Annotated in this window: 49 protein-coding genes, 1 tRNA gene and 2 pseudogenes (2 of these 52 running past the window's edge); 30 read left to right on the plus strand and 22 right to left on the minus strand. The window is 72.0% G+C overall.

What is annotated here, in order from left to right:
* From ACN28C_RS11955 to ACN28C_RS11965, 3 genes are all read left to right on the plus strand, one after another.
* Positions 1-288: the 3' end of an asparaginase gene (locus ACN28C_RS11955; protein ID WP_422773557.1), read on the plus strand. It extends 708 nt beyond the left edge of the window; 288 of the gene's 996 nt are visible here — the last part of the coding sequence; the start codon falls outside the window, past its left edge; it ends in the stop codon at positions 286-288.
* A 196-nt stretch (positions 289-484) separates the two neighbouring features.
* Complete coding sequence (locus tag ACN28C_RS11960) at positions 485-1,525, plus strand: LacI family DNA-binding transcriptional regulator (protein WP_422773558.1); 1,041 nt, start codon at positions 485-487, stop codon at positions 1,523-1,525.
* Positions 1,526-1,701: 176 nt separating this feature from the next.
* Positions 1,702-3,057 (plus strand): PHB depolymerase family esterase, encoded by a 1,356-nt coding sequence (locus ACN28C_RS11965; protein ID WP_422773559.1) that lies wholly within the window; start codon positions 1,702-1,704, stop codon positions 3,055-3,057.
* Positions 3,058-3,166: 109 nt separating this feature from the next.
* On the opposite strand, the gene ACN28C_RS11970 is transcribed toward ACN28C_RS11965, so the two are convergent.
* Positions 3,167-4,159, minus strand: a complete 993-nt coding sequence (locus ACN28C_RS11970; protein WP_422773560.1) for a DNA polymerase domain-containing protein — start codon at positions 4,157-4,159, stop codon at positions 3,167-3,169.
* Positions 4,160-4,561: 402 nt separating this feature from the next.
* Here ACN28C_RS11970 and ACN28C_RS11975 point away from each other — a divergent pair.
* Positions 4,562-5,164, plus strand: a pseudogene (locus ACN28C_RS11975) (DUF4386 domain-containing protein); the annotation flags it as partial.
* Between the two features lie 13 nt (positions 5,165-5,177).
* On the opposite strand, the gene ACN28C_RS11980 reads toward ACN28C_RS11975, so the two are convergent.
* Both ACN28C_RS11980 and ACN28C_RS11985 read right to left on the minus strand, forming a co-directional pair.
* Positions 5,178-5,250: transfer RNA gene (locus ACN28C_RS11980), tRNA-Arg, on the minus strand.
* Between the two features lie 1,002 nt (positions 5,251-6,252).
* Positions 6,253-7,278: pseudogene (locus ACN28C_RS11985) on the minus strand (alpha/beta hydrolase); the annotation flags it as partial.
* Positions 7,279-7,449: 171 nt separating this feature from the next.
* On the opposite strand from ACN28C_RS11985, the gene ssb reads away from it, so the two are divergent.
* Entirely contained in the window at positions 7,450-8,148 is a 699-nt protein-coding gene (ssb, locus tag ACN28C_RS11990) for a single-stranded DNA-binding protein (protein WP_422773561.1), read from the plus strand.
* A gap of 261 nt (positions 8,149-8,409) precedes the next feature.
* Here ssb and ACN28C_RS11995 read toward each other — a convergent pair whose 3' ends face one another.
* Positions 8,410-9,789 (minus strand): acyltransferase family protein, encoded by a 1,380-nt coding sequence (locus tag ACN28C_RS11995; protein ID WP_422773562.1) that lies wholly within the window; start codon positions 9,787-9,789, stop codon positions 8,410-8,412.
* 467 nt (positions 9,790-10,256) lie between these two features.
* Here ACN28C_RS11995 and ACN28C_RS12000 point away from each other — a divergent pair, with 467 nt between their 5' ends.
* From ACN28C_RS12000 to ACN28C_RS12020, 5 genes are all read left to right on the plus strand, one after another.
* Positions 10,257-11,315 (plus strand): cobalamin biosynthesis protein, encoded by a 1,059-nt coding sequence (locus tag ACN28C_RS12000; RefSeq protein ID WP_422774631.1) that lies wholly within the window; start codon positions 10,257-10,259, stop codon positions 11,313-11,315.
* 110 nt (positions 11,316-11,425) lie between these two features.
* Positions 11,426-12,955, plus strand: coding sequence for a cobyric acid synthase (locus ACN28C_RS12005; RefSeq protein ID WP_422773563.1), 1,530 nt, complete (start codon positions 11,426-11,428; stop codon positions 12,953-12,955).
* Positions 12,956-13,298: 343 nt separating this feature from the next.
* Positions 13,299-14,000 (plus strand): uridine kinase family protein, encoded by a 702-nt coding sequence (locus ACN28C_RS12010; RefSeq protein ID WP_422773564.1) that lies wholly within the window; start codon positions 13,299-13,301, stop codon positions 13,998-14,000.
* Positions 14,001-14,091: 91 nt separating this feature from the next.
* Complete coding sequence (locus ACN28C_RS12015) at positions 14,092-15,264, plus strand: M48 family metallopeptidase (protein WP_422773565.1); 1,173 nt, start codon at positions 14,092-14,094, stop codon at positions 15,262-15,264.
* Between the two features lie 85 nt (positions 15,265-15,349).
* A complete protein-coding gene (locus ACN28C_RS12020; RefSeq protein WP_422773566.1) occupies positions 15,350-16,714 on the plus strand; it encodes a dipeptidase in 1,365 nt (454 codons plus the stop codon).
* A gap of 21 nt (positions 16,715-16,735) precedes the next feature.
* Here the strand turns inward: ACN28C_RS12020 and ACN28C_RS12025 are convergent, their stop codons facing one another.
* The gene (locus tag ACN28C_RS12025) at positions 16,736-18,574 is read right to left on the minus strand and encodes a hypothetical protein (RefSeq protein ID WP_422773567.1); all 1,839 of its coding nucleotides are present in this window, start codon (positions 18,572-18,574) and stop codon (positions 16,736-16,738) included.
* A gap of 203 nt (positions 18,575-18,777) precedes the next feature.
* Between ACN28C_RS12025 and ACN28C_RS12030 the strand changes: the two genes are divergently transcribed.
* The 3 genes from ACN28C_RS12030 to uppS all read left to right on the plus strand — a co-directional run bounded on the left by ACN28C_RS12030 (position 18,778) and on the right by uppS (position 21,703).
* Entirely contained in the window at positions 18,778-18,984 is a 207-nt protein-coding gene (locus ACN28C_RS12030; protein ID WP_101367685.1) for a hypothetical protein, read from the plus strand.
* A gap of 78 nt (positions 18,985-19,062) precedes the next feature.
* Complete coding sequence (locus ACN28C_RS12035; protein WP_422773568.1) at positions 19,063-20,874, plus strand: ATP-dependent DNA ligase; 1,812 nt, start codon at positions 19,063-19,065, stop codon at positions 20,872-20,874.
* Positions 20,875-20,926: 52 nt separating this feature from the next.
* Positions 20,927-21,703 carry a polyprenyl diphosphate synthase gene (gene uppS / locus ACN28C_RS12040; RefSeq protein ID WP_422773569.1) on the plus strand — a complete coding sequence of 259 codons (777 nt, stop codon included), beginning with the start codon at positions 20,927-20,929 and terminating at the stop codon, positions 21,701-21,703.
* A 30-nt stretch (positions 21,704-21,733) separates the two neighbouring features.
* Here the strand turns inward: uppS and ACN28C_RS12045 are convergent, their stop codons facing one another.
* Positions 21,734-22,609, minus strand: a complete 876-nt coding sequence (locus ACN28C_RS12045) for an SURF1 family protein (RefSeq protein WP_422773570.1) — start codon at positions 22,607-22,609, stop codon at positions 21,734-21,736.
* Between the two features lie 365 nt (positions 22,610-22,974).
* Between ACN28C_RS12045 and ACN28C_RS12050 the strand changes: the two genes are divergently transcribed.
* The gene (locus ACN28C_RS12050) at positions 22,975-25,065 is read left to right on the plus strand and encodes a cobyrinate a,c-diamide synthase (protein ID WP_422773571.1); all 2,091 of its coding nucleotides are present in this window, start codon (positions 22,975-22,977) and stop codon (positions 25,063-25,065) included.
* 62 nt (positions 25,066-25,127) lie between these two features.
* On the plus strand, positions 25,128-25,697 hold the full coding sequence (locus ACN28C_RS12055; protein WP_422773572.1) for a GNAT family N-acetyltransferase: 570 nt from the start codon (positions 25,128-25,130) through the stop codon (positions 25,695-25,697).
* 106 nt (positions 25,698-25,803) lie between these two features.
* On the opposite strand, the gene ACN28C_RS12060 is transcribed toward ACN28C_RS12055, so the two are convergent.
* A complete protein-coding gene (locus ACN28C_RS12060) occupies positions 25,804-27,966 on the minus strand; it encodes a transglycosylase domain-containing protein (RefSeq protein WP_422773573.1) in 2,163 nt (720 codons plus the stop codon).
* A 144-nt stretch (positions 27,967-28,110) separates the two neighbouring features.
* Here ACN28C_RS12060 and cobC point away from each other — a divergent pair, with 144 nt between their 5' ends.
* Genes cobC through cobA form a run of 3 tightly spaced genes read left to right on the plus strand, consistent with a single transcriptional unit; the run spans position 28,111 to position 31,864 of the window.
* Positions 28,111-29,355, plus strand: coding sequence for an Rv2231c family pyridoxal phosphate-dependent protein CobC (cobC, locus tag ACN28C_RS12065; RefSeq protein WP_422773574.1), 1,245 nt, complete (start codon positions 28,111-28,113; stop codon positions 29,353-29,355).
* Complete coding sequence (cobT, locus tag ACN28C_RS12070; RefSeq protein WP_422774632.1) at positions 29,355-30,455, plus strand: nicotinate-nucleotide--dimethylbenzimidazole phosphoribosyltransferase; 1,101 nt, start codon at positions 29,355-29,357, stop codon at positions 30,453-30,455. Before cobC ends, cobT begins: the two co-directional genes overlap by 1 nt.
* Complete coding sequence (cobA, locus tag ACN28C_RS12075) at positions 30,452-31,864, plus strand: uroporphyrinogen-III C-methyltransferase (protein WP_422773575.1); 1,413 nt, start codon at positions 30,452-30,454, stop codon at positions 31,862-31,864. Before cobT ends, cobA begins: the two co-directional genes overlap by 4 nt.
* 150 nt (positions 31,865-32,014) lie before the next feature.
* Here the strand turns inward: cobA and otsB are convergent, their stop codons facing one another.
* Positions 32,015-34,609: a trehalose-phosphatase gene (gene otsB / locus ACN28C_RS12080; protein ID WP_422774633.1), complete on the minus strand. Its 2,595-nt coding sequence runs from the start codon at positions 34,607-34,609 to the stop codon at positions 32,015-32,017.
* An 11-nt stretch (positions 34,610-34,620) separates the two neighbouring features.
* Positions 34,621-36,021 (minus strand): alpha,alpha-trehalose-phosphate synthase (UDP-forming), encoded by a 1,401-nt coding sequence (locus tag ACN28C_RS12085; protein ID WP_421494852.1) that lies wholly within the window; start codon positions 36,019-36,021, stop codon positions 34,621-34,623.
* Positions 36,022-36,340: 319 nt separating this feature from the next.
* On the opposite strand from ACN28C_RS12085, the gene ettA reads away from it, so the two are divergent.
* The 4 genes from ettA (at position 36,341) to ACN28C_RS12105 (ending at position 40,112) form a co-directional block, all read left to right on the plus strand.
* A complete protein-coding gene (gene ettA / locus ACN28C_RS12090) occupies positions 36,341-38,017 on the plus strand; it encodes an energy-dependent translational throttle protein EttA (RefSeq protein ID WP_422773576.1) in 1,677 nt (558 codons plus the stop codon).
* 4 nt (positions 38,018-38,021) lie between these two features.
* The gene (locus tag ACN28C_RS12095) at positions 38,022-38,522 is read left to right on the plus strand and encodes an acyl-CoA thioesterase (protein WP_422774634.1); all 501 of its coding nucleotides are present in this window, start codon (positions 38,022-38,024) and stop codon (positions 38,520-38,522) included.
* Between the two features lie 76 nt (positions 38,523-38,598).
* Entirely contained in the window at positions 38,599-39,378 is a 780-nt protein-coding gene (locus tag ACN28C_RS12100; RefSeq protein ID WP_422773577.1) for a hypothetical protein, read from the plus strand.
* Between the two features lie 131 nt (positions 39,379-39,509).
* Positions 39,510-40,112 carry a YbjN domain-containing protein gene (locus tag ACN28C_RS12105; RefSeq protein ID WP_421494850.1) on the plus strand — a complete coding sequence of 201 codons (603 nt, stop codon included), beginning with the start codon at positions 39,510-39,512 and terminating at the stop codon, positions 40,110-40,112.
* 25 nt (positions 40,113-40,137) lie between these two features.
* Here ACN28C_RS12105 and ACN28C_RS12110 read toward each other — a convergent pair whose 3' ends face one another.
* The 3 genes from ACN28C_RS12110 to ACN28C_RS12120 all read right to left on the minus strand — a co-directional run bounded on the left by ACN28C_RS12110 (position 40,138) and on the right by ACN28C_RS12120 (position 43,376).
* Positions 40,138-40,569 (minus strand): globin, encoded by a 432-nt coding sequence (locus tag ACN28C_RS12110; protein ID WP_422773578.1) that lies wholly within the window; start codon positions 40,567-40,569, stop codon positions 40,138-40,140.
* Positions 40,570-40,694: 125 nt separating this feature from the next.
* Entirely contained in the window at positions 40,695-42,023 is a 1,329-nt protein-coding gene (locus ACN28C_RS12115; protein ID WP_422773579.1) for an MFS transporter, read from the minus strand.
* A 276-nt stretch (positions 42,024-42,299) separates the two neighbouring features.
* The gene (locus ACN28C_RS12120; RefSeq protein WP_422773580.1) at positions 42,300-43,376 is read right to left on the minus strand and encodes a mechanosensitive ion channel family protein; all 1,077 of its coding nucleotides are present in this window, start codon (positions 43,374-43,376) and stop codon (positions 42,300-42,302) included.
* 362 nt (positions 43,377-43,738) lie between these two features.
* Between ACN28C_RS12120 and ACN28C_RS12125 the strand changes: the two genes are divergently transcribed.
* A complete protein-coding gene (locus tag ACN28C_RS12125; RefSeq protein ID WP_422773581.1) occupies positions 43,739-44,272 on the plus strand; it encodes an HNH endonuclease in 534 nt (177 codons plus the stop codon).
* A 96-nt stretch (positions 44,273-44,368) separates the two neighbouring features.
* On the opposite strand, the gene ACN28C_RS12130 is transcribed toward ACN28C_RS12125, so the two are convergent.
* The 3 genes from ACN28C_RS12130 to ACN28C_RS12140 form a co-directional block, all read right to left on the minus strand.
* Positions 44,369-45,193, minus strand: coding sequence for a class F sortase (locus tag ACN28C_RS12130; RefSeq protein WP_422773582.1), 825 nt, complete (start codon positions 45,191-45,193; stop codon positions 44,369-44,371).
* Positions 45,194-45,208: 15 nt separating this feature from the next.
* Positions 45,209-45,733, minus strand: a complete 525-nt coding sequence (locus ACN28C_RS12135) for a hypothetical protein (RefSeq protein WP_422773583.1) — start codon at positions 45,731-45,733, stop codon at positions 45,209-45,211.
* Between the two features lie 148 nt (positions 45,734-45,881).
* The gene (locus tag ACN28C_RS12140) at positions 45,882-46,334 is read right to left on the minus strand and encodes an Lrp/AsnC family transcriptional regulator (RefSeq protein ID WP_422773584.1); all 453 of its coding nucleotides are present in this window, start codon (positions 46,332-46,334) and stop codon (positions 45,882-45,884) included.
* A 148-nt stretch (positions 46,335-46,482) separates the two neighbouring features.
* Here ACN28C_RS12140 and ACN28C_RS12145 point away from each other — a divergent pair, with 148 nt between their 5' ends.
* From ACN28C_RS12145 to ACN28C_RS12165, 5 genes are all read left to right on the plus strand, one after another.
* Positions 46,483-47,418, plus strand: a complete 936-nt coding sequence (locus ACN28C_RS12145) for a tryptophan 2,3-dioxygenase (RefSeq protein WP_422773585.1) — start codon at positions 46,483-46,485, stop codon at positions 47,416-47,418.
* 27 nt (positions 47,419-47,445) lie between these two features.
* The gene (gene kynU, locus ACN28C_RS12150; protein ID WP_422773586.1) at positions 47,446-48,723 is read left to right on the plus strand and encodes a kynureninase; all 1,278 of its coding nucleotides are present in this window, start codon (positions 47,446-47,448) and stop codon (positions 48,721-48,723) included.
* Positions 48,724-48,903: 180 nt separating this feature from the next.
* Complete coding sequence (locus ACN28C_RS12155; protein WP_422774635.1) at positions 48,904-49,182, plus strand: hypothetical protein; 279 nt, start codon at positions 48,904-48,906, stop codon at positions 49,180-49,182.
* Between the two features lie 64 nt (positions 49,183-49,246).
* Entirely contained in the window at positions 49,247-49,612 is a 366-nt protein-coding gene (locus tag ACN28C_RS12160) for a DUF5130 family protein (protein ID WP_422774636.1), read from the plus strand.
* Between the two features lie 284 nt (positions 49,613-49,896).
* Positions 49,897-50,307 (plus strand): RidA family protein, encoded by a 411-nt coding sequence (locus ACN28C_RS12165; RefSeq protein WP_422773587.1) that lies wholly within the window; start codon positions 49,897-49,899, stop codon positions 50,305-50,307.
* Between the two features lie 50 nt (positions 50,308-50,357).
* On the opposite strand, the gene ACN28C_RS12170 is transcribed toward ACN28C_RS12165, so the two are convergent.
* The 6 genes from ACN28C_RS12170 to ACN28C_RS12195 form a co-directional block, all read right to left on the minus strand.
* Entirely contained in the window at positions 50,358-50,753 is a 396-nt protein-coding gene (locus tag ACN28C_RS12170; RefSeq protein ID WP_422774637.1) for a VOC family protein, read from the minus strand.
* Between the two features lie 117 nt (positions 50,754-50,870).
* The gene (locus tag ACN28C_RS12175) at positions 50,871-51,437 is read right to left on the minus strand and encodes a Uma2 family endonuclease (RefSeq protein ID WP_422773588.1); all 567 of its coding nucleotides are present in this window, start codon (positions 51,435-51,437) and stop codon (positions 50,871-50,873) included.
* A gap of 141 nt (positions 51,438-51,578) precedes the next feature.
* On the minus strand, positions 51,579-51,953 hold the full coding sequence (locus tag ACN28C_RS12180; protein ID WP_422773589.1) for a type II toxin-antitoxin system VapC family toxin: 375 nt from the start codon (positions 51,951-51,953) through the stop codon (positions 51,579-51,581).
* Entirely contained in the window at positions 51,950-52,204 is a 255-nt protein-coding gene (locus ACN28C_RS12185) for a type II toxin-antitoxin system Phd/YefM family antitoxin (RefSeq protein WP_422773590.1), read from the minus strand. The genes ACN28C_RS12180 and ACN28C_RS12185 overlap by 4 nt, the downstream gene beginning before the upstream one ends.
* 350 nt (positions 52,205-52,554) lie before the next feature.
* The gene (locus ACN28C_RS12190; RefSeq protein WP_421494832.1) at positions 52,555-52,746 is read right to left on the minus strand and encodes a flavin reductase; all 192 of its coding nucleotides are present in this window, start codon (positions 52,744-52,746) and stop codon (positions 52,555-52,557) included.
* A gap of 107 nt (positions 52,747-52,853) precedes the next feature.
* The gene (locus ACN28C_RS12195; RefSeq protein ID WP_422773591.1) at positions 52,854-53,150 is read right to left on the minus strand and encodes a hypothetical protein; all 297 of its coding nucleotides are present in this window, start codon (positions 53,148-53,150) and stop codon (positions 52,854-52,856) included.
* 350 nt (positions 53,151-53,500) lie between these two features.
* Between ACN28C_RS12195 and ACN28C_RS12200 the strand changes: the two genes are divergently transcribed.
* The gene (locus ACN28C_RS12200) at positions 53,501-54,286 is read left to right on the plus strand and encodes a helix-turn-helix domain-containing protein (protein ID WP_422773592.1); all 786 of its coding nucleotides are present in this window, start codon (positions 53,501-53,503) and stop codon (positions 54,284-54,286) included.
* Complete coding sequence (locus ACN28C_RS12205; protein WP_422773593.1) at positions 54,273-54,464, plus strand: DUF397 domain-containing protein; 192 nt, start codon at positions 54,273-54,275, stop codon at positions 54,462-54,464. Before ACN28C_RS12200 ends, ACN28C_RS12205 begins: the two co-directional genes overlap by 14 nt.
* 104 nt (positions 54,465-54,568) lie before the next feature.
* Here the strand turns inward: ACN28C_RS12205 and pepN are convergent, their stop codons facing one another.
* Positions 54,569-57,027, minus strand: the 3' portion of a protein-coding gene (pepN, locus tag ACN28C_RS12210; protein ID WP_422774638.1) for an aminopeptidase N. The gene runs 136 nt beyond the window's last position; the window shows 2,459 of its 2,595 coding nt (coding positions 137-2,595); the start codon falls outside the window, past its right edge — the gene reads right to left on this strand; the stop codon is at positions 54,569-54,571.

The raw sequence follows: 57,027 nt of genomic DNA on the forward strand, positions 1-57,027 counted from the left end.
GAGGGGACCGGGCCGGGGAACGTGCCGGCCGGCCTCTTCGCCGTGATCGCCGAGCTGACCGGCTGGGACATCCCGGTGGTGGTGGCGTCCCGGGCCCGTACCCGGACGGCCGCCCTGGCGGAGCTGCCACCGGGTGCCGGGCTCGCCGCCCGGATCGGTGCGATCGGGGCGCGGGGCCTGCCCGCCGCCAAGGCGCGGGTGGCGCTGATGGTGGCGCTCGGCGGTGGCGGCGGGGTGGCGGCGGCGCGCGACTGGTTCGACCGGCTGGCCCGCCCCACCGACCGCTGAGCCGGTCGCGGCGAGGTGCCGGCGCGAGGCCCGGGGCGGGTGCGGGACGGCGGAGGGCTGGACGGCGGAGGGCTGGACGCCGGAGGGCTGGACGGCGGAGGGCCGGACGCCGGAGGGCTGGACGGCGGAGGGCCGGACGCCGGAGGGCCGGACGGCGGGACGGTGCCGTCGGTCGATATTCGCGTAGGCTGCGGCGATGACCGGCACCAACCCGCAGGCGGCCCGGGGCGGGCGCGGCAGGGTGCTCACCGTCGCCAAGATCGCCCGGATGGCCGGGGTCTCCGCGCCGACGGTGTCCCGGGTCATCAACGGGCAGACCGGGGTCGCGCTGGAGACCCGGCAGCGGGTCGAGGCGATCCTGCGGGAGCACGGCTACCGGCGGCCGGTCGGCTCGACCTCGGTCGCCATCGTCGAGCTGGTCTTCCACGCCCTGGAGAGCCTCTGGGCCCTGGAGATCATCCGAGGCGTCGAGAAGGTGGCACGCGAGCACGACCTGGCCGTCGTGCTTACCGAGATGCAGGGGCGGCTGACCCCGGGCCGGGCCTGGACCGAGCAGGTCCTGACCCGGCGCCCGACCGGGGTGATCGCGGTCTTCTCCGAGCTGACCGTCGCGCAGCAGTCGCAGCTCGCCACCCGCTCCATCCCGCTCGTCGTGCTGGATCCGACGGGTGAGCCGCTGCACCAGACCCCGTCGGTCGGGGCGACGAACTGGAACGGCGGGCTCGCCGCCACGCGGCACCTGCTCGACCTCGGGCACCGGCGGATCGCGATGTTGAGCGGGCCGACGCAGTGGCCGTGCTGCCGGGCGCGGCTCGACGGCTACCGGGCGGCGATGGACGCGGCGGGCGTGGCGGTCGACCCCGACCTGGTCCGGATCAGCACCCTCTACGTCGAGGGCGGCCTGGCCGACGGCAGGGAACTGCTGGCGCTGCCCGACCCGCCCACCGCGATCTTCACGGCGAACGACCTCCAGGCGCTCGGCGTCTACGAGGCGGCCCGCCGGGCCGGCGTACGCATCCCGGACGAGTTGAGCGTGGTCGGCTTCGACGACCTCTCCTTCAGCCGCTGGTCGGGGCCGCCGATGACCACGGTGCGCCAGCCGCTGGAGCGGATGGGGGTGACCGCCGCGCGGATGATCATCGACCTTGCCGCAGGTCAGTCCCTGGATCAGCATCGGGTCGAGCTGGCGACCGAACTCATCGTCCGGGAGAGCACCGCCCCGCCCTCGCGCGACTGAATCGCAGGGGATCCGGCCGACCCACCCGACGGCACGTCGCCGCCTGAAACTCATGCACGTCTATATCTTGTGCAGTGAAACATTTACATCAATACTTTGGGATGTTTCAGTAGCCAGGACGGCGCCCCGGACCGCCCGACCGCGGTCACACCGGCCCGGTGGGAGAGAGGATCAGGATGGGACGACTCGTACGCGCACTCGCGATCGCGGGAAGCGCGGTGGTGCTGGCGGCGGGCCTGGTGAGCCTCTCCCTGGCCACGCCGGCCTCGGCGGCGTCGCTGACCGAGGTGACCAGCTTCGGCACCAACCCCAGCAACCTGCGGATGCACCTCTACGTGCCCGACCGGCTGGCGGCGCGTCCGGCGATCCTGGTCGCGGTGCACTACTGCACCGGCACCGGCCCCGCGTTCTATTCCGGCACCCAGTTCGCCTCGCTGGCGGACCGGTACGGCTACATCGTCATCTACCCCTCGGCGACCCGCAGCGGCCAGTGCTTCGACGTCTACTCGTCCCAGGCGCTGCGCCGCGACGGCGGCAGCGACCCGGTCTCGATCATGTCGATGGTCCGGTACGTGCAGCAGCGCTACAGCACCGGCCAGGTCTTCGTGACCGGTGTCTCGTCCGGCGCCATGATGACAAACGTCCTGCTCGGCAACTATCCGGACGTCTTCGCCGCCGGAGCCGCGTTCGCCGGTGTGCCGCACAGTTGCTTCGCCACCACCGGCGGCTCCACCTGGAACAGCGAGTGCGCCAACGGACAGATCATCCGGACCGCGCAGCAATGGGGTGACCTGGTCCGGAACGCGTACCCCGGCTACACCGGCCCGCGACCCCGGATGCAGCTCTGGCACGGCACGAACGACGAGACACTGCGCTATCCGAACTTCGGCGAAGAGATCAAGCAGTGGACCAACGTGCACGGGCTGAGCCAGACGCCGACCTACACCGACACACCGCAGTCCGGCTACACCCGTACCCGCTACGGCGGGAGTGGCCCGATGGCGCCGGTCGAGGCGATCAGCATGCAGGGCGTACCGCACAACCTTCCGGTCAACGCGGCCGAGGCGATCCGCTTCTTCGGGCTGGACGGGAGCGCCCCGCCCACCGGCACGCCGACCACCCCGCCGACCGCCGTGCCGACCACGACTCCGCCGCCGACCACGACTCCACCGCCGACCCCGCCCCCGACGCAGCCACCGACCCAGCCACCGGGCGGCGGCTGCGCGGTCACCTACTCGGTGAACGCCTGGAACAGCGGGCTCACCACCGCGATCACCATCACCAACCGGGGGAGCACCGCCATCAACGGCTGGAGCCTCTCCTTCACCCTGCCCGCCGGGCAGACCATCGTCTCGGGGTGGAACGCCTCCTACAGCCCGAGCAGCGGCGCGGTGACCGCCCGCAACGCCAGCTACAACGGCACGATCGGGCCGAACGCCTCGGTCGGGATCGGCTTCCAGGCCAGCCACACCGGCAACACCGGCAAGCCGGCCACGGTGAGCCTCAACGGCACGGAGTGCGCGCTCAGCTGAGCCCCTCCGTACCAAAGATGACCTCCTCGTGATCGCGACAGCGATGGGCCGCGCGAGGGAGGAGCGGGTTGTCGGCGGGGGAGACTCCGCCGGCAACCCGCCGGCCCCGTCAGTCGGTGGCGCCCTCGGAGGCACCGGTCGCCTGGGCGGCCCGGCGGGCACGTGCGCGGCGCTTGCCCTCGTGCATCGCCTGCACCCTGGCGATCGGGATGGTGTGCCCCTCCGCGACGAGATCGGCGGGGAGCCGCTGCGGCGTGGGCATCCGCTCGGTCCACGGATCCCCGCCGGCCAGCAGGGCGGGCACGGTGCGCAGGGTGAAATCCGCCGGGACGACCCCGTCCAGCTCCTCCCAGGCCACCGGAAACGACACCGGCACGCCCGGCCGGAGCCGTGGACTGTACGCCGAGACCACCGTCGCGCCGCCGGCCCGGGTCGAGTCGAGGAAGACCCGGCCGCCCCGGTCCTCCCGGATGAAGGCGGTGGTTGCCAGCGCGGAATCGAGCCGCTCGGCCCGCGCGGCAAGCGCCCGGGTCGCCGCGGCAACGTCCTCGACCGGTGTGCCCGGGTCGACGGGCACGAAGACGTGCACGCCCTTCGCCCCGCTGGTCTTCACCGCTCCGGTCAACCCCGCATCGGCGAGCGCCTGCCGGACGAGCTGGGCAGCGCTCACGACCAGTGGAAAGGTGTCCGGGGCCGGCGGATCGAGGTCGAGTATCAGATGCGTGGGGCGGTCGGAACGCAGCGCCGTGGCCAGCGTCGGATGGTATTCGACGGCCCGCTGGTTGCCGAACCAGAGCAGGGTGCGCCGGTCGTTGCAGAGTGCGTACGACACCTGGCGTCTCGACGCCTCCGCCCAGAGCGAGACGGTCGGCACCCACTCCGGGGTGTAGCGGGGGACGTTCTTCTGCATGAAGGGCGGCTGGCCCCGAAGCACCCGGATCACCGAGAGCGGCCGGTCCCGCACCTGGCGGATGAGCGGATCGCGCACCTCGTCGAGGTAGTCCACCAGGTCGCGCTTTGTCGCGTCCGCCCCGTCGAAGAGGGGCTGGTCGAGGTTGGTCAGCGAGACTCCGTCGCGCACCTCGTCGGCTCTGCCCGCCATCGGACCACTGTCCCGGGGCCCCGTCGCCCGGTCAACTCGCCCGGCCGGGTCAGAACTCGCGGTACATGACGTGCAGGCCGACCCGGCCTGCAGGGCGAGCGCGTGGCAGACCTCGGCCCACAGCATCAGGGTCGTTGACCAGAACTCGCCGCGAAGCACAGCACCACGGTGGCAGCCGGGAGGATTCTGCTGATCAACGCCGAGGTTGTGTTAAGGATTATTGACACGATGTCGAGACTGCTTTACCTTCGGCATGTCAAGTTTTCTATACATGGGAGCGGGTCCCGGCCTCGCCGACCGGTCCTGCGCACCCGAAGCCTGTGGAACACCCATGGAAATCCCGCAACGCTCTGCCCGGATCGAAGAGGAGCCACGATGCATGCGCTGACACGTACCGCCCGGATGACCGGCCTGTTCTACCTCGGCGTCGCCATCACCGGCGTACTCGGGTTCCTGATCGTCCGTCCGCAACTCTTCGTAGCCGACGACCCCGACGCCACGCTGGCCAACCTGGTCACGCACGAAGCGCTCGCCCGAGCCGGCGTCGCCCTGGAGTTGGGCATGGTCCTCACCCAGACCCTCGCCGCCGTCTGGTTCTATCGCCTGTTCCGCACCGTGGACTCCTTTGCCGCGAGCGGGATCGCCGCCTTCGGCCTGGTCAACGCGATCGCGGGCCTCGTGAGCTCGGCATTGCTGGCCACGGCGGTCGGGGTGTCGGCCGACCCGGTCGGCGACGCGGCGGCCAACGTCCAGATTCTGTACCTGGTGAGCGACAACCTGTGGGGCACGGGAGCACTGTTCTTCGGCCTCTGGCTCATCCCCATGGGTTGGTGCGTGCTGCGCTCGGGCTGGATGCCCCGCGTCCTGGGCTGGATCCTCGTCGGCGGCGGTGGCGGGTACGTACTCAGCGCGTTCATCAGATACCTCGTCCCCGACGCGCAGGTCGTGGCCGAGGCACTTGCGTATCCCGCGTCCGTCGGCGAGTTCTGGATGGTCGGCTACCTGCTCATCCGCGGTGTGCGCCCGGCAGGATTCGAACCTGCGACCAACTGCTTAGAAGGCAGCTGCTCTATCCGCTGAGCTACGGGCGCGAGCCTGGTCGGCGTGCCCCAGCAGGGTACCGCTGCCAGGACAACGGCCGGCCGAGGACGTGACGATCTGGCCTGCACATACTAGGTTTCGAAGCGTGCAGTTGACGAGCACAATGTTTTTGCCGCTCCTGGTGTCGGTCGACGACACCAGGTACGGCGAGGACCACCTGCTCGAAGAGTTCACCCAGGAACTCGACGTCGGCTACTCGTTCGGGCCGCCGTACGGTCAACGTCTCGTCACCTGGGACGACCTGGACGACCTGGAGATCAGCCAGGCGGAGCTGCGGCAGGTGGCCGTCGACAACCTCTACCGGCTCCTGCCCAGGTTGCGGATCGAGGGGCAGCCGCCCGCACCGATGCTCTCCTTCGGAGGACTCGAGTCCACGGTCCTGCTCGCCGCCGAGGTGTGGGAGGACCTGGAACGGTCCGTGCCGGGCGAGCTGGTCGTCGGCGTGCCGGCCCGGGACGTGGTGCTCGTCACGGGTACGGCGTCGCGGCCGGGCATGGAGAAGGTACGGCGAGCTGTGGACCGGATCTTCTTCGCCGGTGACCAGAATTTGCTCAGTCGGGAACTGTTGGTGTGGCGGCAGGGCGGTTGGTCCGCGTACGGGACGGCGCCGGATTCCGAACCGCAGCCGGATCGCTGGGTGGAGCCGGAGCCTTCCGAGCCGGAGCGCTGGGAAGATCCGCCGGCACGGGACCGCAGCCGTCGGCCGGACGTCGACCGGGTTCGGGAGAGCGGGCGGGAGGAGCCGGAGCGGTTCCGGGAGCCCCCGGGGCGGTGGCGGAGCGCGGCACCGGAGCCGGAGCCGGCACCTGAGCCGGATCGGCGGCGGGGTGCGGGACCTGAGCCCGAGCCGGGCCGGTGGCGAGGGGGTGCGCGTCGCGCGCAGCCGGCGCCGACGACGGCTCGGTGGCAGGGTGAGCTCCGCCCGGAGCCGGAGCCGGAGGAGGAGCCTGAGTCCGGGCCCGGCCGGTGGCGCACGGGAGCGGGACCGGAGCCGGGCCAGTACCGCGTGCCCCGGCAGCGGTCGGGTGACGGCGGGACGACGGACTGGCCGGAGCGGCCGCCGGCGCGCCGGTCGAAACGACGTAGGCCACGGCCCAACGGTCCAAATCGGTGAAGACCTGTTGCCGGACGGTCGGTCCGGAGAGCGTCACGTCGTGCAGGGCACCGTCGTACCGGATCAGCGTCACGTGTCGGCCCAGCTTCGGCGCCCACCGGGCGATGTGTTCGACGTCGAGTACGGCGTCCGACAGCGTCGCGGAGTCGTGCCAGGTACGTCCCTGGAAGGTGCGGTCCGAGATGCTCACCAGGATCGGGACCGGGATCTCCAGTCCAGTCCGGAGTTGCCGCTGTGCCCGCCGGATCGCCCCGAGCCAGCCGATCCGGATCGGAAAGCCGGCAAAGGGCTTCCAGGCGAGGTCGTAGCGCCACTCGCCCCGGTGCTCGGCGTGCAGGCTGTGGCCGTACACGGCGGAGAGCCGGCGGGGGACGGTGCGGTACGGCATCCGGTGGCCGACCCGGGCGAGCGTCGCCAGAACCGGCCGGCGGACCAGCCACGGCATGTTGAGGTCGAAGAACGGGCTGTTCAGGAAGAGCCCGTCGACGATGCCGGCGGAGCGGCGGGCGTGCGTCCAGAGCGCGGTGATCAGCCCGCCCGCCGAGTGCCCGTTGACCAGTAGTGTCCGGTTGCCGTCCACGTTCCGGATGATCTCGGCCGCCGCATCGAGCTCGGGGAAGTAGTCGGTCACGTCGGTGCAGAAGTTCGGCGTCTGGTGCGGCAGCAGGCTGCGCCCGTGCTTGCGCAGGTCGAGCGCATAGAAGTGCCAGCCGTGCGCGACGAAGAAGTCGGCCAGGTGGGTCTGGAAGAAGTAGTCGGCAAAGCCGTGCACGTAGAGCACGGCCCGATCGGTCGGCTGGTCGGCCCGGCGCCGGACGAGCGTGGCGACCACCGGTCCCTCGTCGTCGCGGCCGAGCTCGATCGTCTGCCGCTGGTACGCAGCTCCGAGCAGGTCCGGTTCCACCCTGCCGACGCTACCCCGCCATAGCAGATGACGCCTTGATCAGGGCTTTTTCCACAGGGCACCCGGTTGTCCACAGCCGGCCCGGCGGCGCCGGCGGCCGTCCGTCTCCCGGCGGGACGCTGTCGGACGAGTCGGCTTGGACGGGAACAACCGGATCCCTGTGGAGGGGCGATGTTCGACACCTACGTAACGATCATCGGTAATGTACTGACCGCGCCGGAGTGGCGGCGTACCACCCAGAGTGGCGCCCTCGTGGCCAACTTCAAGGTGGCCTCGACCGCCCGTCGCCTCGACCGGGAGAGCGGGCGGTGGGTCGACGGCAACAGCCTGCGCGTCAGGGTGAACTGCTGGCGGAAGCTGGCCGAGGGAGTGGCCTCGTCGGTGATGGTCGGCGATCCGGTCGTCCTGGTCGGTCGCCTCTACACCCGCGACTGGACCGACGACGCCGGTAACCACCGCACGATGTACGAGTTGGAGGCGGTGGCCGTCGGCCACGACCTGTCCCGGGGTCGGGGACGCTTCGCCCGCAACCGGCCGTCCACGGCGACATCCTCGATGGAGGAGGCCGAGGCAGAGGCCCGGGTGCACGGCGAGACCACCGAGTCGGTGTCGCGCGAGGAAGCGCCGGCACTGCCCGACGAGCGCCCGTTCGACGACGACGGCGAATACGGTGGCCTGCCCGTGCCGCCGGGCCAGGGCTTCGACGCGGCGGGTCTGCCGGCCGATCCCTTCGGCGACCGGATCGAACTCGACCGGCTGCCGGATGACGAGGAGGCCGCCCCGGGTGACGGATCGAGCGCCGGGCCGGGCGACGACCCGGAGGTCGGGCACGGCTCCCACCGGGCGGGGCGCTCGATCGACGTCGCCTGACGAGGCCGCTTGACGAGGCCGCTTGACGAGGCCGCTTGACGAGGCCGCCTGACGAGGCCGCTTGACGAGGCCGCCTGACGAGGTCGCCTGGCGAGACCGGTGGTCGCCTCCCCACCGCTGTCCGGGCCGACCGAGGGGTGGGGAGGTCGGTTATGGCACCGGCCGACCTCCCCACCCACACCGTCGAGCCGGCACCGTGCCGCCGTCTGTCCTGGCACGGGACAGGCGGCAGGCCGGCGGGGTGGGTGAGGCGGGCGGCGTTTACCTCACCCGTTCGGCCGTCGGGCGCCCCGGTTCGGATCCGTCGCCTCCTCGTGGTGTGGCCGGCGGAGGTGTGGCCGACGAGTCGGCAGCAGCGTCGGGAGTCGACGGCGCGCGGCGCGGCGCGGGCACCGATCGGGTCGCCCTCTCGGGCTGTCGTTGTCGTACCAGAGCAGGCGGCGGCGGTGCGCTTCGGCGGCGGCGCCGAGGACCGAGGAGACGCATCATCGGCGTCTCGACAAACCGGAAGAGCAGCCAGGCGGCGACGAGGCTGACCAGCAGGAGGGCGATAGCGACGGCCGGGCCCCACCAGCCGGAGAACCCACCGGTGTGCCCGCTGAACCGGAAGATGGCCTTGATCAGGAAGACATGGACCATATAGAACGCGAACGATACCTCACCGAGCCAGACCAGGGATCGCGAGCGCCACGGCGACCAGCGGCCGGTGACGTCGGCCCGGGCCGCGCTCGCGATCACGAGTACGTAGCCGACGGCCAGCACGGTGGTCCAGAGCTCGGCCCGGATCCACTCCATGCACGCCACCCAGAGCGCGACGAAGAGACCGGTGGAGAGCAGCAGACCGGGACCCCGCCACTTCCCGCGCAACATGAGCTCGGCGGCGGCGACGCCAATCCAGAACTCGAAGGAACGTACGACCGGAAAGATCTGCGTGAACCACCAGCGGACCGTCTCCGGAAGGAGTTGCTGGGCAGGCCACATCGCCAGGATCAGCAGCGGCATGGCGACGACGACGGCGTAGAGCTGCCACGCCCGCATCCGCCGGAGCAGGGGAAGCGCGAACGGAAGCGAGAGATAGAAGAACATCTCGCAGGCGAGCGACCAACTGACGTTGTTGATGCTGTAGAAGTAGCCGTCGACGGGGATCCAGGCCTGCACCAGGACGAGGTTGGCCAGCGCGGCCTTCAGGTTGACCGGATCGGCCCAGTAGAGCGCGAGCGCGATGACCACGGCCCAGGTGACCAGGTGGTTCGGATAGATCTTGGCGGCTCGCCGCCGCCAGAACGCCCGCTTGCTGTCGCCTGGTCGCGCGGACCAGACCAGCACGAACCCGCTGAGGATGAAGAAGAACTGCACCCCCGAAAGGCCCAACGTGAAGACCCAGTCGACCACCGCCCGGTATTCGGGCTCGGCGACGATCTGCATCGTCCCGACGTGAAAGCCGAAGACCAGCATCGCGGCTATCCACCGCAGTCCGGTCAGGGACGGCAGGCGGTTCAGCGCGGTGGCCCCGCCGCCCCGGCCGGCCCCGCCATCTCGGCCGGCCCCGCCGGACTCCGTGGTCCGGCCAGCCTCCGTGGTCCGATCGGTGTCCGGGAGCGGGTCGGGGAGTGCGTCGGCGGCGGGCGTCACACTGGTCATCGGACCTCCTCGATGGGCGCATCGATGACCAGCACTTACGCCTCCGTCGGTCACATTGTGCCGGAGTGTCCGCCTCGTGCGGTGCCGCCCCGGCTGCGTACGCCCGCTGTCGCGGGTCCGCCGCGACCCTATCCGGTGACCGGGCCCGATCGCCGTACGCGTCGGCACCGCTCGATCCGACACGGCGGTGCCGGGCTGGTCAGCGAGGTGCTGAGGGTGGCCGAGACGGGCGGGCTAGGCTCTCCGGGTCTGGGGAGGTGATCGCCGTGTGGCCAGTCGACAGCGCGTCCAGACCCGGCGTCGCGGCGGGAGACGGCAGCACGTCCGGCAGCGGCAGCACGTCCGGCAGCGGCAGCACGTCCGTGAGCGGCAGCGCCTCCACCAGTGGTGGTGCGCCGGGAGGCGGCTTGTTCCGCAGGGGCGGCTCCGCACGGGCGGCCGGCCGTCGGGCCGGGGTGACCGGGTGGCTGGACAGCGGCGCGGCGAACGCCGCAGGGTTGGCGGCCGGGTACGCCCTGGACGCCATTCTCGGTGACCCTCGGCGGTGGCATCCGGTCGCCGGGTTCGGCCAGGCGGCGGGCGCGCTGGAACGGCGGCTGTACCAGCCACGGCGTACGGCCGGTGCGGGGTTCGCGGCGCTGGCGGTCGGCGTTCCGGTGGCCCTCGGCGTGGTGGCCACGGTGGCGACCCGGCGTCGGCCGCTGGCCCGCGCGGCGCTGGTCGCGGCGGCGACCTGGACGGTGCTCGGCGGGCGGACGCTGCGCCGGGAGGCCACGACCATGAGCGCGGCTCTCCGCCGGGCGGACCTACCGGCGGCGCGGCACCGGCTCGGGCACCTCTGCGGGCGCGATCCGTCGGCGCTGGACGAGTCCGAGCTGGCCCGGGCCACCGTCGAGTCGGTCGCGGAGAACACCTCCGACGCAGTGGTCGCGCCGCTGATCTGGGGCGCGGTGGGCGGAGGGCTGCCCGGTCTCCTCGGCTACCGTGCGGCCAACACCCTGGATGCGATGGTCGGGCACCGGTCGGACCGGTACGTCCGGTTCGGTACCGCCGCCGCCCGCCTGGACGATCTGCTGAACCTGGTGCCCTCCCGGCTGACCGGACTGCTCACCATCGCCGCCGCGCCGCTGGTCCGGGGCGACCGGAGCCGGGCCTGGCGGATCTGGCGGCGGGACCGGGCGGACCATCCCAGCCCCAACGCGGGTCAGTGCGAGGCGGCGATGGCGGGAGCACTGGGCGTGCGACTCGGCGGACGGAACGTCTACTTCGGACGGGCGGAGGTCCGGCCGTTCCTCGGTGATGGCCCTCGCCCGGAAGCGCGGCACATCGACCGGGCGGCCCGGCTCTCCGGTGCGGTCGGGCTCGCCGCACTCGGCATCGCGGTGGCGTACGCGGCCACCGGCCGACCACGGCGGGCGGTGACCCGCCGACTCGCGGGTGAGCTGCCAGGGATCGGTACACCATCTCGGGGGCGGCGGTGTGTGATTTCCGAGACAGCCCGCGCGTCAGTTCGACGGCTTCGGTGAAGCCGGAGAACCGGATGGGCTCCCGTAACCCGGCGGGTGCGGCGGGGCCGACGGCCGCCGGGAGCGCGACGGGTTCGGCTCGCCCGCGCAGCGGAGCAGGTGGAGGGCTGTTGGTCGCCGGGACCACCTCGGATGCCGGGAAGAGCGTTCTCACCGCCGGCATCTGCCGGTGGCTGCGCAGGCAGGGCGTCCGGGTGGCACCGTTCAAGGCACAGAACATGTCCAACAATTCGGCGGTGGTGATCGGGCCGGACGGGCGGGGCGGCGAGATCGGGCGGGCCCAGGCCATGCAGGCGGCGGCCTGCGGCATCCCGCCGGACCTGCGTTTCAATCCTGTGCTCCTCAAGCCGGGAAGTGACCGGTCCAGCCAGGTGGTACTGCTCGGCCGGGCGGTCGACACCGTCACCGCCGGCAACTTCCGGTCGCTCCGCCCCCGGCTGGCCACGGCCGCATTCGAGGCGCTCGCCGAGCTTCGCGCCGAATACGACGTCGTGCTCTGCGAGGGGGCAGGCAGTCCGACCGAGATCAACCTCCGGGACACGGACTACGCCAACATGGGGCTGGCCCGACACGCCCGCCTGCCGGCGATCGTGGTCGGCGACATCGACCGGGGCGGTGTCTTCGCCGCGATGTTCGGCACCGTGGCCCTGTTGGAGGCCGCCGACCAGGAACTCGTGGCCGGCTTCGTCGTCAACAAGTTCCGGGGCGACCTCGACCTGCTCCAACCCGGCCTCGACATGCTGACCCGGCTCACCGGGCGGCCGACGTACGGGGTGCTGCCCTGGCACGTCGACCTCTGGCTGGACGCAGAGGACTCGCTCGCGTACGGACAGGTGCTCGGGCGCCCGGCGCCCCCCAGGGGCGGCGAATGGCTGGACGTGGCGGTGATCCGGCTACCCCGGATCTCCAACGCCACGGACGTGGAGGCGCTGGCGACCGAGCCGGGGGTACGGGTTCGGCTTACCGTCGAGCCGGCCGAGGTCGCCGCCGCCGACCTCGTCGTACTGCCCGGCACCAAGTCGACCGTGGCGGACCTGGAGTGGCTGCGCCGCACCGGGCTGGCCGACACGGTGCTCGCGCATGCGGCCGCCGGACGGCCGCTGCTCGGCATCTGCGGCGGCTTCCAGATGCTCGCCCGGAGCATCCACGACGAGGTGGAGAGCGGGCGTGGCCTCGTGCCCGGTCTCCACCTGCTGCCGATCGGGATCACCTTCGGCGTGGCCAAGACCGTCACCCGCTCGACGGGCACCGCATTCGGATCGATTCCGGTCCATGGATACGAGATCCATCACGGGTACGTCTCCGAGCGGGATCCCGCTCTCCACCCGCTGATCCGGCACTCCGGTGACGCGGCGGAGGGTGCGGCGCTCGGCCACGTCCTCGGCACGCACTGGCACGGCGCCTTCACCTCGGACGAGTTCCGCCGCAGGTTTCTCACCGAGGTCGCCCGGCTGGCCGGCCGGCACGGCTTCCAGGTCGCCCCGGACACCTCGTTCGCCGCGGCCCGGGAACGCACCCTGGACATCCTCGGCGACCTGGTGGAGGAGCACCTCGACACCACCGCCCTGTGGCGGCTCATCGAGCACGGCCCACCGCAGGCGCTGCCCTTCGTCCCGCCCGGGGCGCCCCGGCACGCATAGCCCGAGCCGGGTCGTTGCCGCGCTCCGGCAGCAGGTCGGCGGCGGGGACCCCGCCCGCCGCCCGCCGACGGCCGTGGCCGTGGCCGTAACCCTTTCACGTCGGCCGGATCATCCTCCTGCCTCGGCCGGATCATCCTCCTGCCTCGGCCGGATCATCCTCCTGCCTCGGCCGGATCGCCCACTACCCCGGCCGGGTCACCCCGGACGTCGGCCGGGTCTCCAGAGGTGTCAGGCGCCGTAGTCCGGCGCGGGCGCGTGCGAGCAGCGCCGCCGCGCCCTGATCGTGCTCTGGCATTGGATCGTTGTCGCCGTAGCAGGTCAGCGGAGGGGTAGGGTCTGCCGAATGCGGCCCGTCGTCGAGTCGTACGCCGAGTTGGCGGCAGAGGTCCTGCGCCGGCCGGCCCGGCTGGGCCGGACCCGTCTGGTCGCGGTCGACGGGCCGAGCGGGGCAGGCAAGACCCTCTTCGCCGGCCGGCTGGCGGCCGCACTGGAAGCCGCACTCGCCGCCCCGCCCGGGACCGCTCCGCCCGGGACCGCTCCGCCCGGCGCCGCCCCGCCCGGGACCGCTCCGCCCGGCGCCGCGCGGGGCGAGCCGGAGGCGCTGGTGGTGAACACCGACGACCTGCTCGACGGCTGGGCGGACCAGTTCGCCTTCTGGCACCGGCTCGACGAGTGGGTCCTCGCCCCGCTCCGCGCCGGGCTGCCCGGCCGCTACCGCCGGTACGACTGGAACCGCGGCCAATTCGGCGACGACTGGATCGTCGTACCACCCGCACCGGTGCTGGTCCTTGAGGGTGTCTCCAGCGCCCGCTCGGTCGTCGCCGCCGAACTGACCCTCGGTGTCTTCGTGAGCGCACCGGCGGAGCTGTGCCGGGCGCGTACCCTGGCCCGCGACGGGGCGGCGCTGCTGCCCCAGCTCGAGATCTGGCGGCGCGGCGAGCGGGCGCATTTCGCGGCCGACCGCACTGCCGAGCGGGCCGAACGTGTGGTGGACGGTGCCGCCGTCCCCGACCCGGACGGCACCGCCTTCGTCCGGATCCGGTGACCGACTGACCCTGGTCTGCTTATGGACGTATCCGAGCCACTGCGGCACGATCGGCAGGACAGGCCAACGCAGCGCGGGCGGAGGGCACACCATGACGACCGGCGGTACGAGTGGCACTCCGGCGCGACGGCGGGTGGTACTCACCGGAATCAGCTCACGTGCCTGGGAGCATCCCGCGGATCGCGGCGCGCTGACCGCCCTGCGTGAGTTGCGCGGTTTCGACGACGTGGTCAAGGCGTTCTTCGGGATGTGGAACGAGCGTGGCTTCCGCCTCTCCTACCTGGCCGCCGCCATCCGGGTCGACCACCGGCAGTACCCCAGGGTCTACCGGCTCTACGCCGAGGCGGGTGCGGCGTTGGACGTCGCCGAGCTGCCCGAACTCTTCGTGACCCAGTCACCCTGGCTGACGGGTGAGGCGATCGGCCTCGACCGGCCGTTCGTCGTGATCAGCTCGGCCTGCGTCAGCCAGCTCGACGACGACGAACTCCGCTTCCTGCTCGGGCACGAGCTGGGGCACGTGGGCAGCGGGCACGCCGTCTACAAGACCATCCTGAGCATCCTGACCCGGTGGGCGGCCAACCTGAGCTGGTTGCCGGTCGGCGCCCTCGCACTCCGGGCGATCATCGCCGCGATGCTCGAGTGGTGGCGCAAGGCGGAACTCTCCGGCGACCGGGCCGGATTGCTCGCCAGCCAGGATCCGGCGGCGGCGGTGCGGGTGCTGATGAAGCTGGCCGGCGGCGGTGACCTGAGCCAGATCGACACGGCCGCCTTCGTGGAGCAGGCCGCCGAGTACGACGGCGGCGGCGACCTGCGCGACAGCCTGCACAAGATCAGGATGACCGCCTGGAGTACCCATCCCGTGCCGGTGGCCCGCGCCGCCGACCTGCGCAGGTGGGTCGACTCCGGCGAGTACGCCCGCCTGGTCGGCGGCGACTATCCCCGTCGGGAGGACGACGGCCTCACCTCGGTCTCCGCCGAGATCAAGGCGGCGGCGGAGTCGTACCGGGAAGCCTTCGGACGCTCCCAGGACCCGCTGGTCGGTCTGCTGCGCCGGCTCGGTGACGGCGCCAGTGACGTCGGCGAGTGGGTGGGCGGCGGTGCCGGCCGGGCCCGCTCGTGGATGAACGCGGCGGGTGAGGCGGCTGCCCGGGCCGCCGGTCGTACCCGGCGGAACGGCCAACCGGGCGGCGCCAACGGTTCCGCCCGGCCGGGCACGGACGCCGAGGGCGACGTGCCGCCGGGGCCGGCGGACGATCCCTCCTGATCTCGGCGGCGGGTTCGTCCAGGTCCGGCGGGTGAGCGGTGGGACTGGGCGATCCGGTCGCCGGACCGGCGCTTACGATCTTTCTATGACCACGACTACCCGCACCGAGGCCGAACTGCGTGCCGCGATCGAACGCGAGATGCCCGGCGTCCGGGCGGACCTGGAGCGGCTGGTCCGGATCCCCGGCATCGCTTTCGACGGGTTCGACCACTCCCAGGTCGAGCGCTCCGCCGAGGCGGTTGCCGAACTGCTGCGCGGCTGCTCGCTCGACGTGCGGGTGGTCCGCTCCGGCGGCCAGCCGGCGGTGATCGGTAAGCGTCCGGCGCCGCCCGGCGCGCCGACCGTGATGCTGTACGCGCACCACGACGTGCAACCGGTCGGCGACCCGAGCCTCTGGCAGAGCGACCCGTTCGAGCCGGTCGAGCGCGACGGCCGGCTCTACGGGCGGGGCGCGGCCGACGACAAGGCCGGCATCCTGGCACACGTCGCCGCGTTGCGGGCCTTCGGCGATGCGCTGCCGGTCGGCGTGGTGCTCTTCATCGAGGGTGAGGAGGAGTACGGCTCCGACTCGCTGGAACGGCTCCTCGTCGAGTACCGGGACGAGATCGCGGCCGACGTGATCGTGATCGCCGACTCCGGCAACTGGGACATCGGCGTACCGGCGCTGACGACGTCGCTGCGCGGGATCGTCAACTGCTTCGTGGAGGTGCGTACGCTCGCCCAGGCGGTACACAGCGGCATGTTCGGCGGCGGCGTACCGGATGCCCTGACCACGCTCTGCCAACTCCTGGCCACCCTGCATGACCCGGCCGGCGACGTGGCGGTGGAAGGGCTGGTCAGCGGGGCGGGCGCGACCGTCGACTATCCGGAGGAGCGGTTGCGGGCCGAGGTCGGCATGCTCGACGGTGTGTCGTTCCTCGGCACGGGACGGCTGACCGACCGGTTCTGGAACAAGCCGGCGATCTCGGTGATCGGGCTGGACGCGCCGCCGACCGCCGAGGCGCCGAACGCGTTGGTGCCGTCGGCGAGGGCCAAGCTGAGTGTCCGGCTCGCCCCGGGCGACCAGGCCGCGTCGGCGTACGCCGCGCTGGTCGAGCACCTGCGCAAGCACGCCCCGTTCGGGGCGACCGTCACCGTGACCCGGGAGCACGACGGTGAACCCTGCGTGATCGACGCTTCGGGTCCGGTCTACGACGCGGCCAGGGCCGCCTTCCGGACCGCCTGGGACGGGGCCGAGCCGGTGGACATGGGGGTGGGCGGTTCGATTCCGTTCATCGAAACGTTCCGCCGGATGTTTCCCGAGGCCGCGATTCTGGTGACCGGGGTCGAGGACCCGCACGCACAGGCACACGGACCGAACGAGAGCCTGCACCTCGGGGAGTTCGCCCGGGTCTGCCTGGCGGAGGCGCTGCTGCTGGCCAAGGTCGCCGAGGCGAAGGCGGCCGGGTGAGCCGGCCGACCGATCGGAGGACTACGGCACCGGCCGGTGCCGGCGCCCGAAGAGCAGCAGCAGCACGCCGAGGAGCAGGGCACCTGCGCCGATCATCGCCGTCGGGCCGGTGCGGCTGCCGGTGATCGGCAGTCCGTCGTCGCCATTGCCGGCGCCGCCGCCTCCGCCCGGTTGGTTGATCAGAAGCTGGGCGCTGTTGCTCTTCGGACCGCTCTCCGACGACGGGCCGAGGCTGCGCACCGTGATCGTCCCGTCCGTGCCGGGCGCGGAGTTGATCTTCACTCGGACGGTGGACGACAGTACGCCCTCACCGGAAGCCGTTGCCGGCCAACGGGTCTCGGTCGCGCAGTCGACCTCGGTCAGCTCGGCGACCTCGTCGCCCTGCTCGTCCCGGAACGCGCACCACTGGCTGGGCAGCAGGACGGTGCCGCCGGGCGCGACGATCCGCCAGGAGGCGCCGCCGTCGGACGGGCCGTGGTTGGTGATCGTGTACGGCACCTCCACGGTGTCACCCACCGAGCCGGTGACCGGGCTGCTCCGTACCTCGAGATCATGGCTGTTCGCCTCGGTCCAGATGCTGAATTTGGCCACGTTGGCCGAGGCGGCGGCCTCGACCCGGGCCGGGCTCGCGGGCGTGCTCGGCTGCTGCGTGTCCGGGGACGGCGCTGCCTCGGACTGCGGGTCCACCTCGCCGCGCTCTGCCGTCTTGCTGCGCTCTGCCGTCTTGCTGCGCTCTGCCGTCTTGCTGCGCTCTGCCGTCTTGCTGCGCTCTGCCGTCTTGCCGCCGCGCTGCTCCAGCGCGGTACGTAGCTCGGCGACCCTGTCGGCCAGCGCGGGGCCGTCGGTCGAGCCGGCCCGGCGCAGGGCCTCGGACAGTGGCTGGTCGGCCAGTTCGCCGACCTCGACGCTACCGGCGTCCTCGGCCGGGCCCGGCAGGTTCTGGCCGAAGAGGACGTTGAATGCCGCGTCGCCGGACTCCGGCTCGGAGAAGGCGACACCGGCGCCCGGCTCGAGGATCAGGTTCATCTGGCAGGTCACCCGCTGCGGGCCGTAGACGTAGCCCGCTGGCGGCTCGCCGGGCGGGTCGTCGCCGTAGACACAGTCTCCGTACCGCTCGGCGAAGGTCGCGCCGAGCGGAAGAGTGATCGTCAGCGCGAAGCCGGGCAGCGCGGTGTCTCCGAAGTTGAAGACGGTGACGTGCAGTGGGCGCTTGTCGCCGCCGCCCACCCGCTGCTGCGCGGAGCCGATGTCGTCGACGCTGGCGACCAGGCCCGAGCCGGTTGCCCGGATGCTGACCGCAAGCTCGTAGGTCGCGGAGACCGCGCCTTCGGGGCCCTCGGCCGAGACGCTGACCCTGACGACGCCCGCCGGACCCGGCCGGGCGCCCGGGGCGCTGCTCAGCACGATCGGGTGCACCAGTCTCTCCTGCCCCGGGGCCAGGTCGCCGTGCCCGCACTGCACCGTCTTGTCGGACTGCTGACAGTCGGTGGCGCTGGAAGGGTCGGTGGTGCCGGGAGGGTCGGTGGCGCTGGAAGGGTCGGTGGCGCCGGGAGGGTCGGTGGCGCCGGGAGGGATGGAGAGAACGACGTCGCCGGTGGTGGGTCGGGCGTCGTAGAATGCCTCGACTCCGGTGGCCGCCGCGTCGCCCGCGTTGCGCAGGTGGAAGCCGATCGCGCTGCCGGCCGCGTCGATCCGCGCCTCGACGGTGCTGGAGACCTGTAGCTGCGGTGCGGCGGCCAGCTGCGGCTCGGCGGCTGCGGCGGGTGCCGGGGCCGGTGTGGCGGTGAGGGCGGATGCCACGAGCAGGGCGGCGACGGCTGCGGCGAGCCGCCCGCCTCGGCGGGGATCGGCGTTCGTCATGATGCTCCGGGGTCTGGCCGGCGAGCGGGCCCGGAGCGGACCGCGTCCGGCTGGAGGGGAGTGTGGCCGGCTGGCGGGTGAGTGTGGACAGAGGAACGGATGTGCGTAGTCGAAGATAACTTACGTCCACCGCGACCCGGGACCCCCCGGGAGAAACCGGCGAAAGCACCCGGCAGGATCACCGAGGCGGTAGGATTTCGAACATGAGTACGAACGAGGCCATTGCGCGGCTCGACGCCGCGGTCAGTGCGTTGCGGGACGTCGATGTCTCCGCGTGGTCCGAGGACGCGCTCCGGGACCAGCTCGGCGAGCTTTCCACCGTTCTCTGTGCGCTCGACGCCGCCCTCGCCCGGGTGGCCGACAGCGTGCGCGCCCGCGGTCTACGCATCGAGGAGCCGGCGCCGGTCTGACCGCTTCCGCCCCGGTCGGGCGGGGGACGCCGGGCAGACCGGACGAAAGTTGTCGGTGGTGGCTGCCAGGATGGAGCCGTGCGCTTCGTTGACCTGGCAGCCACCTCCGCCGCGGTCGCCGCCACCTCGGGGCGGCGGGCCAAGGTCGAGCTGCTCGCCGAGGCGCTGCGCACCCTCGCGCCCGACGAGCTCGCGGCCGGCTCGGCATACCTCGCCGGAGAGCTGCGCCAGCGGCAGACCGGGGTCGGTTATGCCAGCCTCCGCGAGCTGCCGCCGCCGGCCGACCAGCCGACCCTGACGGTTGCCGACGTCGACAATGCGATCGCCGCACTCGCCGAGGTGCGGGGCACGGGCTCGCAGAACCGCCGGCGCGAACTCCTGGCCACCCTCTTCGCCGCTGCCACCGTCGACGAGCGGCGGATGCTGCTCCACCTGTTCAGCGGGGAGCTGCGCCAGGGCGCCCAGGCCGGCCTGCTGACCGAGGCGATCGCCCGGGCGGCGGAGGTGCCGCTGCCCACGGTCCGCCGCGCCCTGCTGCTGGCCGGCGATCTGAAGACCGTCGCCGTCGCCGCACTGACCGGCGGCGCGAGCACGCTGGCCGAGTTCGCGTTGCAGGTCGGCCGCCCGCTCGCCCCGATGCTCGCGCAGAGCGCGGCCTCGGTCGAGGAGGCGCTGAGCGCGGTCGGCCTGCCGGCGGTGGTCGACGTGAAGCTCGACGGCATCCGCATCCAGGTGCACCGCTCCGGCGACGACATCGCGGTCTTCACCCGCAGCCTCGACGAGATCACACCCCGGGTTCCCGAGGTGGTGGCGGCCGTTCGCGCTCTGCCAGCCCGTGAATTGGTGCTGGACGGCGAGGCGATCGCGCTCGACGCGTCGGGCCGGCCGCGACCGTTCCAGGAGACGGCCAGCCGGGCAGCCACCAGAGGGGCCCGCCGAGCCGTCCGCGCCGAGACCGGCGGCGCGACCCGGCCGGCCCCCGGCGGCGCAGGTGTGGTCGGCGCGGCCGACGATGACGGCGGTGACGAGGCCGGCAGCCGGAGCTTCGGGGCGGCACCGGCCGGTGCGACGGCGGCCGGCTCGGCGCGGGGGGCGGTCGTGCCGGTGGACATCTCCGAGATGCCCCGCATCGGCACCTCCGGTGCGGCCCCCGCCGAGATACCTGCGCCCGACCATCCGACGGCCGCTGCCCCATCGGTGCTCTCGGCGGCGCGCACGAGCGGCGACGTCGTGCTGACGCCGTACTTCTTCGACATTCTGCACCTGGACGGCGTCGACCTGCTCGACGCGCCGGGGCACGAGCGCTGGACCGCGTTGGCCGGCATCGTCGCACCGGCGCAGCTCGTGGAGCGGATCACCGTCGACACCGTCGAGCAGGCCTCCGCGGCATTCACGGCCGCGGTCGACTCCGGGCACGAGGGGATCGTGGTCAAGGCGCCGGAAGCGCCGTACGATGCCGGGCGGCGGGGTGCCGCCTGGGTCAAGGTCAAGCCGCGGCACACCCTCGACCTCGTCGTACTCGCTGTCGAGTGGGGCAGTGGTCGGCGTAAGGGCTGGTTGTCGAACCTGCACCTCGGGGCCCGTGATCCCGAGACCGGCGGCTTCGTGATGCTCGGCAAGACGTTCAAGGGGCTGACCGACGAGTTGCTGCGCTGGCAGACCGAGCGCTTCCAGCAGTTGGCGGTGGAACGTGGCGACTGGGTGGTCCGGGTGCGTCCCGAGCAGGTCGTGGAGATCGCCTTCGACGGGGTGCAGAGCAGTCCGCGCTATCCGGGCGGGGTGGCCCTGCGCTTCGCCCGCGTGCTGCGCTACCGCGACGACAAGAGCGCGGCGGAGGCGGACACGATCGACACCGTACGGGCCATCCACGCAGGTCGGCGCGACGGCTGAGCCCGCCGTCGGAGGTCCGCCGGAAGTGGCCCAGGGTTGCTACGGTTCCTCCGTGATTTTCCGCCGCCCGCTCTACCGGCTGTACACCCGCCGCCTGCGGGCACAACTCGCCGGCAGGTCGCTGCCCCGGCATGTGGCCCTGGTGATGGATGGCAACCGGCGGTGGGCCCGGAAACAGGGCTTCGAGAATCCCAGCATCGGCCACCGTTACGGCGCGGAGCACGTCAACGAGGTGCTCGGCTGGTGCGCCGATCTCGGGATCGCCCATGTCACGATCTTCGTCGCCTCGACCGACAACCTGCACAAGCGGGCGTCCGGCGAGGTCCAGTACCTGATGAAGGTGATCGAGGAGATCGTGGTCGCCCGGCTGGCCGAAGCTCCCGGCCGGTGGCGGCTGCACCTCGCCGGTCGGCTCGACACGCTGCCCGACTCGACCCGGCACGCCCTGAAACTTGCCCGGGACGCGACCGCCGACCGTGGGGCCAGCCTCCATCTGACCATCGCGGTCGGCTACGACGGTCGGGTGGAGGTGGTGGACGCGATCCGCGCGCTGCTGGACCAGGCGGCGGAAGCGGCGGTCGCCCCCGCCGAGCTGGCCCGGCGGTTGACCGCCGAGGACATTGCGGCGCACCTCTACACCCAGGGCCAGCCCGACCCCGATTTGATCATCCGGACCAGCGGTGAGCAGCGGTTGTCCGGCTTCCTGCTCTGGCAGGCGGCCTACTCCGAGTTGTACTTCTGCGACGCCTACTGGCCAGGTTTCCGGTACGTCGACTTCCTGCGTGCCCTGCGGTCGTACGCCGCCCGCCAACGCCGGTACGGCGCCTGAACGTCACCGGACACGGCTTGTCCGCGCAGATCAGGGGCGAGGACCGGTCGTCGACCGGTCCAGTCCGTCCTGGCCCACCCGGTCGTGGCTTGTCGGGTTCTCGCCCAGCCGGTCCGGGCCGATCCGGTCCCGCCCGGCGTCGTTCCTCGTGTCGCCGCGCGCCTCCCGCCGGACCGCCCAGCCGAAGCCGACCAGGGCCAGTACCGCGAAGAGCCACCACTGGACGACGTATCCGCCGTTCAGCCAGTCGTTCTCATGCCGGATCGGTATCGGGGTGAAGGCCGGATCGGCGGCCGGAGTCTGCTCGTCCAGCAGCAGATATCCGTGGAAGACCGGATAGGGCAGCTCACGCGCGAGCGCCGGTACGGCGACCCGCCGGGTCTCGAGCCGGCCGTCCCGACGCACGACCGTGTCGGGTCTGCTCTCCGAGAGGTGCACCCGGCCGACCACCGTCACCTCGCCGGACGGCACGGCGGGAATCTCGGGCCGGGACAGCGCGCGCCCGTCGGCAGCCGGCGGGATCCAGCCCCGGTCCACCAGCACGGCACTGCCGTCGGCAAGCCGCAACGGGACGAGGACCTCGAAGCCGACCCTGCTCTCGACGGTGCGGCTACGGATCAGGATCACGTTCGTGTCGTCGTACCGCCCGGTCACGGTGACCCGGGTCCACGCCGCGTCGGCCGGCGGTGCCTGCCCGGTCGTGCCGGCCGCGCCACCCGGTCGGGGCAGCACCTGCTCGACCGGCACCGGCGGCAGCGTGGCGGTGCGGTCGATTCGCTCGTTGGTCGCCGCCCGCTCCTGGTAGCGACTCAACTGCCAGTTGCCGAGCAGCACCATCACCGTGGCCGCGGCCAGGGTCAGCGCGAGGATGCCCAGCCAGCGGGGCGTGAGCAGGAACCGGTACACAGCACGAGGCTACCGGGCAGGCCGGGGGGCATCCCAGGTGGCCGGCGCTGCCGGTTCCCGAATGATCGGCGCGCGGGGGTGCACGCGGAGCAGTGCGCTTCGGTGGCGCCGCTGTCCGGTCTACGGCTCGGCGGGGGCGGCGGGGCGGCCGGTGCCGGGTATCCTCACGCGCGTCGGTTCGATCGACGGGTCGGACCGGCCGGTCCAGCGGACCACCACCGCGAGGACCGCGCCCGCACGCCGGCCCAGAGCCGCCCCGCAGGCCACACCAGAACCGCCCCGCACGTCGTACCGCCCGCACGTCGTACCGCAAGCTCCGCGCCGGCCGCTCCTGGCCGGTGGCCGCGCCCCGAGGAGTATCAACCATGATCGCCGCGCCGCGCGTAGTGGTGAGTGCACCGTCGTCCGGACACGGGAAGACCGCGATCGCGGTCGGCCTGCTCGCCGCCCTCGCCGCCCGTGGACTGGGTGCCACCGGGTTCAAGGTCGGCCCCGACCACACCGACGCCGCCTATCTCGGCCTCGCCGCCGGGCGGCCCGGCCGCAATCTCGATCCCCGGCTGGTCGGTTCGCAGCGGATCGCCCCGCTCTTCGCGCACGCCTCCGCCGATGCCGAGATCGCGGTGGTCGAGGGCACCATGGGTCTCTTCGACAGCCTGGCCGGCCGGCCGGAGGTCGACTCGACCGCCGCGATCGCCACCGCGCTGCGCGCGCCGGTGGTGCTGGTCATCGATGTCGGCTCGATGGGCCAGTCGGTTGCCGCGCTGGCGCACGGCTTCCGGGCGTACGACGAGATGCTCTGGCTCGGTGGTGTGATCCTGAACCGGGTCGCCTCGGACCGGCACGAGCAACTGCTCCGGGACGCGCTGGACGACATCGGCGTACCGGTCTTCGGGGCGCTGCGGCGGCGGGATCTGCCCGCCGTCCTGCCGTCCCGGCAGCACGGCGTGGTGCCGGTGATGCAGGGGGCCGTGGAGGCGCACCGGGGGGTGCGCCGGCTCGGCGAGGCGATGGCCGGAGCCGTCGACCTCGACCGGCTGCTGGCGTTGGCCCGCTCGGCGCCCCGGGTGCCGGTGACCGTCTGGTCGCCGGCGGAGGCGCTCGCCGAACTGGGGCCGGTGCCGCCGGCCGACGCCGCGTCGGCCCGGCGCCCGGTGGTGGCGCTGGCCGGCGGACCCGCCCTCTCCTACTCGTACGCGGAGACGGCGGAGCTGCTGGCGGCGGCCGGTGCCGAGGTGGCGACGTTCGACCCGCTCCGCGACGAAGCGCTGCCGGAGGGCACCGGCGCCCTGGTGATCGGCGGCGCGTTGCCCGAGGCGTACGCCGAGGAGATGTCCGCCAACCGCCGGCTCTGCATCGCCGTCGCGGAGCTGGCTCGGACGGGCCGACCGGTGATCGCCGAAGGAGCCGGGCTGCTCTGGCTGGCCCGGGAGTTCGACGGGCGCCCGATGTGCGGAGTGCTGGACGCCGCCGGGGTGAGCATGGAACGGACCGTGGTCGGCTACCGCGAGGCGACGGCGCAGGCCGACACCCCCGTGGCCCGGCTCGGCGCCCGGGTGGTCGGCTACAAGCAGCACCGCGGCGTGCTGACCCCCCGGTCCGGGCAGACCCCGGCATGGAGCTGGGGTGGTGGCCCGCCGGAGGGGTTCGTGTGGCGCCGGGTGCACGCCTCCCAGTTGACCCTGCACTGGGCGAGCAGCCCGGTGATCGCCAGCCGCCTGGTCGCGGCCGTGGCGGCGGCCGTTGCGCCCGCGTCGGCCGGGCAGCCCGGTGCGCCCGCGTCGGCCGATTCGTCGTCCACGTCCGTGCCGGCCGGGCCGCCGTCCGCGCGGTCCGCCGCCCCGGGCGCGCCCGGGGCGGCGGCGCCGGCACCTGATCGGGTCACCCCGGCCGCGCTGGTGTCGCCGTCCGGCCCGTCCAGCCCGTCCGATCCGGCCGGGCCGGCGGCTCCGGTGTCGCCCCCGCCACAGTTCGGGCCCTCCGCGCCGGCTGGGCCGATGTCGTCGGTCGCGCCGGTTTCTCCGCCCGCGCCGATGTCGTCGGCCGCGTCGGTCTCGTCGGTCGCGCCGGTTCCGCCCCCGGCTGCGGGCCGGCCAGCCGTTTCCGCCGGGCCAGCCGTTTCCGCCGGGGCCGCCGTTTCCGCCGGGGCCGCCGTTTCCGCCGGGGCCGCCGTTTCCGCCGGGCCAGCCGTTCCCGCTGGGCCAGCCGTTTCCGCCGGGGCGGCCGGTACCGCCGGGGCCGCCGGTACCGGCGGGCCAGCCGTTCCCGCGTCCGGCCACCCGGCCCCGACTCCCGCTCATCGGTCGGCCGGACCGGCGGGCGCGGGCGTCGGTGACCGGCCGGCACCCGTCCGGGGCGGTGACGACTCGAAGACGCCGCCAGGGTCGGGCCGGACGGAGGGCGAGCCGGCCGCGGATGGCACCGGTCCGGGTCGGCCGGCGCGGTCGGACCGGTAGGCGGTGGGCCGGCAGAGCTGGGTCGGGAGGCGGACCGGAGGAGAGCGGGGTGATTCGGCGGAATGAGCGGAGAGGTAGCGGTACGCCGCTTTCCGACCCTGACCGTGTCGACGCCCCGGATGCACGTACGACCGCTGAGGGCCTCCGACGCGACCGCGGTCTCCGTCATCTTCGCCGACAAGCAGACCCAACGGTGGCTGCCGTTCCAGCGTGAACTGGGGCAGATCGACGGCGCGGCCTGGTGCACGGAGATGGCCCAGGAGCGGCGGGACAGCGGCAACGGCGACCACTACGGCGTCGTCCGGCGCGAGGACGAGCGCCTGGTGGGCTGCCTCTGGACGAAGCGCACCGACTGGGGCGGCCGGGTCACCGAGGTGTCGTACGCTATCGCGCCGGAGGCACGCGGATTCGGCATGGCGGCGGAGGCGGTCGACGCGCTCGCCGTGGCGTTGATCCTGGAACACGGCTTCCAGCGCCTCGAACTCCGGGTGGCGCCCGGCAACACCGCGTCGCGGCGGGTCGCGGAGAAGGCCGGGTTCACCTACGAGGGGCTGCTGCGCAACGCCGGGTACGTGCACAGCGGCCGGGTCGACCTGGAGGTGTGGTCACTCGTCGCCGCCGACCTGCAATGAGCACCACTCCACCACTCCACCACTCCACCACTCCACCACTCCACGGCTCCACTGCCCCGGCGGCCGGAGCCGGGCTGGCCCCGGAACCTCTTCAGCGACGCCCCGGCTAACCGACCATCTCGTCGGAGGGTGGGGTGAACTGGCGTACCGGTTGGTCCTTCAACGCGTCCTTCAGGAATCCGGCGACCGCGTCGATCGGCTTGTTCGCCGGGCCCGAACCGACCGGGTTCATCGGGCTGTCCGGGTCGGAGAGGAAGCTCGCCGCCGCCAGGTTGGGGGTGTAGCCCACGAACCAGGCGGCCCGGTCGCTGTCGGTGGTACCCGTCTTGCCGGCCACCGGCCGGCCGACGACGCCCCGGACCCGGTCGGCGGTGGACCAGCCGCCGCAGGAGCCCCGGGCGGGCGTGTCACCGGTGGGGCACCGGGCGGCGTCGGTGGCGGCCCGCGCCGCGTCGGCGCTGACCTCCTGGCTGCACCGGGGCAGGGCGATCTCCAGATCCATCCCGGAACCGGTCCGGTACGTCGCCGGCAGCCCGTCCGCCCCGACGATCGAGGTGACCGGCAGCGCCTCGCAGAACCGCCCCTCGGCGGCGACCGTGGCGTACGCGTTCGCCATCTCCAGCGGGGTGACGTCGGAGACCCCCAGGGTGAACGAGCCCCACTTGTGCGCCTGGTCCGGCGACGCCTGCCGCTTGTCGATGTCGGTACGCCACTGCAGGCCCAGCCGCTCGGCGAGCCGGACCACGTTCTCGGCGCCGACCTGCTGCTCCAGCCAGACGAAGTAGGTGTTCACCGACTTGCCGAAGCCGGACCACATGGTCTGGTGCCCGCTCATCGCGCCGCTGGCGTTGGACGGGCACCAGTAGCCGCCGCAGTCGGTGGGTCCGCCGCTGCCGTCCGGATAGATCGAGACGATCCGGTGCGGCGAGTTGAACGCGGTGCTCAGCGGTAGGCCGGCGTCGAGCGCGGCGAGCATGGTGAACATCTTGAAGGTGGATCCGGCCTGGTAGCCGGGGAGGTCGCCGCCGCCGAGCAGCGGGACGACGGTGTTCGGATAGTTGCCCTTCATCCGGCCGCGCTTGCTGGGGTCGGAGTGCGGGCCGTTCTCGCTCTGGTCGAGCGAATAGGTCCGGTTGACCGCCATCGACCTGACGTAGCCGGTGCCGGGCTCGACGGCGACCAGGCCGTGCGCGTACGGGCTGCCGGCGGACTCGTCGGCCAGCACCTGCCGCTCGGCGATCTCCTGGGTCTCCGGGTCGAGGCTGGTGATGATGGTGTAGCCGCCGCGACGCAGCTTGTCCAGGCGTTCCAGCGAGTTCCTGCCGAACGCGGGCTGCGCGGCCCACCAGGTCTTCAGGTAGTCGCAGAAGAAGCCCCAGTCGTTGTGCTCCTCCGGCACCGACATGCAGTCGTTCGGCGGGCTGCTCAGCCGCAGTTGGATCGGTTCGGCCTGTGCCGCCGCCGTGTCCTGCGGGGAGAGGTACCCCATCGCCTGCATCCGGTCGAGGACGTAGTTGCGCCGGTCGGTCGCGGCCTTCCGGTCCGAACTGGCCGGGTCGTACGCCGTCGGCGCCTTCACCAGCCCGGCGAGGGTGGCCGCCTCCACCGGGGTGAGGTCCTTCGGCAGCTTGGAGAAGAAGATTTCCGACGCGGAGAAGATGCCGTACGCCCGGTGCCCGAAGTAGGCCGAGTTGAGGTAGCGCTCCAGGATCTGCGACTTCGTCGTCTCCTTCTCCAGGTCGAGGGCGAGCCGCATCTCGCGGAGCTTGCGCAGTGGCGTCTGTTCGGTGGCCTCCTGGACCTCGATCGGGCTCTTGGCGCTGTCCCGAAGCGCCATCCGGACGTACTGCATGGTGAGCGTGGAGGCGCCCTGGGAGACCCCGCCGGCCTGCTGGTTGGCGACGAAGGCCCGGACCACGCCCTTGGGGTCGACCCCGTTGTGTTCGTAGAACCGTGAGTCCTCCGACGCGACGATCGCCTGCTGGATGTACGGGGACATCTGGGAAAGCGGCACGTACCGCCGGTGCTCCTCGTAGAAGGTGGTGATCAGGGTCGTGCCGTCGGCGGCGTAGACGTAGCTGGTCTGGGCGGGTGCGGAGGCGAGCAGGTCGGCGGGCGTCTTTTTCACCAGGTCGGCACCGGCCTTGGCAGCCAGACCGCCGGCGGCGACGAACGGAAAGAGCGCCGCCGCGACGACCACACCGGCGATGAGTCCGGCGCGGAGCAGGGGCACGAGTCGACCAGGGGTGGAGTGGGTGGGGTTGGTCACGGCTTCAAGTTATGACGAATCCCGGTAAAACATGATAAAGATTCGCGGATATGCCGGTCTCCGGGACGATCAACTCGACGGCTGCGGCCCGGCGCCGTGGCGTCCGCTGGCAGCCACAGCCGGCGACCCGGCAGGATCGTGGCCATGCACCGGCCGCCTCGTGGTGCCGTACCCGGTGGCTCCGGCCAGGATGATCGCGCTGGCGCGCCCGCGGCACCCGTCCCCGCACGCCCACCCTTGATCGAGGAACCCGATCTCGGCCATCACGGCGATGTCGAACTCGCTCCGGGCCTGGTGGACCTCGCGGTCAACGTGCAGCGGCGGCCGATGCCTGCCTGGTTGCGGGAGCCGATCCTCGCGTCGCTGGAGACGCTGGCCGCCTATCCCGACCCCGGACCGGCCAGGGCCGCCGTCGCCGGCCGGCACCGCCGGCCGGTCGACGAGGTGCTGCTGACCGCCGGGGCGGCGGAGGGATTCGTGCTGCTCGCCCGGGCGCTGCGGGGAGCGCGCCGGCCGGTGGTGGTACATCCCCAGTTCACCGAGCCGGAGGCGGCGCTGCGGGCGGCGGGGCATCGCGTCGAGCGGGTGTTGCTGTCACCGGAGCACGGCTTCCGGCTGGACCCGGAGCTGGTGCCGACCGACGCCGACCTGGTCTTCGTGGGTAACCCGACGAACCCGACATCGGTGCTCCATCCGGCCGACATCCTCGCCGGGCTGGCTCGCCCCGGCCGGGTCCTGGTCGTCGACGAGGCCTTCGCCGACTCCACCACCAGCCACGAGGCCGTAACCGCCGGTCGCTCGGACGAGGACGCTGCCGGTCGCTCGGACAGGGACGCTGCCGGTCGCTCGGACGAGGACGCTGCCGGTCGCGCGAATTCAGCGGACGCCGAGCCCGAGTCCCTGGCCGCGCGGCGGGACCTTCCGGGGGTGGTCGTGGTGCGGAGCCTCACCAAGACCTGGGGGCTGGCGGGGCTCCGGATCGGCTACCTGCTCGGGCCGGCCGAGCTTGTCGGGCGGCTGGCGGCCGTACAGCCGCTCTGGGCGGTCTCGACCCCCGCGCTCGCCGCCGCGGCGGCCTGCGCCACGCCGGACGCGGTCGCGGCCGAGCGCCGGATCGCCGCGCGGCTCGCCGCCGAGCGGTCGTACCTGGTCCGCCGGCTCGGCGAGCTTCCCCGGGTACGCGTCGCAGGCGCCCCGGCCAGCGCGTTCGTCCTGATCCACCTGCCTGGGGCGGCGCAGGTGCGGCTGGCGCTGCGCGAGCGGGGTTTCGCGGTGCGGCGCGGTGACACCTTCCCGGGTCTGGGTCCCGACTGGCTGCGCCTGGCGGTACGGGACACTGCCACCACCGACATGTTCGTGGCCGCGCTGGCCGGAATCCTGGAGGAATGATGCTGGACGCCACTCTCGCCGAGATCGGTCCGCTCGACGAGGCGGCCATGGCCGCGGCCCACGACCTGCACGCCAGGTTGACCAAGCCCGCCGGTTCGCTGGGCGCGTTGGAGGAACTCTCGATCCGGCTGGCCGGACTGGCCGGGGTCTGCCCGCCGCCGCTGCCCGAGCCCGCCGCCGTGGCGGTCTTCGCCGCCGACCACGGTGTGCACGCCCAGAAGGTGACGCCGTGGCCGCAGGAGGTCACCGCCCAGATGGTGACGAACTTCCTGACCGGTGGGGCGGTGGTGAACGCGTTCGCCCGGCAGACCGGCGCGACGGTGACCGTGGTCGACGTCGGGGTGGCCACCCCGCTGGCCCCGGCGCCCGTGCCCGCGCAGCGGCGGGACCCGTCGCACCGGTCGGACCCCTCCGCGCCCCGGCTGGTCAGCGCGAAGATCCGGTCCGGCACCCGGGACATGACGGCGCGCCCGGCCCTCACCCGGGAAGAGGCGCGCGCCGCGGTCGAGGCCGGCATCACGGTGGCGCACGACCTGCTCGACTCCGGTGCCCGGATCCTGCTCACCGGTGACATGGGGATCGGCAACACCACGGCGGCAGCGGCGCTGATCACCGCCTTCACCGGCATCGACCCGGCCGAGGCCACCGGGCGGGGCACCGGGATCGACGATGCCACGTACGCCCGGAAGGTGGCGGTGGTCCGGAGCGCGCTGGCCCGGCACGTGCCGGACCCGGCCGATCCGCTCGGCGTGCTGGCGGCGGTCGGCGGGTTGGAGCACGCGGCGCTGGCCGGCTTCGTCCTGGCCGGCGCCGCACGGCGTGTTCCCGTGTTGCTGGACGGGGTCAGTGCCGTCGCCGCCGGGCTGGCCGCCGCCGCGTTCGCGCCGGAGGCGGTCGGCGCGATGGTCGCCGGGCACCGGTCGGCGGAGCCCGGTGCGACGGCCGGGTTGGACCGGCTGGGCCTGCTGCCGATAATCGATCTGGGCCTACGGCTCGGCGAGGGCACCGGCGCCCTGCTTGCCTATCCGGTGGTCGCCGGTGCGGTGCGCGTACTGCACGAGGTGGCCACGTTCGACGCGGCGGGAGTGTCGGAGAAATGATCATGTATCCGCTCGCGCTGCGGCTTGCCGGCAAGCGTGTGCTGGTGGTCGGTGGCGGAGCGGTGGCGACCCGGCGGGTGCCGGCGCTGCTGGACGCGGAGGCCCGGGTGGTGGTGGTCGCCCCGGTGCTGACCCCGGCGCTGCGCGCCCACGTCGACGCGGGCCGGGTCGAGTGGGTCGCCCGGGAGTTCACCCCGGCCGACCTCGACGGGGCCTGGCTGGTGCAGGTGGCGGTCGACGATCCGGCGGCCGCGGACGCGGTCAGCTCCGCCGCGCTGGAGCGGCAGACCTTCTGCGTACGCGCCGACGACCGTGCCGCCGCCACCGCCTGGACCCCGGCGGTGACCCGGTACGGCCCGCTCACCGTCGCCGTGCTCGGCGGCGGTGACCCGCGTCGCGCGGTGGCGGTCCGGGATGCGATCCAGGAGCAGCTGATCGCCGGAACGCTCTCCGGTGTGGCCGCTGGCGGGGGCGGCCCGGCGGTGCCGGTCGGCGCCACCGGAGCGGCACGGGAGAGTGTGGCACCGGACGGAACTGCGCCGGACGACGTGGCGCCGGACGACGTGGCACCGGACGGAACTGCGCCGGACGACGTGGCACCGGACGGAACTGCGCCGGACGGGCGGCCGGTGCGCCGGGTCGGCTGGGTCGCGCTGATCGGCGCGGGTCCGGGTGACCCGGAACTCATCACGGTCCGCGGCCGGCGGCTCCTCGCCGAGGCCGACGTGGTGGTCGCCGACCGGCTGGTGCCCGGGTTGCTCCTGGACGAGCTGCGCCCCGAGGTCGAGCTGGTGGACGCGACGAAAATCCCGCACGGACCGGCCGCCATGCAGGAGGAGATCAACCGGGTCCTGGTGGACCGTGCCCTGGCCGGCGCCCGGGTGGTACGCCTGAAGGGCGGCGACCCGTACGTCTTCGGCCGGGGCGGCGAGGAGGCACTCGCCTGCGCGGCGGCCGGGATACCGGTGACCGTGGTCCCCGGGGTGACCAGCTCGGTCGCCGCGCCGGCGGCGGCCGGCATCCCGGTGACCCACCGGGGCGTGGCGCACGAGTTCACGGTCGTCTCCGGCCACCTTCCGCCGGACCACCCGGACTCGCTGGTCGACTGGTCGGCGCTGGCCCGGCTGCGTGGCACCCTGGTCGTCCTGATGGGACTCAACAACCTGGCGGCCATCGCCACCGCACTTCAGGCGCACGGGCGACCGCCGGAGGCACCGGCGGCGGTGGTGCAGGAGGGTACGACCGACGGGCAGCGGGTGCTCCGCTCGACCCTGGACGCGGTCGCGGCGGAGGCACGAGCGGCCGGTTTCCGCCCCCCGGCGGTGGTGGTCTTCGGCGACGTGGTGACCACGCTGGCCGACCTGCCGGCCGGCACCGGGACGCCGGCGGCAGAAGCCGGCTCCGCCTGAGCGGAGTGGTGGCCCTCCACACGATCCGACCGGAGGGTGGCCGCACGGGATCCGCGAGGCCACCACGTCACCGGGTCGCGCTCTCCTGCCGGTCGGGCACACCTCCCGTCGGCCAGTGGCGAAGTGATCCCGCCGGCCAGTGGCGGGGTGTCAGACCTTGACCAGGTTGTCCAGACGCAGGGCACACTGGATCAGGCCCAGGTGGCTGTAGGCCTGCGGGTGGTTGCCCAGCCCGCGCTCGGAGATCGGGTCGTACTGCTCGGGCAGCAGGCCGGTCGGGCCGGCCGTGTCCACCATCTGCACGAACAGCTCCTCCGCGTCGGCCCGCCGGCCGGTGCGCAGGTACGCCTCGATCAGCCACGCCGTGCAGATGTGGAAGCCGCCCTCCCGCCCGGGCAGGCCGTCGTCCCAGCGGTAGCGGTAGACCACCGGCCCGCTGCGCAGATCGGCCTCGACCTTCAGCACGGTGGCCAGGAACCGGGGGTCGTCGTCGGGCAGCAGACCCGACAGGCCGATCCAGAGCGAGGAGGCGTCCATCTCCTCGTCCCCGTACGCCACGGTGTAGGCGCCGGCTCCGGCGTGCCAGCCGAACTCCAGCACGTTGTGGCCGATCCGGTCGCGCAGCTCGACCCACTCGGGCCGTTCGCCGCTGCCGTGCCGCCGGACCACGTGCAGCGCCCGGTCGACCGTCATCCAGCACATCACCTTGGAGTAGACGTGGTGCCGGGGCGGCAGGCGGGCCTCCCAGAGCCCGTGGTCGGGCTCGTGCCAGCGCCGGGCGACCGCCTCGACCATGTTCTCCAGCACCCGCCACTCGGTCTCGTACACCTCGCCGCGCAGGTCGGCGACGGCCGCCAGCAGGTCGGCGATCGGCCCGAAGACGTCGAGCTGGAGCTGGTGGTTGGCGAGGTTGCCGACCCGGACCGGCCGGGAGCCGGCGTACCCGGGCAGGGTGTCGATGACCGCCTCGGCGCCGAGCTCGAAACCGTCGACGGTGTAGAGCGGGTGCAGCCGTTCCGGGTGCCCGCCGGTGCGCTCGACACAGCCGTCGACCCAGCGCAGGAAGCCCTCGGCCTCGCTCAGCGAGCCGAGGTCGACGAGCGCCCGCGCGGTCAGCGCCGCGTCGCGCAGCCAGCAGTAGCGGTAGTCCCAGTTGCGGACCCCGCCCAGCTCCTCCGGCAGCGAGGTGGTGGCGGCGGCCAGGATCGAGCCGCTGGCCTCGTGGACCAGGCCGCGCAGGGTGAGCGCGCTGCGCGCCACCAGCTCGCGGGCGGTGCCGGGGAGTTTCAGCCCGCCGAGCCAGTCCCGCCACGGCTGTTCGGCCATTGCCTGCCGCTCGTGCACCGGCACCCGGTGGTGGTCCAGGCTGTGTGAGCCGAACCGCAGCTCGCAGGTGAGCGAACCGCCGGCCGCGGCGAGGTCGACGACGGCGCGGGCGCTCTCGTATCCCCCGTCATTGACGATCTCCCATTCCACGCCGGGGGCGTAGAGCGCGATCGGCTCGTTGGAGCCGAGCACCAGCAGCCCGTCGCCGAGCGGCTGGAGCTGCACGGCGACCTGGCCGAACTCGGGGCGGGGGGCGAAGTCGAGGCGTACCCGGCCGGCGCCGGTGAGCACCCGGATCAGGGTCGAGTCGCCGCTGATCACGGCCGGGCCGGTCGGCACCCCGTCGGTGGAGGGGCGGTCGAGCCAGTCGGTGACGGTCAGACCGGACCAGCGGGTCTCCACCGTCATCGTGCCGGGACGGTAGCGCTGGCCGAGCGGCAGGCCGCCGCGTTCGGGCGCGATGCTGAAGTAGCCGGCCGGGTTGCCGCCGACCAGGTCGGCGAAGATCGCCGGCGAGTCGGGCTTGGGGTGGCAGAGCCAGCTCAGGCTCGCCTCCGGGGTGACCAGGGCGACGGTACGCCCGTTGGCCAGCATCGAGTGCCGCTCGATCGGCACGGCGCGCTCGCCGAAGAGCCAGTTGCGGCGTACCTCCAGGAGCAGGGCGAGCACCCGGGCGGCGTCGACGGGCTGGTCGATGCGGAAGGCGGCGGCGGTCTCGCCGGGGCCGATCTTGATGCCGACGTCCGGGCCGTGCAGCTTGGCGAAGGCGTTCTCGTCGGTGACGTCGTCGCCGAGAAAGAGGGCGGCGCTGGCCGAGAGCTGGGTGCGGAGCTGTTCGAGCGCGGTGCCCTTGTTGGTGGGGATCACCGACAGCTCGATGACCTCCTTGCCCCGGGTGACGGTGACGTCCGGCCAGGTGGCCGGGCCACTGTTGACCGCCGCGACGACCTCGGCGGCCACCTCGGGATCGGCACCCCGGGTGTGTACGGCGATGCTGGCCGGCTTGGTCTCCAGGCGTACCCGGGCCCGGCCGGCGACGACCTGCCGCAGCTCGTTGCGGAGCCGGGTGCGCACCTCGATCAGCTCGGGGGAGAGCCGCTCGACGAAACCGACGTCGAACTCGGAGCCGTGGCTGCCGACCAGGTGCACCTCGCTGGGGAGCCGGGAGAGGGTGGCCAGGTCGCGCAGGGCCCGCCCGGAGACCACGGCGACGGTGGTCTGCGGGAGGGCGGCCAGCGCGCGTACGGCGGCGACCGACTCGGGCAGCGGCACGGCCTTGGTCGGGTCCTCCACGATCGGCGCGAGGGTGCCGTCGTAGTCGCAGGCGACCAGGAGTTGTGGCACCCGGGCGATCCGGCCGATCGCGGCCCGCAGCGCGGGGTCGATCCCGTCGAGGGTGCGCGGACCCCCGTCGAGCAGGGAGCCGGACTTCACTCGTCCTCCGTCTCTGGGACGCCCAACTCGTTGAGGAAGGACCGGGCCCAGTGCCCGACGTCGTGGGTGCGCAGGTGGCGCTGCATGATGCGCATGCGGCGCCGGGCTTCCACCCGGTCGACGTGGACCGCGCGCAGCAGCGCGTCCTTGACACCGTCCGGGTCGTGCGGGTTACAGAGGAATGCCTGGCGCAGCTCGGTGGCGGCGCCGGCAAACTCACTGAGCACGAGGGCGCCGCCGTTGTCGGCGCGGGTCGCGACGTACTCCTTGGCCACCAGATTCATTCCGTCTCGCAGCGGGGTCACCATCATCACGTCGGCCGCGCTGTAGAGCGCGGCCAGTTCACTGCGACTGTACGACTGATGGAGGTAATGGACTGCCGGCACACCGACCCGGCCGAATTCACCATTAATCCGACCAACTTCGCGTTCCACCTTGACCCGGAGTGCCTGGTAGTGCTCCACGCGTTCCCGGCTCGGCGTGGCGACCTGCACCATAACCGCGTCGGGAACTGTCAACTTTCCGTCAGTCAGCAACTCACGGAAGGCCTTGAGTCGAAGCTCGATGCCCTTGGTGTAGTCGAGCCGGTCCACCCCGAGGATCACCGTCTTCGGGTCGCCCAGCTCGGTGCGGATCTGCTTGGCCCGGGCCTGTACCCCCGGGTCGATGGCCATCCGCTCCATCTCGGCGACGTCGATCGAGATGGGGAAGGCGCCCGCCTTCACCCGCCGGCCGTCGACCTGGATCATCTGGCCCTCGTAGCGGAGCCCGAGCAGGTGCCGGGCCAGCCGGACGAAGTTCTGCGCCGCCAGCCGCTGCTGGAAGCCGACCAGGTCGGCGCCGAGCAGCCCGCGCAGCACCTCGGCGCGCAGCGGCATCTGCATGAAGAGTTCGATTGGCGGAAACGGGATGTGCAGGAAGAAGCCGATCCGCAGGTCGGGGCGGAGTTCCCGGAGCATCGCCGGCACGAGCTGGAGCTGGTAGTCCTGCACCCAGACCGTCGCGCCCTCGGCCGCCACGTCGGCGGCGGCCTCCGCGAACCGGGCGTTGACCAGCCGGTACGCCTCACGCCAGCGCCGCTTGTAGGCCGGCGTCTCGACGGCGTCGTGATAGAGCGGCCAGATCGTGGCGTTGGACTGGCCCTCGTAGTAGCGTTCGAGTTCCTCGGCGCTCAACGGCACCGGGTGCAGCCGGATACCCTCCAGGTCGAACGGTTCCGGTGCGGCACCCACCCCGCCGGCCCAGCCGACCCAGGTGCCCTGGTGCTGGGCGAGCACCGGGTGCAGGGCGGTGACCAGGCCACCGGGGCTGCGGCGCCACTGGCGTCCCTCGGGGGTGGTCACCTCGTCCACCGGCAGGCGGTTCGCCACGACCACGAACGAGCTACGAACGGTCACAATCAGTGCACCTCCGGTGATGACGGGCGTCCACCGCCGAGCGTACTGAGCGTATCTGCGGTGCCTCGCCCCCAGTGCCACTCTTCCTGCCCTGCGAACGGCGGTGGCGAAACGCAACGGTGATCATGGCCACCCGACGGGCCGCCGGAGGGTGATGTGGGCGCCCTCCGCCGGACCTGTCAGGATTGACGGTGGCGGGTAACCGCAGTACGCGGGAGCCGGCGCGAGGCCGGCACCGCATTCGACAGTAAGCCTGACGTCGCGGTCGGTCGTGAACCGGACGTAGGGAACATCACATCCGTGGGAGGTAGGCCGCACCGTGGCCCAGTACATCTACGTCCTGGAGAAGGCGCGCAAGGCGCACGGCGACAAGGTCGTGCTGGACAACGTGACGCTGAGCTTCCTGCCGGGGGCCAAGATCGGTGTGGTCGGCCCGAACGGCGCCGGTAAGTCCAGCCTGCTCAAGATCATGGCTGGGCTGGACCGGCCGAGCAACGGCGAGGCCCGGCTGATGCCCGGCTACACCGTCGGGCTGCTCGCCCAGGAGCCGCCGCTCAACGACGCCAAGACCGTCCTCGGCAACATCGAGGAGGCGGTGGCGGAGACCAAGGCCAAGCTGGAGCGGTTCAACAAGATCGCCGAGCAGATGGCGACCGACTACTCCGACGAGTTGATGACCGAGATGGGGCAGCTCCAGGAGGAGCTGGACCACGCCGACGCCTGGGACATCGACTCCAAGCTCGAGTTGGCGATGGACGCGCTGCGCTGTCCGCCGCCGGACGCCGAGGTCACCCAGCTCTCCGGCGGCGAGCGGCGCCGGGTGGCGCTCTGCAAGCTGCTGCTGGAGGCGCCCGACCTGCTGCTGCTGGACGAGCCGACCAACCACCTGGACGCGGAGAGCGTGCAGTGGCTGGAGCAGCACCTCGCCAAGTACGCCGGCACGGTCATGGCGATCACCCACGACCGCTACTTCCTCGACAACGTCGCCGGCTGGATCCTGGAACTCGACCGGGGCCGGGCCGTCGGCTACGAGGGCAACTACTCCACCTACCTGGAGAAGAAGGCCGCCCGGCTGGCCGTCGAGGGTCGCCGGGACGCCAAGATGAAGAAGCGGCTCAGCGAGGAACTGGAGTGGGTCCGCTCCAACGCCAAGGCCCGGCAGACCAAGTCCAAGGCCCGGCTGGACCGCTACGAGGAGATGGCGAACGAGGCCGAGAAGACCCGGAAGCTGGACTTCGAGGAGATCCAGATCCCGCCGGGCCCCCGGCTGGGCAACACGGTCATCGAGGCACACGGGCTGCGCAAGGCGTTCGGCGACCGGGTGCTCATCGACGACCTCAGCTTCTCGCTGCCCCGCAACGGCATCGTCGGCATCATCGGCCCGAACGGCGTCGGCAAGACCACCCTCTTCAAGACCATCGTCGGGCTGGAGCAGCCGACCGCCGGCGCGATCAAGGTCGGCGACACCGTCTCGCTCTCCTACGTCGACCAGAACCGGTCCGGGCTGGCCGGCGACAAGACCGTCTGGGAGGTCGTCTCGGACGGGCTGGACCACCTGATGGTGGGGAAGGTCGAGATGCCGTCCCGGGCGTACGTGGCGGCCTTCGGGTTCAAGGGTCCCGACCAGCAGAAGCCGACCAGGGTGCTTTCCGGCGGCGAGCGCAACCGGCTCAACCTGGCGCTGACGCTCAAGATCGGCGGCAACGTGATCCTGCTCGACGAGCCCACCAACGACCTGGACGTGGAGACCCTCTCCTCGCTGGAGAACGCGCTGCTGGAGTTCCCCGGCTGCGCCGTGGTCATCTCGCACGACCGGATGTTCCTGGACCGGGTGGCGACGCACATCCTGGCCTGGGAGGGCACCGACGAGGATCCGTCCAGGTGGTTCTGGTTCGAGGGCAACTTCGAAGCGTACGAGAAGAACAAGATCGACCGGCTCGGCGCGGAGGCGGCCCGGCCGCACCGGGTCACCTACCGGAAGCTCACCCGTGACTAGTCCGGTGCGGTCCCGGCCGGCGGTCCCGGCCCCGGGCGGGCGGCCCGACAGTCGCCGGTACGTCTACGACTGCACCCTGCGCTGGTCCGACCTGGACGCGTACGGGCACGTCAACAACGCCCGCTTCCTCACCCTCTACGAGGAGGCCCGGGTGGCGCTGATGTTCGCCGGTGCCCGGGACCGGGGCGTCGACTCCTTCGCCGAGGGCGTGGTGATCTACCGCCACGAGATCGACTACCTGCGCCCGGTCGAGTACGCGCTCGGCCGGGCGACCGCCGAACGCGCCCCGTCGGTGCGCATCGAGATGTGGGTGGAGGATCTGCGGCAGTCCCGGTTCACCATCGGCTACGAGCTCTTCGACGGCGAGGTGCTGGCCAGCCGGGCCCGCTCGGTGCTCGTACCCTTCGATCTGAAGAAGCAACGGGCCCGCCGGCTGACCGATCAGGAGCAGGACTTCCTGCGGCCGTACCTGCTCGAGCCGTCCGTCGCGACCGGGCCGGCGTAGCAAGCGGGGGACCGGGCCCGGGACCGGGGTCGGCGAAGGGTCGGCCGGCACGAGCCAGCGTAGGGGGAGCGATTCGGTGGCCGGTGTGGAAGAGCCTTCGGGTGGTGCGTCAGCGGCGGCCGGTGCGGAGCACGGCCTGACCGGGCTGCCGGACGCCGGTGCCTTCCTGGCCCGGTTGACCCGGCTCGATCCGGGCGCGGTGGTTCGGCTCCGGCCCGGCGGGGCTGCGGACCGGACAGTGCTCTGGGCGCGGCTGCCCTGGGGCGTGCTGGTGGCCCGGGTGGTGGCCGGGGCCGGTCCCGGCGATGCCACGGTCTCCGCCGCCGAACTGCTCACCGAACTCGGCCGGGGCGGCGCGGCGCTGCCCCGGCGGCGCGACGCCGACTGGCGGTGGCCGGTGCCGGGGTCGTCCGGGACGGTGGTGGAGACGATCGACGGCGCGGAGCTGCGCCGGATCGCGGTAGCGGCGGCGGAGACCCTGCGCGGAGCGGCCAGCGAGGGCGTGGCCGGCCGGGCGGTGGGTCAGCGCGCGCTCCGGGACGCCCTGCTCGACCACGTGGCGGTGGTGGTGACCGGAGCGGAGCCGGCCGGTGCCGGCGGACCGGCCACGGGCCGGGAGGGCACTGCCGGGATCGGGTCGTCCGGCGAGGACAGCCGGATCGAGGTCTCTCAACGACTGGTCCAGGCCATCGTCCGGATGGGCTTTCTCAGCTCCCCCGGCCCGGCCGGGCAGGACGCCGTACAGGTGCGGATCGCCGGTCGTTGGGTCGGTTTGGCGGCACCATTCGGAGTGGCGTGGTCACAGAAGGTCAGTCAGCTTGCGATAAAACCAGCAGGTGATCAACCGAACGGCTGATGTGACATGGTCCATCTGTCCCGGGGCTGCAGTTGGGGGGGTGCTTCGAGCCGGCTGTACGGGTACCGTCGGGCCTCGGATCCAACGCAACGTAGGCATGTGGATCCGCTGGGGAGTGAGGTGCGCAAGCTATGCCGTGGTGGTCATGGCGCCCCGGCCCCGCCGGTGGCGGCGAGCCGGAAACTCGAAGCAGGATCGCGTCGGAAGGTGCTGTCCGGGTCGGACCGCCGGCACCCCGGGAGCCGGAACACGACGCCCGACCGGAGCCCGAGTCCCGGCTCGGCGACCGGACCGGGATCAGGGACATACCTCCGGTGATCGCGCCGGTGACCCTGCGCCGGGTGGGTGACGCGCTGGATCTGCTCGACGTGCGCTACCTCGCCGACGGCGACGGCAGCCTGCTGGCCATGTGGGAGCGGCACGCCGTGCTCTTCACCCTGGAGGGGCCGGACGACGAGATCCTCGTCATGCGGGCCCGTCCACACTCCACCGTCCCGCCGGACTGGGCCGACCGGGCCTACCGGGTCGTCAACGAGTGGAACCACACCCGGCGGTTCTGCAAGGCGTACGTCGGTGACCCCACCGAGCGCGGGCAGTTGCCGATCTACGCCGAGTTGCAGGTGCCGTTGAGTGCCGGGGCGCACGACGCCCTGCTCGTCGAGATGCTGGACTGCGGGGCCGCCGTGGCCACCACCTTCGTCGACTGGCTGCACGACGAGGGCGCCCTCCTGTAGGGAGCGACGCTCCTGCCCGCCGGGCTCACCGCGCCGGGCCCGGTGTCTCGTCCATAGTGTTGACCATGAAGTAAGCCGCCCGCTCGAGGTACTGCCACAGCGTCTCGTCCTGCGCCGGGGAGAGTTCCAGCCGGTCCACGGCCCGACGCATGTGCCGCAGCCAGGCATCCCGCTCGGCCGGCCCGACCCGGAACGGCGCGTGCCGCATCCGGAGCCGGGGGTGCCCGCGCTGCGCGGAGTAGGTGGTGGGGCCGCCCCAGTACTGGATCAGGAAAAGCCTCAGCCGTTCCGCCGCCGGCCCCAGATCGGCCTCCGGATACATCGGCCGGAGCACCGGGTCGTCGGCGACACCCGCGTAGAACTCGTCGACCAGCCTCCGGAAGGCCGGTTCGCCGCCGATCTCCTCGAAGAAGGTCTGCGACGGGCGGGTCTGCTCTCGCTCACCTGCGGGGTTCACCGCTCCATCCTGCCACCTGTATCCGACGGTCGACCGTCGTCCGAGCCCTCTGCCGGGTGCGGGCTGGCTCACACCACCGCTCTGCGGCGTGCCGGGGCACCACCTGCCGGCGGGCGGGACGGAGATCAGACGGCGCCGATGCCGGCCTCGGAGGAGGGCGGACGGGGGTTGGGCGGGGGCGTACGCTGATCCGCCGGGCGGCCCGGGGTGGCCGGGACGGGCGGGCCCGCCTGCTCCGAGCGGCGCCGGGCCTCCGCGATCGCCGCGTCGAAGCGCTGCGCGGTGGGCCAGCGCAGTGCCAGCAGCAGCATCAGCAGCACCCCGGCGAGGCTCCACAGCCCCACCACGCGGGGGATGGTGAACCGGTCGGCCAGCACGCCGGTGACCAGCACGGCCGCCCCCTGCATCACCTGCACGCCGGTGTTCATCACGCCGTTCGCCCGGGCGCGGTAGCCCTGCGGCAGGGCCAGCACGAAGAGGCCGTTCGTCACCGGCAGCAGGCCGGCGACCGCCACGCCCGCGACCGCGGCCAGCAGCGCCACCACCACCGGCGGCGGGTTGAACACGGCGGGCACCAGGGCCAGCGGGGCGAGGACCGCGAACGGGCGGATCAGGGTCCGGCGCAGTTCCGGCCGGAGACCCCGCCCCACCAGGAGCCCGCCGAGGATGAAGCCGGCCGGCGCGGCGATCATGATCAGCGCCTGGGTGGCGCTCCGGTCGGCGCCGGTGCCGGCGAGCTCGGTGGCCCAGGCCGCGGCCAGCCCCTCCGGCACGATCGCGAAGAGCATCGCGCAGAAGACCAGGATCGCGATGGCCCGCAACACCGGGGTCCCGAAGACCATGGCGAAACCGGCGGCCGTCTCGCGCAGGAGGTGCCGGCGCCCGTCCTCCGGCGGCACGGCGGGCCGGTGCCGGACGCCGAACCAGATGATCAACGCGGAGAGGCCGAAGGTGGCGGCGTTGATCAGCAGGGCCAGGGCCGGGCTGTACAGTGCGATGCCGGCCCCGACGACGTAGCCGGCGATCTGCGCCGCCTGCCCCGCGCTGGCGTGCAGGGAGAGCGCGACGATCAGCCGGTCCCCGGTGAGCAGCAGTGGCAGCATCGCCGACCGGGCCGCCTGGCTCGGCGGGTTCGCCAGCGTCGCGGCGAAGAGCAGCGCCAGGATCACCGGAGTGTCCAGGCCGCCGATCGCGATCGTCGCGTACAGCGGGAGCCGGACGAGGTCGCACATTACCATGACCGTCCGGTACGGATACCGGTCGGCCAGCGTGGTGAGCAGCGGCCCACCGAGCAGCCAGGGCAGGTAGCTGGTGGCGAACGCGGCGGCGGAGAGCGCCACGGACTGACTCTGCTGGTAGACCAGCAGCGTGACGGCGGCCTTGGCGAGGTAGTCGCCGGTCCAGGTCAGTACGGTGGCCGCGAAGACCGCCCGGTATTCACGCTGGGCAAACACTTCCCGAAAGGTTGCCGGCCGTTCGGGAACGTGTGTCTCGTCGGACACCGGTGGGCCTCCATCGTTCTCGACCGCTGACCAAAGGTGATGGGGCTGCCGGGAACGTTAGACGTTCGGATCAGCGAGGTCTTCGTGACGCTCCGGGAGGGAGCTTGTTCTGGATTCTGCCCGATCGTATGACTGGTGGCTAGGGCGAACGGATAGATCGTCACATCCCCGACTGGTCGAACGGACGATACCCGACCGCCCACACGGTACGCGACCCGTGCCGGTCGGTCAGGTCGCTCCACCCTGGCCGGTCTCTCCCTCGGCCCGCGGCGGCTCCCCGTTGCCCGGCGGCGTCGACGGCCGGGGATACAACCGGGCCGCCACGATGTCGGCGGTGATACCCGAGTTCTCCAGCGCCTCGGCGAGCCGGCGGCGCAGCTCCCGGGCCACCGCGAACTGCCCCTCGGCGGTGGTCTTGGCAATGGTCCTGATCACCGAGCCGTCCACGGTGACCTGCTCGACGCCGAGCACCTCGGGTGGATCGACCAGTTCCGGCGCCAGCTCCGGATCGACCGCGACCGAGGCGGCGGCGGTCCGCAGCACCGCGGTGGCCTCGTCGGTGCGGGCGAAGCCGATCGGCATGTCCACCACCACCATCGCCCAGCCCTGGCTCTTGTTGCCGACCCGGATGATCTCGCCGTTGCGGATGTACCAGAGCACCCCCCTGGCGTCCCGGACGGTGGTGATCCGCAGCCCGACCGCCTCGACCACTCCGGTCGCCTCACCGAGGTCCACCAGATCGCCGACCCCGTACTGGTCCTCCAGCAGCATGAAGAGCCCGGCGAGCAGGTCCTTGACCAGGGTCTGGGCGCCGAACCCGAGAGCCAGGCCGGCGATGCCGGCACTGGCCAGCAGCGGGGCGAGGTTGAAGCCCAACTCGCTCAGGATCTGCAACACGGCGATCGCGAAGACCACCAGCGTGGTCATGCTGCGCAGCACCGAGCCGATCGCCTCGGCCCGCTGCCGCCGCCGCTCCGGCACGACGGCCTGCGTGTCCGGGCCGGCGCTCGGGATCCGCTCCCGCAGCGGGCGGAGCACGGTGGGGATCCGGCTCTCCGACGTACTCCGCACCAGCCGGTTGATCGTCCGGTGCAGCAGGTAACGGAGCAGGACGGCCAGCAGCAGGATCAGCAGGATGGTGGCCGGCTTGATCAGGAAGTAGGTGCTCCCCTCGGCGAACCACACCGAGCCGGTCACGTCCCAGACCAGCTTGCAGCCGGGGTCGTCCAGACAGCTCGGCTCCGGGTCCGGAGCCTCGGCTGCCGGCATCCCGAGCACGGCGGTGATCAGCGTCGCGGGGTTCACGAGTGTTTCGTACCGTACCGGCCCGCGCCGGTGCCGGCCGACCCGCCGTCTCGTGGCGCAGACCCCTCGACGATCCGACCGCCGACCAGCGGGACGCCGACCGCCCGACGCCGGACTGGCGGGGTGAGACGGCGAACCGGTCATCTTGCCACGGGACGTGAAAGCTTTCTGCGGGACCCCGGATTAGTACGTGCAATCGCGCCAGCTATCGGGGACTATTGGCGCACGGACGCCGGTGATCTGCCGGCGTCGGCCGTGGTCGTGGCGGCCGGTCGGTGCGTGCTGCCCGACGGGTCACCGGGGCCGGGCCGGCACCAGGCGGGCGAGGGAGCGGACGGGACACAACCGAGAGGGTGAGCGCGATGCCTGACATACGACCCACGGTGGGCTCCGGAGCGTTGGTGCTCAATGCGACCTATGAGCCGCTGTGTGTCGTTTCAGTGCGTCGAGCCGCCATCCTCGTCCTCTCCGCCAAGGCCGTCTGCGTGGCCGACGGGGACGGGATCCTGCACAGTGCCCGCAACGCCCTGCCGGTGCCGTCGGTGGTCCGGCTGACCCGCTTCGTCCGGGTGCCGTACCGCACGCACGTCGGGCTCTCCCGGCGGGCCATCTTCGCCCGGGACAACTGGCGCTGCGTCTACTGCCGCGGTCCCGCCGAGACGATCGACCACGTCTTTCCGCGCAGCCGGGGCGGCCGGCACGCCTGGGAGAACGTCGTCGCCGCCTGTGCCAGGTGCAACCACACCAAGGGCGACAAGACCCCGGCCGAATTGGGCTGGCGGCTGCACGCGTTGCCCGCCGCGCCGAAGGGCGTCGCGTGGCGGGTGCTCGGGCACCGGGCGCCGGATCCCCGCTGGGCGGACTGGCTGGACCTGCGCGAGGCCGAGGCGGCCTGAGCGGAGGTTGGCACGCGAGTCGGGCGCAACCGGCGGTGCATCACCGTCCTCCCGTGTCGGCGACCCGGGGACGGAGTGTCGCCGCCGGTTGCGAGGTCAGGTGTGCCGGGCGGAGACCAGGGACGCGAAGACGATGACGTTGTCGGCGTAGCCGGTGGAGCCGCCGACCCAGCGCCCTCCGCAGGTGATCAGCCGGAGTGACGGCCGGCTGAAGTCCCCGTAGACCTGCTCCACCGGCAGCTCCGACTTGTTGAACCGCCGGACGGAGTTGACCTCGAAGACCGCCACCGAGCCGTCCGCCCGATCGACCTCGATCTTCGAGCCGGGACGCAGCCCGGCGAGGTCGTGGAAGACCGCCGGGCCGGTGCGGGTGTCGACGTGACCGACGATCACCGAGGGCCCGTACTGGCCAGGGGTCGGACTCGCGTCGTACCAGCCGGCCTCGTCGCGGCGGTCCGACGCCGGCACGTCGATCGTGCCGTCCGGCGCGACGCCGACCGGATGCACCGGCGCGGTCAGGTCGAGAGACCGGATGCCGATCTCGACGGGTGGGCTCGACTCGAGGACCGGAAATTTGCGGGGCGGGGCCGGAGCGCCGAACGGCAGTCCGCTCGGCAGCAGGGTGATCCCGGTGACGCTCTGCACCCCGAAGAGGGTGACGAGCAGACCCAGCAGCAGGGTGATCACGGGTACCGGTCCGGGCCGGCGGCCCCACCGGCGTCGGCCCGCGGGCGCCGGGCGGGGCGGCGCGGCGTCCAGGGTGCCCGGTGGGGTGCCGTCCGCCGGATCCGGGCTGGTGATGCTCGCCGCGGTCGCCTGGCGGGCCAGCCGGGCCGTACGGCGTCGCCACCGGCCCGTCCGTGCCCACCACCGCTCCGCCCGGCCCCGCCACGTGCCACCGCCGGTGGAGCAGCGGAACATGGTGGAGTCCGCGGGTCAGCTACTCGGCTCGGTGCGCCGCCGGTGCCGGCCGGCCAGCCCGAAGCCGATGCCGAGCGCGACGATGCCGATGCCACCGGCGATCATCAGCGTCCCGCTCTGGCCGCCGGCCGTACCGCCGCCACCGGTGGCCGGCCCCTGGCTGCCCTGGCTCATGTTCACCACGGTGAGCGTGGTGGTGGCGTTGTTGCCGTTCTGCTGGCAGCTCAGGTTGACCGCGTACGACCCGGGGGCCTTGCCGCCCGGAATCGTCACCGACCCGGTGAGGAAGCCGTTGTCGGGGCGGACGATCACCCTGCCGAAGGCGTCCGAGTGCACCGTCGCCTGCTGGTTGTTGGCGGTGTCGCAACTCGCCCGGATGTTGACCCGGGTACCCGCCTGGGCGGTGTTCGGAGTGACCTCCACGAAGGTGTTGGGTCCGGCGCGTACCGCGGTGGCGTCCCCGAGCAGCGGTCCCGGAACCAGGGCGGCGACGGCGATGCCGGCGGCGATCGTACGGCCGACGACCTTGGCAGCGAGCATGACTTCCCTCCCCGGCGGTGCAATTTCCCGGCCGTGCGCGCGCCGCGTCGGGCGGGCCGCGCTGGCACGACCGTCGTCGGGGTGGGTGTTCCCACCGACCCGGGTCACACACGCGCATCCGGGCCCGACCGGCCGACAAAAGCCCTGGTCAGTCGGGTGAAGCGGATGGCAGGGGCAGGACCGGATGCCAGTGCAGCGGGCTGGAGAGCACCATCGTGCTGGACGGCTGCCCGTACGGGGCCAGCCTGTCGATGACCTGCTCGAACGCCTCGATCGACCCGGCCGCGACCTTGAGCATGCTGCAGGCGTCCCCGGTGATCCGGTGGATCTCCAGGATTTCGGGCCATTCCGGCACCTCCGGGTCGCGGAGGATGCACCGCGACCCGTAACAGGACATCCGGATCATCGCCACCACGGTCCGCCCGGCCCGGGCCAGGTCGACGTGCGCGTGGTAACCGGTCACCACGCCGGATTCCTCCAGCCGGCGGACCCGTTCGGCGACGGCCGGGGGAGAGAGGTGCACCCGGCGGGAGAGTTCACTGAACGAGAGCCGGGCATCGGCCTGGAGCTCGCGGAGCAGTGCCCAGTCCATGTCGTCCATCAGTACTCACTCTCCGTCACCTGGTCGGTGATCCCGCCTGCGACCTTCCAAACGTTAAGTCATCCGGACCATGGACTGTACAACCGGCGGAGAAAGGCGCCCACCACCGTTGCTCCGGCATTCCCTGTGGTGGTGGCAGGGAGAGATCATGTCGGTAGTACGTTACGGAACGGAGGCAACGGTGGAGAGCATCCCGCGGCAGCGGCGAGCGAGGCGTCCCCGGGTCCGGCCGTCAACCGCCGCGCAGCGGGCCGCCCGCGCCGCCGCCAACGGTGGCGAGCCGACGCTGGAGCCGGTCGAGCGGACCCCGTACGACGACTACGTGCACGCCAGTACGCTGCACCGCCTCCAGCAGCCGCTGAGCCGGGATCCCGGCGAGATGTCGTTCCTGATGGTCAGCCAGATCATGGAGCTCTACTTCGGGCTGACCTGCTTCGAACTGCGCGAGGCGCGGCAGCGGCTGCGCGCGGACGACCTCTGGGCCGCCCTGGCCCCGCTGCACCGCGCCGCCCTGCACCTGGAGGGGCTGAACGCGGCCTGGCGCGGGCTGCGCTGGATGACGCCGGCCGACTTCAACCGGTTCCGCAACCTGCTCGGCGAGGGCTCCGGCTTCCAGTCGGCGATGTACCGGCACCTGGAGTTCCTGCTCGGGCTGAAGACGGCCGCCCTGGTCCGGCCCTTCCACGGGCAGCCGGAGGTGCACGCCGGCCTGGTCGAGGCACTGCGCGCGCCGAGCCTCTGGGACGAGGTGACCGCCCTGCTGGCCCGCCGGGGCTTCGCGCTGCCGGAGGCGGTGCTGCACCGGGACCTCTCCGCCGAGGCCGACCCGAGCCCCGAGGTGACCGCCGCCTGGGTGGAGATCTATGCCGACAGCGGGCCGGACAACCACCTGCGGCAACTGGGTGAAACCCTGGTGGAGATCGCCGAGCAGTTCGACGACTGGCGCCACCAGCACCTCAGGGCGGTGCGCCGGACGATGGGCGCGAAGGTCGGCACCGGAGGGTCGGCCGGCGCCGCCTGGCTGCGCCGGAGCATGGCCCGGGAGGTCTTCCCGGAGCTCTGGGCCGCCCGCACCGAGATGTAGGGCGCGCGAGTGAGGAGTGAGCAGCGGATGACCATCCCGGCGGAGGAGAAGGCCCGGCGGCGCGACGAGGTCGACCCCGGCCACCGGCACCTGTTCCACGTGCCGCCGGCCGAGGGCGGCCGGTACGCCGAGGCGGCCTACCTGGTCGGCAACTCCCTCGGCCTGCAACCCCGGGCCGCCCGCGCGGATATCGACGCAGAGCTGTCGACCTGGGCCACGCTCGGCGTCTCCGGCCACTTCGGCGGTGACCGGCCCTGGATCCCCTCCTACCGGTCGCTCACCGGGCCGAGCGCCTCGCTGGTCGGCGCGCTGCCGGCCGAAACCGTGGTGATGAACTCGCTCACGGTCAACCTGCACCTGCTGATGGTCTCGTTCTACCGGCCGACGGCCGGGCGCGACCGCATCCTGATCGAGGACGCCGCCTTCCCCTCGGACAGCTACGCGGTGCGCAGCCAGGCCCGGCACCACGGGCTGGATCCGGACGAGGCCGTGGTGCGGCTGCGCCCCCGTCCCGGCGAGGAGACGCTGCGCACCGAGGACGTGGTCGACTACCTCGACCGGGAGGGGCACCGGGTCGCGCTGGTCCTGCTCGGCGGGGTCAACTACCTCACCGGCGAGCTGATGGAGATCCCGGAGATCACCCGGGCGGGGCACCGGGCCGGCGCCCTGGTCGGCTGGGACCTGGCGCACGCCGTCGGCAACGTGCCGCTGGCACTGCACGACTGGGGCGTGGACTTCGCCGCCTGGTGTACGTACAAGTACCTGAACTCCGGGCCGGGGGCGTTGGCCGGGGCGTTCGTGCACGAGCGGCACCTCGGTGACCCGGCGGTCGACCGGTTCGAGGGCTGGTGGGGTACGGAGGAGGCCACCCGGTTCGAGATGGCGCCGGTCTTCCGGGCGCCGGCCACCGTGGAGGCGTGGCTGATCTCCAACCCACCGGTACTGGCCATGGCGCCGATGCGCAGCGCACTCGCCATCTTCGAGCAGGTCGGGATGGCAGCGCTGCGGGCCCGCAGCCAACGGTTGACCGGCTACCTCGAAGAACTGCTGGACCGGGTCGTCCCGAGCCGGCCGCTGACCGTGCTCACCCCGCGCGACCCGGCCCGGCGCGGCTGCCAGCTCTCCGTCCGGATCGGCCGGGGCGGTGCCGCCGCGCTGGCCAAGCGGCTCTCGGCCGAGTACGGCGTGGTCGTCGACGACCGCGAACCGGACGTGGTCCGGCTGGCCCCGGTCCCCCTCTACTCGACCTACCACGACTGCTGGCGGGCGGTCGACGCGCTTGCCCGGCTCGTCGAGGAGGCTTGAGCCCGACTTCGCCGCACCGTCCCGGGCCTGGATCGGCACCCCGAGATCTGGTGGGCGGCGGTTTCCGATACCGTGAACGGCGACCGGATCGGTCGGGCTGACATGATCATCACCCGATCCGGCCGCGCACGATGATCCCGTTTTCGCCTGGGGGCGTTGAGGTTGTCTGTTTCCGACACGTTGCTGATCTTCGTTGCCATCCCGGCCGCCGCGATACTCGTGATCACCGTGTTGGCCCGGGTCGGCGGCAGCGGTCGCCCCTCCCGGCGTTACCGGCCGGGAAGGCCCTTCGAGTTCGCGCCGGTCTGGTTCCTCTCCTCGCCCGAGCACCTGAACGAGTCCGCGCGGACGGCGCTGCCGGCGGGTGCGGAGGCCAGGGCGTTGACCAGCGGTGAGATCGAGACCATCAGCGCGCCGAAGCGCGCCGGCGTGACAGGGGGCGCAAGTGACCGCTGGTGACAGCGTGACAAGGGAGGATCGGCCGCAGGTCGAAGGCGTTTCGGGCGACGTCGGCCGGCCGAATGTGCTCGACGGCCCCTTCACCACCCGCCAACTGCTCCGGATCGACGAGGCGCTGCGGATCGCCGACGAGTCGACCGGTCTGGTCTTCACCGTCTATGTGGGCCCGCTGACCGAACCGGTCCGGGAGCACGCGCAGCGGCTGCACCTGGAGCTCACCGACCCGGCCCGCGCCGTGCTGATCGCACTCTCGCCCAACCAGCGGGTGCTGGAGGTGGTGACCGGCTCCGAGGCGCGCAAGCGGATCCCGGACCGGGACGCCAAGCTGGCCGCGCTCTCCATGGTCGCGGCCTTCGGCGGCGGCGACCTGACCGGCGGCATCGTCAGCGGTCTCGACCAGCTCGCCACCCGGGCCGGCCGCGCCGACTGACCCGGTCGCACCCGTCCGACCGGCTCGAAGGCTCCACTACCGGAATTGTTTCCCGTCGCCACGATGGGCGTGCGATCGGGGGTGGCTCGGTCGGGGTTGGCCTGATCGCATGCCAGCTCGCCGGCTTCCAGCACGACCGCGCGCCGGCCGCCAGACGGAATCCTCACGCGCTGCGACCTGAGACAACCTGTCCCTCCGCCCGCTCCGCGGCAGATCCGGGTACCCGAGACCGTGGGCAACATAATGCGGTCGTCACTGCCGAGATCGTCTGCAAACATGCGCCCATGACCGCATCCGACTCCGTTGAGCTGATCCGAGTTCCACAGCTAACCGATCAGGCTCCGTACGCCTATGCCGCAGTAGCCTCTGGCGTGCGGAAGCTCGTGTTCACTGCCGGCGCCTGCCCGCTCGACGAGGACGGCGCCACCGTCGCGGTCGGAGACGTGGCCGGGCAGGCCGAGCAGGTCATGGCGAATCTACGCACCGCACTGGCGGCGGCCGGTGCCGACCTCACCGACGTGGTCAAGACGACCGTCTACGTCGCCAGCAACCGCCGGGACGACCTTGTCACGGCGTGGGACGTGGTCAGTCGACACTTCGGCCCGCACGATGTGCCCAGCACCTTGCTGGGAGTCGCCGTCCTCGGTTACCGCGACCAACTCGTCGAGGTAGAAGCCGTCGCCGCCCTATGCTGATCACTCAGTAAGCGCGCAGCGCGGCACGTCGACTGGCAACTACGGCGACGTCATGCGGATCCGAGGAGGTCCCACCGGTTGCCGGCGATGTCGAGGAAGACCGCGACCCGGCCATAGGGCTCTGCCCGTGGCTCCCGGACGAAGGTGACACCGGCCTCGGCCATCCGTCGGTAAGCGGCGTCGAAGTCGTCGACTCGGAGGAAGAACCCGACCCGGCCGGCTACCTGGTTACCGGTTGCGGCACGTTGGCGTTCTCCGTCGGCGCGAGCGAGGAGAATCCCGGTCTGGGCACCCGGCGGCCGGACGACGACCCACCGCTTGGGCCGCCCGTCAGTGGTCAGCGATGGGGAATCCTCGACGAGATCGAAGCCGAGTACGTCGGTGAAGAACGCGATCGCGGGGTCGTACTCGTCAACGATCAGGGCAACCAAGTCGATCTGCACCACGGCAGCGTACGCAGGGTCCGTCGTGCTCGCCGCCCGCGCGCCGACAACGGCAGAAGAGTGTGTTGGCACGCCAAGGGCGGTCGTAGCTCCGTCGTCACGCACAGGGGGGAACCAAAGTCAAATCTGGCCGAGATCGACCTCGACCGAGAAGGGCGCCGTCAGCTTCACGACGCCGGTGAAGATTTCACTATCGCGGTAGCGTCCGATCGCTGGGTCAAGAACGTACGTGTAGACGAGAGGCGCCCCAGTCGCGGCCTGCTCAACACGCCAATAGAACTGAATACCAACCCTCGCGTACTGATCAGCCTTGACGATCCGGTCGGTCGTCTCCGACCCGGGCGAGACCACCTCGACCACAAGAAGTACATGCTCGGGTCGCGTCGGAGTGACGTCGATGGTGTCCGCCCGGTAGACCGTCACGTCAGGACGACGGTTGTTCAGCGGCACGTCCTGGAGCCGGACATCGAAGTCAGTGTCGGCGTTCCAACCCGGCCCCGCGGCGGCATCCAAGGCGTTCGCCAGAAGCCTGGCCAGGCGGTTATGCCGCTTGGAGGCGCTCGGACTCACGAGGACCATCCCATCCACGATCTCGATACCCGCACATTGCTCTTCTGTCCACGTCGCGTATTGCTCGGCCGTGACCTGCTCATGCATCCAGGCCGGCGCGACCATCTCGACAGTCATACACACCTCCTGAATCGTGGCCGGCTACCAACCTCAAGATACCGTGGCGCTGGTACGCGCGGTCGGCGGCATGAGCGGATGCTGTGCGCGCGGGTTCTATGGAACGCGGTCCTACGCTCGGCGTCCCGGTGGACCGGCTTGTTACGCCTTCAAGATGTCTATGTCGTACAGTGCGATCGACGAGTCGCGGGAGGCCAGGGTCATACCCTCGATGCTTGCCTGTGCCACCAGCATCCGATCGAAGGGATCTCGGTGGTGTGGAGGTAGGCGACCGGCCGCGATCACGTGTGCGTGGGTCACCGGCAGTTCCCCGAAGCCCATGTCCCGTACCTGTTCGACGAGGTCGGTCGGGCCGGCGAGCTTGCCGGTGGCCTGCTTGATGGTGATCTCCCATAGGGTGACCGGAGACAGGAAGATGTCTGGGTCGTGGCGGAGCCGGTCGAGGAACTCGTTGCCGAGGGTGACGTCGCCGGTGATGGCCCACAGCGCGACGTGGGTGTCCAGCAACAGGCTCATGCGCCGACACCGAAGTCGGCGGCGATCTCGGCATTGGTCTGGGGGGAGTCCCAGTCCCCTGACAGGTCCACCTGACCGGCGAGTGAGCCGACCGCGGTGCGGTTGGCCCGACGCACCAACGGCACCACCTTCGCCACCGGGGTGCCCGCCCGGTCGATGATGATCTCCTCGCCGCGTTCCACCCGCTCGATGATGCGCGACAGGTGGGTCTTGGCGTCATGCATGTTGTAGTGCACGGCTTCGGCCGACATAGCTGGACCTCCCGGTTAGCTAGCATCTTAGTCCACCCAGATATGGTGACGCTACGGTTCCTTGGTGCACCGGAGCACTCTCTTGGGCCCGCCAACCCGTCGAACAAGATCGAATGTGTGCTTCTCGGCAGATCCGGATGCCGGCAAAAGCCCGCTGCGGCTACAGCGCATGAAGCACTCCTGCCAGTCAAGCCTGGCGGCCGAGGGAGTTGGTGGCAGTCCGGCACCCCGGGCCGCCTTCGGGGGACTCGACAACGGCCCGGGGTTCTACCTGGCGGACCGCCGCCGATCGGTCCGCCGTTCCGCTCGCGCCGCGCCGGAGGAAGAGGGCGCGAAGGGAACCAGGAAAGTCAGGAGTGTCGGCGCCGGGGAACCCAGTAGAGGATCTGTCCGACGATCATGGAGGGATTCCGGTCGGGCAGCGCTTCGAGGGCGTTTGCGAGGTGCGCGGCGAGATACATCATCAGTCCCACCCGGTCACCCTGGAAGCTGACCAGCAGGGCCAGCCGGGCGTCCTGACAGGGCCAGTCGTGCTCGCACACCCGGCAGGCGTACCTGTCCCCGGGAACGTGTTGCCCGACCGCGCCGGCTGCTGCCGTCCGACGCCGTGCCGCGTGCCGCTCCCATCGCGCCCACGGCCCGATCACGGCTACACCCGCTCGGCATGCCTGGCCCGGTCCTGCTGAGCCGGAGTCAGGCCGCCCGCCCGGCCGTTGGCCAGGTGCGCCCAGGTCGGCCCGTTCCATCCGTCGCGCCGGGGCTCACGCCGGGAGTCGGGGTAGTCGTTCCGCAGGTGCTCCGGCTGCGGGACGGAGGTAGAGGTGGGTGGCGGCGGTTCCGGTGTGGCCCGGTCCCGGGCCTGGGTACGGGACTGCCGTGCGATCGCGATCCTGCTCGCCTCGTTCCTGACCGCCCGCCGGAAGTCGTGCCGGCTGATGGGCGACACCGTCGGCTCGTACGGCATCGGTACCAGGTCGATCGAGTCCGGACAGACCCATCGGAAGCCGCATCGGCAGTAGCGCCAGAGGCGCCACCACGCCCGGCGATGGCGGGAATTGCGAGAGTGTCTCATGGCGAATGCCTCTCGTCCGGCAATTTGGGGGAACGGGGCGGCACGCCGGTCCTTACCGGATGCGCCGCCCCGTTGGCGCCCTGCCCGACGGGTACGAAGCGGGCATGCTTCCCGGACGGGGCGCTTGCGATCCACCCTGGACCGTGACGGCCTGATCACGGAAGATGAACGCATTGACCGCCTGCTGATGGCGACATCGCTACTGACCAACCGGGGTGATATGTATGGGTGGCCCATCGGCGTCACTGCCGGCCCGCATTCGGGAACTGCGCACCGAGCGGAAGCTGTCTCAGGACAGGCTTGCCGTCGCGATCGGCGTCTCGAAATCCTCCGTCCAGTATTTCGAGGCGGGGAAGCTGATTCCGCAGGAAGGCACGGCAGAGCGCCTTGACAATGTGTTCGGCACCGGCAGCGAGATTCAAGGGCTGGCGAAGACGGCCCACGAAGACCTGCGTCCGTGGCTGCGCCCGTGGGTCGAACATGAGCGCAGGGCGCTGCTGCTCAGGGCGTGGGAGCCGATGCTGATTCCCGGGTTGTTGCAGCGCGAGCCTTACATGCGGCAGTTGTTCGCTACGCTGCCCGCCAACGCCGGTCGAATCGATGAACTGGTCACCACCCGGCTCGGACGGCAGGCTGTCGTGTTCGAGCGCGAATCGCCGCTGGCCGTTACCTGCCTGGTGGGAGAGTTCGCGCTTCGCCAGGGAACGCCCGAGGTCTTGAAAGACCAACTTGGCCACCTGGTGGACGTGGGGCATCAACCATCCGTCAATGTCAAGATCATTCCGCAGGATGCGGGGATGCACGCCGGACTCAGCGGCCCCATCTCACTCGCCAGCCTGCCCGATGGCCGGCGCGTCGGCTACCTAGATGATCAGCTACGCGGGCGAGTGGCGACGTCGCCAGGGGATGTCGCGGAGCTGGAACTAGCATGGGAGGCGATCGACGCTCTGGCCCTGTCGGTCGATCAATCCCGAGACGTGATCCTAAGGTTGATCAATGAATACACCTGAACCTCGTTGGCGTACCTCCACCCGCAGCAACGCTGCCTCTGGCAACTGTGTCGAGGTCGCCGACAACCTTCCTGGCCGGGTACTCGTTCGGGACACCAAGGATCGAGACGGTGGGACGTTGAGCTTCGGGTCAGAGGCGTGGCGCAGCTTCGTCAACCTGGCCAAGTCGCACGGCTGACGCGGTCCGCCACACCGCCGAGTACCCGGAAGATCCCTCGGCTGACGACGGCGCCGGGCGCCGGAAGGATCCGGCGCCCGGCGGCGGTCGGTTCGGTGGTGCGGTCAGGCCGGTGCGGCGGCGTCCTTGGCGCGGGCCCTGAGCGCGCGTACGACTCCGTCCCGGCCCTCGGCGACCAGCCGGCGCAGCGGCGCCGGATGCCCCGGCTGCGCCAGCCAGGCGTCGGTGGCCCGGACGGTCTCCTCGTTGATCTGGTACGCCGGGTAGGCGAGCATGACGAACTCCTGCGCCGGCTCGCTGTCCCGGCTCGCCCAGACCTGGTCGACGACCTGGAAGAACCGCTCGGCGTACGGGGCGGTCAGCTCGACCTGCGCCGGGTGCTGGAAGCCCTGCAGCAGCGCCCGGTGCCGCCAGTTCGGCAGTATCTCGTCGCCGGTCAGCCCGCGCCACACCGTGGCCTTGTTCTCGGCCGTCGGCACCAGCGCGCGGGCGAGCGCGGCCTCCCGCTCACCGCCCGACGTCCGGTCGGCGGCCAGCTCGGCGTCGATCTCGGCGTCGCCGGCCGCGCCGCCCGCCACCAGGGCGCGGAGCACGGTCCAGCGGAGCTCGGTGTCGACGGTCAGCCCGGCCGGCACCTCGACACCGTCCAGCCAACCCCGGAGCACGGCCAGCTCCTCCTCGGTGCGTGCCGCCGAGGAATAGGTGCGGGCCCAGGCCAGTTGCAGCCCGCTGCCCGGCTCGGCGGCCCGTACCGCGGTCGCCGCGGTACGGGCGAGCTGGGCCCAGCCGGTCGGTGCCCACTCCGGCGTGGCGTACGAGACGAGGGTGGCGGAGACCTGGCGCAGCGTCGCGGTGACGAGGTTGATGTCGGTCTCGGCGGGGAGCCCGGCCAGCCCCAGCGCCACGTAGTCCCGGGCGGCCAGCTCGGCGTCCCGGGCCATGTCCCAGGCCGCGGCCCAGCAGAGACCCCGGGCCAGCGACGACTCGAACGCGGCGATGTGGCGTACCACCGTCGCCATCGAGCGGTCGTCCAGCCGGAGCTTGGCGTAGGTCAGGTCGTCGTCGTTGAGCAGCAGCACGTCCGGGGCGGCCACGCCGGCAAGCTGCGGCAGCTCGGTCCGCTCGCCGGCCACGTCGACCTCGATCCGGTCCCGCCGGACCAGCCGGCCGTCGGTCAGGTCGTAGAGGCTCACCCCGATCCGGTGGGTACGCAGCGTCGGGTGCTCGGCCGGCGCCTCCTGCCGCACCGCCACCGACCGGTACGTGCCGTCCGGCCCGACCGACACCTCGGGGCGCAACGTGTTGACCTGGGAAGTCTCCAGCCACTCGGCGGCAAACTTGCGCAGTTCCCGGCCGGAGGCGGCCTCCAGCTCGCTGAGCAGGTCGTCGAAGGTGGCGTTGCTCCAGGCGTACCTGTCGAAGTAGCTGCGCAGCCCCTGCCGGAACGGCCCCTCCCCGACGTACGCGACGAGCTGCTTGAGCACGCTGGCGCCCTTGGCGTACGTGATGCCGTCGAAGTTGACCTCGACGGCCTCCAGGTCCGGCATCTCGCAGTAGACCGGGTGGGTGGAGGAGAGCTGGTCCTGCCGGTAACCCCAGTTCTTGCGGACGGAGAGGAAGGTCGTCCAGGCGTCGGAGAAGCGGGTGGCGTTGGTGTTGGCCCAGTGGCTGGCCCACTCGGCGAAGGACTCGTTGAGCCACAGGTCGTTCCACCAGCGCATGGTGACCAGGTCGCCGAACCACATGTGCGCCAGCTCGTGCAGGATCGTGTTGGCCCGCTGCTCGTACTCGAAGTCGGTCACCTGGGACCGGAACAGGTAGTGCGCCTCGGCGTGCGTGACGCAGCCGAAGTTCTCCATCGCGCCCGCGTTGAAGTCGGGCACCCACACCTGGTCGTACTTTGGCAGGGGGTAGCGGACGCCGAACTGCTCGTGGAAGAAGTCGAAGCCCTGGGTGGTGATCAGGTTCAGGTCGTCGGAGTCGAGGTGCCGCGCCATGCTGGCCCGGCAGAAGTAGCCGAGGTCGATGCCGTCGTGGCGGTAGCGCACCTCGTGGTACGGGCCGGCGCAGAGCGCGGTGACGTAGCTGCTCATCCGGGCCGACTCGGAGAAGTGGACCGTTTTGGTCTCCGCGCCGGCCGGTTCGGTCTCCGCGCCGGCCGGTTCGGTCTCCGCGCCGGCCGGCTCGTCGGCGCGTACCGGCATGTTGGAGATCACTTGCCAGTGTGCCGGCACGGTGGCGTGCCAGGTGAAGACGCTCTTCAGGTCGGGCTGGTCGAAGCAGGCGAAGACCCGCTGCGCGTCGGCGGTCTCGAACTGGCTGTAGAGATAGGTCTCGCCGTCGACCGGGTCGACGCTGCGGTGCAGCCCCTGCCCACTGGAGGAGTAGAGGAAGTCGGCATCCACGACCAGGGTGTTCTCGGCGGCCAGACCGGTCAGCGCGAGGCCGGCCTCGGCAGACCAGCCGGAGAGGTCGACGGGCGCGCCGTTGAGCGTCGCGCCGCGTACCGAATCGGCCGCCACCTCGATGAAGGTGCTGGCACCAGGCTCGGTGCACCGGAACC

The organism is Plantactinospora sp. WMMC1484 (genome assembly GCF_049315195.1).
Lineage (GTDB): Bacteria > Actinomycetota > Actinomycetes > Mycobacteriales > Micromonosporaceae > Plantactinospora.

What these genes read in the sequence shown, in the direction of transcription:
- ACN28C_RS11960 (WP_422773558.1), top strand. Translation starts at nt 485, where the DNA reads ATGACCGGCACCAACCCGCAGGCGGCCCGGGGCGGGCGCGGCAGGGTG.
- ACN28C_RS11965 (WP_422773559.1), top strand. Translation starts at nt 1,702, where the DNA reads ATGGGACGACTCGTACGCGCACTCGCGATCGCGGGAAGCGCGGTGGTG.
- ACN28C_RS11970 (WP_422773560.1), bottom strand. Translation starts at nt 4,159, where the DNA reads ATGGCGGGCAGAGCCGACGAGGTGCGCGACGGAGTCTCGCTGACCAAC.
- ssb (WP_422773561.1), top strand. Translation starts at nt 7,450, where the DNA reads ATGTTCGACACCTACGTAACGATCATCGGTAATGTACTGACCGCGCCG.
- ACN28C_RS11995 (WP_422773562.1), bottom strand. Translation starts at nt 9,789, where the DNA reads ATGACCAGTGTGACGCCCGCCGCCGACGCACTCCCCGACCCGCTCCCG.
- ACN28C_RS12010 (WP_422773564.1), top strand. Translation starts at nt 13,299, where the DNA reads ATGCGGCCCGTCGTCGAGTCGTACGCCGAGTTGGCGGCAGAGGTCCTG.
- ACN28C_RS12015 (WP_422773565.1), top strand. Translation starts at nt 14,092, where the DNA reads ATGACGACCGGCGGTACGAGTGGCACTCCGGCGCGACGGCGGGTGGTA.
- ACN28C_RS12020 (WP_422773566.1), top strand. Translation starts at nt 15,350, where the DNA reads ATGACCACGACTACCCGCACCGAGGCCGAACTGCGTGCCGCGATCGAA.
- ACN28C_RS12025 (WP_422773567.1), bottom strand. Translation starts at nt 18,574, where the DNA reads ATGACGAACGCCGATCCCCGCCGAGGCGGGCGGCTCGCCGCAGCCGTC.
- ACN28C_RS12030 (WP_101367685.1), top strand. Translation starts at nt 18,778, where the DNA reads ATGAGTACGAACGAGGCCATTGCGCGGCTCGACGCCGCGGTCAGTGCG.
- ACN28C_RS12050 (WP_422773571.1), top strand. Translation starts at nt 22,975, where the DNA reads ATGATCGCCGCGCCGCGCGTAGTGGTGAGTGCACCGTCGTCCGGACAC.
- ACN28C_RS12055 (WP_422773572.1), top strand. Translation starts at nt 25,128, where the DNA reads ATGAGCGGAGAGGTAGCGGTACGCCGCTTTCCGACCCTGACCGTGTCG.
- cobC (WP_422773574.1), top strand. Translation starts at nt 28,111, where the DNA reads ATGCACCGGCCGCCTCGTGGTGCCGTACCCGGTGGCTCCGGCCAGGAT.
- cobT (WP_422774632.1), top strand. Translation starts at nt 29,355, where the DNA reads ATGCTGGACGCCACTCTCGCCGAGATCGGTCCGCTCGACGAGGCGGCC.
- cobA (WP_422773575.1), top strand. Translation starts at nt 30,452, where the DNA reads ATGATCATGTATCCGCTCGCGCTGCGGCTTGCCGGCAAGCGTGTGCTG.
- ACN28C_RS12105 (WP_421494850.1), top strand. Translation starts at nt 39,510, where the DNA reads ATGCCGTGGTGGTCATGGCGCCCCGGCCCCGCCGGTGGCGGCGAGCCG.
- ACN28C_RS12125 (WP_422773581.1), top strand. Translation starts at nt 43,739, where the DNA reads ATGCCTGACATACGACCCACGGTGGGCTCCGGAGCGTTGGTGCTCAAT.
- ACN28C_RS12130 (WP_422773582.1), bottom strand. Translation starts at nt 45,193, where the DNA reads ATGTTCCGCTGCTCCACCGGCGGTGGCACGTGGCGGGGCCGGGCGGAG.
- ACN28C_RS12135 (WP_422773583.1), bottom strand. Translation starts at nt 45,733, where the DNA reads ATGCTCGCTGCCAAGGTCGTCGGCCGTACGATCGCCGCCGGCATCGCC.
- ACN28C_RS12140 (WP_422773584.1), bottom strand. Translation starts at nt 46,334, where the DNA reads ATGGACGACATGGACTGGGCACTGCTCCGCGAGCTCCAGGCCGATGCC.
- ACN28C_RS12145 (WP_422773585.1), top strand. Translation starts at nt 46,483, where the DNA reads ATGTCGGTAGTACGTTACGGAACGGAGGCAACGGTGGAGAGCATCCCG.
- kynU (WP_422773586.1), top strand. Translation starts at nt 47,446, where the DNA reads ATGACCATCCCGGCGGAGGAGAAGGCCCGGCGGCGCGACGAGGTCGAC.
- ACN28C_RS12165 (WP_422773587.1), top strand. Translation starts at nt 49,897, where the DNA reads ATGACCGCATCCGACTCCGTTGAGCTGATCCGAGTTCCACAGCTAACC.
- ACN28C_RS12175 (WP_422773588.1), bottom strand. Translation starts at nt 51,437, where the DNA reads ATGACTGTCGAGATGGTCGCGCCGGCCTGGATGCATGAGCAGGTCACG.
- ACN28C_RS12180 (WP_422773589.1), bottom strand. Translation starts at nt 51,953, where the DNA reads ATGAGCCTGTTGCTGGACACCCACGTCGCGCTGTGGGCCATCACCGGC.
- ACN28C_RS12185 (WP_422773590.1), bottom strand. Translation starts at nt 52,204, where the DNA reads ATGTCGGCCGAAGCCGTGCACTACAACATGCATGACGCCAAGACCCAC.
- ACN28C_RS12200 (WP_422773592.1), top strand. Translation starts at nt 53,501, where the DNA reads ATGGGTGGCCCATCGGCGTCACTGCCGGCCCGCATTCGGGAACTGCGC.
- ACN28C_RS12205 (WP_422773593.1), top strand. Translation starts at nt 54,273, where the DNA reads ATGAATACACCTGAACCTCGTTGGCGTACCTCCACCCGCAGCAACGCT.